The organism is Brevibacterium casei CIP 102111, assembly GCF_900169275.1.
In the GTDB taxonomy this organism is placed as follows: Bacteria; Actinomycetota; Actinomycetes; order Actinomycetales; family Brevibacteriaceae; genus Brevibacterium; species Brevibacterium casei.
Genome location: NZ_FXZC01000005.1, coordinates 1 through 55802, shown reverse-complemented (window position 1 = coordinate 55802; position 55802 = coordinate 1). Strand labels below are relative to the sequence as shown.

Below are 55802 nucleotides of genomic sequence, written 5' to 3'. Positions count from 1 at the left end.
AGCCCGAGGAGGGTGAGAGCGAGGAAGGGCATGAACAGCGCGCCGAGCACCCCGTAGGCGAGGATGAGCCCGATCGGCTTGCCGAGGAGGAAGAGGAGCATCGGCGGGAACGTCAGCCACAGGAGGTAGAACTTGAAGTACCTGCCCCCGGTGAGGGTGTCGGGGTGACCGGCCGGCTTCTTGCGCATGTGCCCCCAGAAGTCGGCGAACATGAGCGAGACGCCGTTCCACACACCGATGATCGAGGAGAACGAGGCAGCCCAGAATCCGATGAGGAATCCGACGCCGACGACGTCGCCGTAGCGGGCCTTGAGGACATCGGTGAGGTCGAGGAGCCCTTCGTCCCCGGCCGAGAGCGAGACGCCCGCCGCCCGGACCACCTCGGCACCGACGATGAGCATCGCGATGACGAAGATGCCGGTCATGACATAGGCCATCGTGTTGTCGATGCGCATCACCCGCATCCACTTCGGCGTGATCCATCCCTTCTCCCGCAGCCAGTATCCGTAGGCGGCCAGAGTGATCGTGCCGCCGACGCCGCCGGCGAGCGCGAGCGTGTAGACGACTCCCCCGTCGGGGATGAGCGGGATGAGTCCTCTGAGGAGTTCGGGGATGTTCGGGGCGGCGATGATCGCCAGTCCGACGACGGTGACGAACATGATGCCCACGAGCACCGCGGTGATCCGCTCGAAGACCGTGTACCTGCCCAGCCACACCATAGTGAAGCCGGCGAGTCCCATGACGATCGCCCACACCGTCAGCGGCACCATGGGGAAGAGCGCGGCCAAGGGCAGGGCGGCCGAGCTCATCGCGGTCGCCCCGTAGACGAAGCCCCAGATGATGATGTAGGGCCCGAAGTACCACGTCGTCCACCGACCGAGGCTCCGCCAGCCCTCGAAGATCGTCTTGCCCGTCGCCAGGGTGTAGCGGCCCGCGCCCTCGACGAGGACGATCTTGAGGATGACGCCGACGATGACGGCCCAGAGGAGCGCGTACCCGAAGCGGCTGCCGGCGACGAGCGTGGCGACCATATCCGCGGCGCCGACACCGGTGGCGGCGACGACGAGTCCGGGACCGATGATCTTCCATTTCGGTTTGCCCTCGGCCTCGCCGAGGCGATCGGCGCCGGAATCCCCACCGGTCGTGGGAGGCTGGCTCGCTCCGTCAGTCATGCGTCTCCTTCGTCGACATCGACCCACACGGGTCTGGAGACATGCTACGACAGGGTGTGTCGCCCACCACACGGCACCCCGGATTGCGGACAGCGCAGGGCGGCGGGGTCCTTGGGACCGGCACGGGACGAAGGGCACGGGCCGGGCGGGAAACGTCAGAACAGGGTGGGCTGAGGCAACCTCCTCTCCCGCTCCGGCTGCGGGGACGGTCGCCTCGGCGGGGCGGCTGCGGCCTCGAGTTCGATCCACCGGCAGATGACGGCGACGACGTCGGCCTGCTCCGCCTCGGTGAGGGCATGTCCGGCGGCGATGCCGTGGCTGTTCTGCAGGCACGTGCGACAGCACGTCCCCGTCGCATGCTGGGCGAGGAAGACCGGGTGTCCCTTCCACGGTGTCTGCTTGCCGTCCTTCGGCGGGTGGGCCGGCGCCAGACGGGTGGCGATGAAGTCCTCGGCGTGCGCTCGCACGGTCTCCGGTGCCCGGTCGAGGACATAGTCGAGCTCGGCCCCGCGGAGGTGGAAGCGCGATCGGAACGGCGCCCGGGTGATGCGCCTGATCCGCTGGTCCAGCTGGTGATCGTCCATGATGGTGCCACCGTATCCGGCGGCCCTGACACAGCCTTCGCCCCGAGCCTGCGCCGCCGATGTCCCGTCGCCGCACCACGCTCATCCCGGACGTCGACCCCGGTCGGCGAGCCTGCGCGTGTATCCTCGGAACGTGGAATCCGATGATGCACGCGGCCGACTCGCCCGTCGGATGTTTCCCGACGGGGAGGATCCCGACCCCCGCTTCACCCTGGCGAACGAACGCACGTTCCTGTCCTGGATCCGCACGGCGCTGGCCTTCATCGGCGGCGGCATCGCCGTCGAGGCCTTCACCGGGGAGATCTTCTCCCCGGGCCTGCGGGCGACGCTGTCGATCGTGCTCATGGCCATCGGCTTCGTCCTCGCCGCCGGAGCGGCGTTCCGGTGGTACCGGATCGAAGCGGCGATGCGCCGCAAGCAGTCGCTGCCGCTGCCGCTCATCATCCCCATCGTCAGCCTCGCCTCGGCACTGGGAGCGGGACTGCTCGTCCTCGTCTTCGCCGGAGTGCTGTGAGCGCGCCCAGGCTGGCCCCGCACGAGGACCCCGGCCTGCAGCCGGAGCGCACGACCCAGTCGTGGCTGCGCACGAGTCTGACGATGACGGTCGTCAGCCTCCTCTTCATCCGCTGGATCACCCTCTTCCCCGTCCTCTCCGTCGCCGTCTTCGTCGTCTGCATCGGACTCGCGGCCGCGGTGATCTCCCTCCAGGTCCATCGGTACCGGGCCGGGTCAGGATCCATCCGCGACGAGCGCGGCAGGCCGAGTCCGTGGCCGATCCTCGGCCTGACCACCTCGGTGTGCCTCATCGCCGGCCTCGGCATCGCCTCGGTGATCCGACTCACCGTCGGCTGAGTCCTTCCGGAGGCTGAGCGGCGAATCGACGTTCCTCGTCGTGAGACCGCGTGACCGCGGGGCCGACGGCGTCTCTAGACTGGAGGGCATGAAGGACGCACACGAAGTCTCCACCGCCCCGCTCGTCGCCCTCGGCCTCGTCGGCGGGTTCCTCACCGCTCGCGAAACCGGCATCCGGCCCCTCGGCGGCGTCGTGCTCGCCGCTGCCGGCGCCTACGCCGCCCGCACGTGGTACGCCAAGCGTGGGTGGCCGACCGCGACCGCACTCGGCCTGGGCTACCTCGGCGGCTTCGGGCTCTCCCACCCGCTGGCGAAGAAGATCGGCGCCTGGCCTGCGGTGCTCACGGTCACTGCCGCCTCCGCAGGAGCGGCCCACCTCGCCGTCGACGCCCGCGGCGAGACCGCCTGACCCGCCCCTGCCCGTCCGCCGAGGCCCCAGGAAGCGAGGACCACCGGTAAGCCATGCTGGCCGTATTCGAAGGATTCGCCGTCATCGCCGGGGTCATCCTCGTCGGGTTCCTGCTGGGACGCTCCGGGGTGCTCGGCCCCACCGGTCAGCAGGTCATCGCGAAGCTCGTCTTCTATGCGGGCACCCCGACACTCCTCTACGTCACGGTCTCCCAGACCGACCTCGGGCTCATCTTCAACTCGGCCCTCCTCGCCACGGGCGGGTCCTCGCTTATCGCCGGCTTCGTCCTCTTCGCCCTCACCCGCTGGATCAGGAAGCGCAGCACAGGCGAGGCGATGTTCTCCGCATGGGCGGTCAGCTACGTCAACATCGGCAATCTCGGCATCCCCATCGCCGCCTACGTCCTCCACGACGTCGGCTATGTCGCTCCGGTCCTGCTCTTCCAACTCATCATCCTCGCCCCCATCGGCATGGCCGTGCTCGACGCGGCGGGGAAGAAGAAGCACGACACACACTGGTACTCGACGATCCTCCAGGTGCTCAAGAATCCGATCCTCCTCGGTGCCGCGGCCGGGGTGGCAGCCTCGGCGACCGGCTTCGAACTCCCCCGCTTCGTCTTCGAACCCATCGACATGATCGGGGCGACCGCGGTGCCCGGTGCCCTGCTCGCCTTCGGGATCTCCCTCAAGGACGGCTGGGCGCTGCCGGTGAGGGGGACGCGCTCACAGCTGAGCTACATCACCGTCGGCAAGCTCGTTCTCCAACCGCTCGTCGCATGGGTCATCGGCGGTCCCCTGCTCGGCTACTCGGGCATCGACCTCTTCGCTATCATCGTCACCTCGAGTCTGCCGACGGCGCAGAACGTCTACATCTACTCGATGCAGTACCGGCAGTCCGAGGCGCTCATGCGCGACGCCGTCTTCATCACGACCGTCCTCGCGGTGCCCACCCTCGTCATCGTCGCCGCGCTGTTCGGATGACGCGCCCCTGACGGTGAGCAGACTGGGACCGGGCTCCCCCACCGGCGGACCTGCCGCCTCGGCGATCTCCGGCTTCAGGGCGTGTCCTCCCGGGCTCTCCGGCACCCGTCGCTGACAATGGGAACGTGGCTGGAGACGAGAAGAACGAGACCGATGACCTTCTGAGCAGGCGAATGAGCTCGGGGTCGCACAGTGCTGCCGAGACACCGTCGAAGGCACCGCTGACGGCAGCGAACGACCCGTCGACCGACACCGAGGCGTTCGATCCGATCACGGACCCGATCCGCAAGGACGAACCCCGGCCCTCGACGGGACCGGTTCGGGTCACCCCCGCCCATTCCACCGCCCCCCAGGACACCGCACGGACCCGGGAGGTCCCAGCGCACCAGGCGGACACCTCGGCGGCGCCCGCCGCGACGTCGAACACGGCCGCGACGACCGGCTCCCGGTCCTCGGTGATGAGCGATGCCGACTGGGCGGCGGTGACGAAGGCGGCGACCTCGCGCGACACCCATGAACCCGAGTTCCCGGAGCGGCGGAGGAACCCGCTCGAGATCATCGGCACGATCTGGATCGCCCTCTCGGTGCCCTTCATCCTCCTCGCCCTGGCCGTGCGGACGATCGCCTCGGGGATGTTCCTCAAGTTCGAGTACTTCCGCCCCGGCTTCCCCGCCGACCAGTTCGGGTTCGGCCAGGCCGATCGCGAGCACTACGCGACGTACGTCATCGACTACCTCCACAACCTCGACTCCCGGCGCTACCTCGCCGATGTCATCCTGCCCACCGGAGAACCGGTCTTCATCTCCGACGAGCTCAACCACATGGCCGATGTCAAAGGGCTCATCTCTCTGCTCTACCTCATCGCGATCGTCGCCTTCATCGGCACCGTGCTCTTCTCGCTCTACCTCTCGCGCAAGGGCGGCATGGGGATGCGCTTCGGCTTCCGGCTCGGCGCGATCTTCAGCATCATCGCCATGGCCGGCATCGCAGTCGTCGCACTGCTGGGCTGGGAGAGCTTCTTCCGCGGCTTCCACCGCATCTTCTTCGCCGACGGCACGTGGGAGTTCTACGCCGACGATTCACTCATCCGGCTCTTCCCGCCGCAGTTCTGGGTCGATGCGGGCATCGGCGCCGGAGCGATATTCCTGCTGCTCGCCATCATCGTCTTCCTCTTCAGCTTCGCCGGTCACAAGAAGCGCCGCGCCGCCCGCAGGGCTCAGCGCGAAGCGGCCGACGCGATCTGATTCCACACCGTGCGCTCGCACGGTCTCCCACGGCGCGTGAGCGCCCCCACGGTTCCGGCCGGGTGGTCTTTCCCCTTCCACCCGGCCGCATCGCTGTCATCACCGGCTCCACGGTCAACCTCGGCGGAGGGGAGCCGGCGGCGCAGTCACCGTCCGGTCGGCCTTGCGCCCACGCCTTGTCGAGACTACCGTTGAAAGCAAGGCACCATGCCGTATCGGAAGCACCCGACGAAGGAGCCGACAATGGCGGACCAGCTGACCTTCCAGAATCCCGTGACCCGCTACCCGGTCATCAGCCCACCCGAGCAGGACCAGCCGGAACCCGGCCTGGACCGCGACCTCGAACCCCAGACCGACCGCGGAGAGGACTCATACCGCGGCACCGGCAGGCTGACTGGGCGCAAGGCGCTCATCACCGGCGGCGACTCGGGAATCGGCGCCGCCGTGGCCATCGCCTTCGCCCGGGAGGGCGCCGATGTCGCCCTCAACTACTTCCCCGAGGAGCAGCCCGACGCCGAGGCGGTGAAGACGGTCATCGAGGCGACCGGGCAGAGCGTCCACCTCCTCCCCGGCGACCTCAGCGACGCCCAGTTCTGCCGCGAACTCGTCGAGTCCGCAGCCAGCGCCCTCGGCGGGCTCGACGCCGTGGTCAACAATGCCGGACGCCAGATCTCCGTCGAGGACATCGCCGACCTCAGCGATGAGCAGTGGGACGCGACCTATCAGACGAACATCGCGGCGATCTTCCGCATCTCCAAGGCAGCGATCCCGCTGCTGCCTGCCGGGTCGACGATCGTCAACACGACTTCGGTCCAGGCCTACAGCCCCTCGGCCCATCTCATCGACTACGCCTCGACGAAGGCGGCGATCAACAACTTCACCAAGGGCCTCGCCCAGCAGCTGGCCCCGCAGGGCATCCGCGTCAACGCGGTCGCCCCGGGCCCGTTCTGGACTCCGCTCCAGGTCTCCGACGGCCAGCCCAAGGAGGCGCTGCCGGAGTTCGGGAAGTCGACGCCGATCGGACGGGCCGGACAGCCCACCGAGGTGGCCCCCGCTTACGTCTTCCTCACCTCGCCCGAATCGAGCTACGTCATCGGTGAGACGCTCAACGTCAACGGCGGCGAGCCCTCGCCGTGACCGCAGCCGGCACCGGCGCACCCGCATCCCACAGACGCCGGGCACCCACGCCCGACGAACCACCACGACGAAGGAGGAGGCAGACATGAGCACCGACGATGAGCACACCACCGACGAGACCGTGCCGGACAAGAGCTCGAAACCGGCCGTGGCAGAGACCACCGCACCGAAGGTCACTGTCGACCGCGACGAGCACTCCGTGGGAGGCAGTGCGTCGAGCAGCGACGGGAAGACCGAGGAGCACGAGGTCGACTCGGAGAAGTTCGGCTCCGAGGACGCAGGTCCGGTCGATGTCGACGCCGTCCTCACGGACGACTCGTCATCTCAGGACGACGGACCCCCGGAGCCTCCGGCCTGAGCGCCCGAGACCCAGCCCTGCCGACCAGCCGCCGATGACGCACCCGTCGTCGGCGGCTGGTCTGTGTCGTCGGCGGCTGGTGTCGTCGATGCTCAGTCGTCGACGGCGTCGCGTCCGCGGCGCACGAGAAGGGGATCCGGGGCGTAGACGACCGAGGTGTCCTTGCCCGCGTAGTCGAACTGGTTGAGGAAGTAGCGCATCGCATTGAGCCTCGCGCGCTTCTTGTCATTGCTCTTGATCGTGATCCACGGAGCGTGGTCGGTGTCGGTGCGCCGGAAGGTCTCCTCCTTCGCGAGCGTGTAGTCGTCCCACCGTCCCAGGGACTCGAGGTCCATCGGCGAGAGCTTCCATCGGCGGACGGGGTCGATCTGTCGGATGGCGAACCGGGTGCGCTGCTCGCGCTGGGTGACGGAGAACCAGAACTTCGTGACGTGGACGTCGGAGTCGATGAGCATCTTCTCGAACACGGGAGCCTGCTCCATGAACGTCTGGTACTCGGATTCCGTGCAGAAGCCCATGACCCGTTCGACATTGGCCCGGTTGTACCACGAACGGTCGAACATGACGATCTCGCCGCTGGTCGGCAGGTGCGAGATGTAGCGCTGGAAGTACCACTGACCGGCCTCCCGGTCCGAGGGCTTGTTGAGTGCCACCACTCTCGCCGCACGCGGGTTGAGGTGCTCGGTGAAACGTTTGATCGTCCCGCCCTTGCCTGCGGCGTCGCGTCCTTCGAAGACGACGACGTGCTTGGCGTCCGTGTCCTGCCCCCAGTACTGGAACTTCAGCAGCTCGACCTGGAGGCGGTACTTCTCGATCTCGTACTCCTCCCGGTCCATGAGGTCCGGGTACGGGTAGCCTTCACGCCAGGTCTCGACGGCGCGTCCGAGCGGATCGATGAGCTGCGGGTCCGGGGTGTGACTGTCGGTGACCGTGTATCCCTCGATGCGCAGCTTGTCGATGTACTCGCGCAGGTTCTCGTTCGGCAGGATGGACACGGTCTCTCCTTCGCTTCGGCGGTGCCTGCACCGGGTGGGGATTGTGGGGAGCGGTGCCGGCAACTGGGACGGTATTGGGTCGAGGTGAACATCAGGTTATGCGATCGATGTCGCCTTTCGGAACCAGCCCTGCCCCGATGAGGGGGAACACGGCGACGATCGCGAACGACAGCGGGTATCCGAGCACGGTGATGAGCGCGCCGAGGCCGGGCCCGACGAGGGCGGAGACCGCGAACTGTCCCGTGTTCTGGGCTCCCAGCGCCTTCCCCGACCAGCGGGGGCCTGCCGCCTCGGCCACCGAGGCGAACGCGAGTCCGTTGTCGGCGACGGACACCGTCGAGGCGAGGACGAAGACGATCGCGGCGATGACGGGAAGAGAGGTGAGGGAGACGAGGGCGAGGCCGGCCGTGAGTGCGCAGGCCGCGATGGCGATGACGCGGATGAGGCCCACTCGAGTTCCGAGCGCGTCCGAGGCACCGCCGACGACGAGACGCCCGAGAGCACCGGTGAGCTGAGCGGCGGCGACGATGCCTCCGGCCATCGCCGCCGAGACGCCCTGGTCGGCGATGAGCCAGATGAGTCCGTACGTCGACAATGCGAACTGGGGGACGACGAGGAGTGCGGAGACGACGTGGATGCGCCAGAGGAAGGCATCCGACCGGTAGGGATTCCCCGCCGAGGCGGCTCCCCCGCTCTGCCTGACACGATCCGTCTCCTCGGCTCCCGCACTCCCCCGAACCCCGTCGTCCTCGGCGGTGGGCACGAGACTCGGGGCCGCCTCGGCGGGGGGAGGATTGCGGACGAGGAGGACGCACACGATCGTCATGAGCGCGGTGACGGCGGCGGCGAACCAGAGGTAGGCGGCGATGCCGCCGGCGGCGGCGATGGGTGGGACGGTGAGGGCGGCGAGCGCAGTGCCCAGGGGCTGGGACATCTGCCGGATGCCCATCGCAAGCCCCCGGCGGTGTCGGGGGAACCAGCCGATGACGACGCGACCGCTCGCCGAGTTCACCGAGGCGGCTGCGGCACCCGAGGCGGCGATGGCGACGGTGAGCAGAATCGGTGAGCCGGCGACGGCGACGGCCGCAGCCGAGGCGAGCGCGGTGAGGCCGAGACCGAGTGACATCGCGAGCCTCTCCCCGAACCGGTCGGCGAAGGCGCCCCAGGCGATGAGCGTGAGGAGAAGTCCGAAGCTCGGGGCCACCGCGACGGTGCCTGCCTGGGTGAGCGAGTAGCCGAGCTCGCGGGTGAGGTGCGGGATGAGGAAAGCGGGACCGGTGATCGCCACCGTCGCCGCCATCTGCGAGGCCACTCCGACGACGAGGATGACCCAGGCCTGTCGGCTGGGCGGGGTCGGGGTCATGGGTGAGACGTTAGCCCTCGTTCACAATCTGAAGCAATGCGTCTCAAGGGATGACCTCGAGGGCGCTGCCGTCGGTGGCAGCCGATCCGGAGGACGCGCGGCCGCGCACCCGGGAACACGGGACGGTAGAGTGAGTGCTGGCGATGCGACGGCGCTCCTCCCCCTATAGCCCAATCGGCAGAGGCAGTCGACTTAAAATCGATTCAGTCTGGGTTCGAGTCCCAGTGGGGGGACCCATGGAATCGGCTCGCCGCATTCGCGACTCTCGGGCATGATGGCCCTATGACCTCTCTCCTCCTCTCCCCCGGGCAGCCGCCGCAGCCTGTCATCGGCATCGACGACCCGCGCGCCGTCGACGCCCCGGGCCCGGCAGTCATCGTCACCCCACCCGAGGAGGACGCCGCCGCCGGACGATCCGCTGCACCGACCTCGCGACCGCTCGCCTACCGCGAGGCCGGCGGGCAGTGGCATGTCATCGGCTCCGAGGCGGCCGATCACTGGTCCGCCCTCTCCCCCGAGGTGAGCGACCGGCTCCTCGCCGATCGCGCGGCCGGCCTCGACGTCGAGGAGTTCAAGGCGATCACAAACGGGGCGAGTGCGTCGATGATCACGAACAACTGGGTGCACTCCGGCCACCCCCGCCGGTATCGGATCGCCGGGGAGCTGCGCGAGCTCGCCGAGGTGGTGGCCGCGCTCAGCGGCCGGCCGCCGACTCCTCACGCTCCCGATTGTCGGTGATCGCAGCAGCATTGAGTTCGGCCCAGCGGCGCAGAGTGGCCACGGGTTCGCGCAGTGAGCGCCCGAGGTCGGTCAGCCGGTATTCGACACGCGGAGGCACCTCGGCGTAGGCCTCCCGGGTGATGAGCCCGTCGGCGGCCAGCGATCGCAGCGTCGACGTGAGCACCTTCGGGGTGATGCCCCCGATCGCCAGGCGGATCTCGTTGAACCGCAGCGGCCCGTTCTCGAGGACATCGATGATGAGCACGGTCCACTTGTCGCCGATCCGATCGAGGATCACCCGCGTCGGACATTCGGGGTCGAAGGCGTTGCCTTCCCAGCTGATTCCCATGGAATGGCTCCAATAGTATCTTTGAGGTATCCGATATCCAAAGTATATCTTTGTGATGTCAACTCAGCAACACCGTCGAAAGGACTCACCATGAGGATCGCACTCTTCGGAGCATCGGGAATGGTCGGCTCGCGCGTGACCAAGGAAGCCGCCGATCGGGGCCACGAAGTCACAGCCATCACCCGCTCGGGCACCGAGGTTCCCGGCGCCGCACGCAGCATCACAGGCGAGATGGGCGACGCCGCCTTCGATGCGCAGATCGTCGCCGATCACGACGTCATCGTCTCGACCACCGGCCCCAGCCGCACCGGCGGCGACCACGGAGAATGGCTCGATGCCCTCCGCACCATCGCTGCCGCTAGCGGCGACACGCGGATCTTCGTCGTCGGCGGCGCCGGGTCGCTCCTCGTCGACGGAGTCATGCTCAAGGACACCCCGGGCTTCCCGGAGCCGTACAAGGCCGAAGCCGAGACCGGCACCCGTGCCCTCGAGATCCTCCGCTCAGGCGACTACGAGCCGTGGACGCTCATCTCCCCTGCCCCGGTCATCGCTCCGGGAGAGCGCACCGGGAAGTTCACCGTCGGCACCGACTCTCCGGTGGGCGATGCGATCTCCGCGGAGGATTTCGCCATCGCGATGGTCGATGAGATCGAGAAGCCTACGCACATCAACTCCCGCTTCACCGTCGCCAACTGACCCGCCTCTCGCCGAGGCGGCGGCCGGGCCCCGCTCGGCCACCGCCTCGGCGAGGTCCCGCCTCGGGGAGGTCAGTCGAGCGAGTAGTCCCGGGAGGAGATCGCGAAGCCGTGGTCGCCGTTGACGCAGACGACACCGCGGTCCTCATCCGTCGTGCAGGCGATGCCGCGGACGATGAGGAGCTCACCGTAGCCGAGCACCCGCGTCTCCGTGCCCCAGCCGCCGGAATCGGAGAACTGGGTGAACATCGGATCCCCGAAGGCCGCGAACCGGGCGGCGCCCCTGGTCCCGAGGACGATCGCCGTCGGCTGCTGCCGCTGGCCCATGTATCCGACCTCGGGGAGGTCGTCGGGGAAGTTGAGGTTGTCGCACCCGACGCCGTCGGCGGCGAAACTGCAGTGGTGCTTGCGGGATTCGGTGGTGAAGTAGATGCCCTGGGCACCCGTGGCCGTGCCCTCGTAGTCCCACGGCCGGACGTGGTAGCCGGCGGGCGCCTCGACGGAGGCGGGACGGACGACGAACCGCTGCGGGCCCTTCTCGCAGGCGAGCGTGAGGCCGTAGTCGGCGACCTCGGCGTCCATCGGGAACACGCACTGCCACCCGTCGACCTGAGTGCCGTGCCCGGATTCGTCGACCGCGTCGTCTCCGCGGCCGAACGCCCCGACCGCCCGCATCGCCTCACCGCAGTCCGTCTCCGGCGTCCCCTGGTAGACACTCTGATCCTCCAGGGGTGCAGGAGCGGTGCCGCAGTGCCCGCGGGGCAGCGGCTCCTCAGCGGCCGTCGGGGTGCCTGCGGCCGGTGGCGCCTCCGCCGCCGAGGCGGTCGTCGCCTCGGGCGCGGATGACGCCTGATCCTCCCCGCCGATTCCGCAGCCGCCGAGCAGCAGGGCGACCACCAGGGCTGCGATGCCGACGGTGCGCTTCATGGACTCAGAGTAGCCTCATCGCGAGTCCGCGGACCCGGCGGAGACCCAATCGTGACCTGGAACGACGACGGCGCCGGAAGTGCGAACACTTCCGGCGCCGTCGTCGCGTCAGTCAGAGGCGGACCTCAGGCCGAGACGGCTTCCTTCTTGGGAACCGGCTTCGACTCAGCGGCCTCGACGAAGGCCTTGCGGGGCACGTCGAGGTCGACGAGCGCCGAGTTGTCGCGGCCGAGCGCGAAGTTGAGGATCCAGTTGCCGAAGACCTTGACCTTGCGGTCGATGCTCGGGATCGCGTAGCCGTGGTAGGCACGGTGCATGAGCCAGGCGAGCAGTCCGCGGGCCTCGAAGTCGCCCATCTGGGAGACGCCCTTGTAGAGGCCGAGCCCGGCGACCGAGCCGATCGTCTTGTGGAAGTACTGCTTGAACTCGGTCTCTCCGCGGAGGGCGGCGAGGACGTTCGCCGCGAGCACCGGGGCCTGGCGCACCGCGTGCTGGGCATTGGGCACGCAGTATCCGCCGACGCCGCCACCGGAGAGGTCGGGCACGGCGGCGTTGTCACCGGCTGCCCAGGCGCCCTCGACGACGCCGTCTTCGCCCTCGACACGGAGATCGGCGCGTACGGTCACGCGGCCGCGTTCGTCGATCGGCAGGTCGGAGTCGACGAGGACCGGGTTGGCCTTGACGCCGGCCGACCACACGATCGTGTCGGCGTCGAACTCCTCGCCGTTGGAGAGCTTGATGTGCTTGTCGGTGCAGTCCTGGAGGAAGGTCTCGAGGTAGACGTCGATGCCGCGCTCGCGCAGGTGCTCGACGACCCAGCGGGCCTGTGCCTCGCCGACCTCGGGCATGACGCGGCCGAGGGCCTCGACGAGGACGAAGCGGACGTCCGCCTCGGTGAGGGTCTCGTACTGGGAGATCGCGGAGCGCACGACGTCCTCGAGTTCGGCGAGGAGCTCGATGCCCGCGAAGCCGCCGCCGACGAAGACGAAGGTGAGCGCCTTGCGGCGTTCCTCGTCGTCCTCCATGAGGGCGGCGTCGGCGAGACGGGAGAGGAGGTGGTCGCGCAGGGCCACGGCTTCCTCGATCCGCTTGAGGCCGATCGCGTTCTCCTTGAGACCGGGGATCGGCAGGGTGCGGGCGACGGAGCCGGCGGCCATGATGATGTGGTCGTAGTCGAGCTCGAAGGGCTCGTCGTTCTCGGGTTCGACGACGACGAACTTGTCGGCGTGGTTGATCGACGTCACCTTGCCGGTGATGACCTCGGCGCCGGGCAGGTTGCGGCGCAGCGGCACGACGGCGTGACGGGGTTCGATCGAACCGGCAGCCACCTCGGGGAGGAAGGGCTGGTACGTCATGTACGGGTTGGGATCGATGACGGTCACGGTGGCTTCACCGCGGCCGAGATTCTTCAGCAGATTCTGGGCCGTGACGAGACCGAGGTATCCGCCGCCGACGACGAGGATGCGTGGACGCAGTTTCGAGTTTCTGATGAGAGCCATAGCCCCATCCTAGGCCCTTGTGAAAACTTTCACTAATCATCCGACGATGCCCCAGATGAGACGCGTATCACGCCCTCGGGATCAGCGGCGACGACGCAGGTGGACGACGAGGGAGAGGACGATGAGGCTCAGGGCGACGGCCCCGCCGACGCCGAGCGTCCAGTATCCGAGGGTCGGCGTCGACTGGGAGGAGACGACGTCGGTGGGTGCGACCGCCTTCTGACCGCCCTCCTCGGTCGGGGCAGCGGTCTCGGTCTCGGTCGGATCCTTGTCGGCGCGACGGTGCATCGTCACCCAGCTCGAGAGCGCGTCGGCGGCACTCGGCACCGATTTCGGCACGTCTGCCTTCATCGCCGCCACGGGGTCGAGGCGGCCCCAGCCGACGATCGGATCCGGCTTGTCCGCAGTGCTCTGACCCTTGTAGCCCTTCACCGGCTTGGCGGTGGTGAGCAGCTTCGCCGCCACCTCGTCGGCGCTGAGGTCGGGGTTCTCCGCGCGGATGAGGGCGGCGACTCCGGAGACGACGGGTGCTGCGAACGAACACCCCTGGCCCTCGGCGTAGCCGCCTGAGTAGTACGGGATCGGGATGTCGGCCGCCGGTCCCATGAGGTCGACGGCGGTCCCCGGTGCGGTCGAGGCGTCGAGCACGCGTCCGTTCTTGCCGAGACCGCCGACGCCGATGACGCCGGGCACTGTCGAGGGCGACCACGCCTGGGTCGCACCCTGGGAGGCGTTGCCGACACAGGCGACGACGAGGACGTCCTTCTCGTACGCGTAGGCGAACGCCTTGTCCCAGCTCTCCGGCCACGCGGGATCGTCCCAGCCGAGGGACATGTTGATGACCTTCGCGTCGTTGTCGACGGCCCAGCGGACGGCCTCGGCCGCCTGCTCGCGGGTCGACCCGGACTCCTTCGGGCGGTCGGGTCCGAGCCACATCGAGGCGGAGAGGATCTTCGCGTCGGGGGCGACGCCGACGGGACCCGGCCCCTCCCCCTGGCCTGCGATGACGCCGGCGACCGCGGTTCCGTGGTGGATCGTCTCCTTGCCCCCGATCGGGGTCGTGCCGTCCTTGCCGAGTCCGCTGAAGTCCTTGGCCTTCGTCACCACGCCCTTGAGGTCCGCGTGGTCCTTGTTCACCCCGGAGTCGATGACGGCGACGTTGACGCCCTCCCCGGTCGAGGTCTTCCACAGCTCGTCGATGCCGTAGTCCTCGATGAACCACTGTCCGGGCCCGGCCTTGGGCGCGGCGAGAGCGGGCTGGGCGGTGCCGACGATGAGACCCATGACGAGTCCGATGAGCGCGAGCCGGCGCGCACCGGCGGTGAGCCGGCGTCCCGTGGTGTGTGCGGTCGGGTGGGTCATGAGGCGAGGTCGAGGGCGATGCCGTCGAGGATGTCGGTCTCGGAGACCGTGATCGCCAGCTCGCCTCCGCGGGTGCGGACGGCGTCGTCGACTCGGGAGACCGTGCGGGCGAAGATGAGGCCGCCGGCGGCGATGACGTCGACGCGACCGGGATGCATGTAGGGCAGTGCGGCGCGGGCGTCCCGATCCATGCGCACGAGGTCGTCGGCCTGCCGCTCGATCTCGGAGACGGTGAGACGGGCCCCGTGGATCCGCTCACGCAGGTAGCTGTCGAGTCCGAGGATGCCGGCGGTCAGCGTCGTCACGGTCCCGGCCACGCCGATGAAGGTGCGGGCGGCGCCGAGGTCGACCACCTCGGCGGCCTCATCGAGGTGGGTGTCGATGTCGGTCACCGCCGCCCGGATCTGCTCGCCGTCGGGCTGGTCGGAGGCCATGTGGCGTTCGGTCAGGCGCACGGAGCCGATGTCCATGCTCACCGCTGCCTCGACATCTCCGGTACCGAGGACGAGCTCGGTCGATCCCCCGCCGAGGTCCATGACGAGGAACGGGCCCTCATCGGCGCTGCGTCCGGCGGTGGCGCCGAGGAAGGACAGACGGGCCTCCTCGTCACCGGTGATGACGTCGGGGACGACGCCGAGGATCGCGAAGATGCCGGCGAAGAACTCGTCCCGGTTCCTCACGTCCCGACTCGCCGAGGTGGCGACGAAGCGGATCCGCTCCGGCGAGTACTCGGCGGCGAGCTCGGCGTACTCGCGGGTGACGGCGAAGGTGCGCTCGAGGGCCTCGGGAGCGAACTCCCCCGTGGCGTCGACGCCCTGGCCGAGCCGGACGATGCGGGTCTCACGGCGGAGTTCGGTCATCGCGCCGTGGTCATCGATGTCGGCGACGAGCAGGCGCAGCGAGTTCGTTCCGCAGTCGAATGCGGCTACGCGCATGGTCTCCTCCTAGTCGGTCGTCTCGGCGGTGGTGACGGCCGGGGTCGGGACGTCGTCCATGAACGACAGGGCGCGGTCGCCGATCGGGTTGACGCCAGGGCCCGCGGCCAGGGCATGACCGACCAGTGCATGGAGGCACTTGACCCGGGTCGGCATGCCGCCGGCGGAGAAGTCGGCGATCTCCCCGACCTCGGCGATGCCGGCGGCCTCGCCGATCTCCGCCCGCACGGCGAGGTAGGCCTCATGGGCACGTCGGTACGCCTCGGCGAGGGTCTCGTCCTCACCGAGCTCAGCGGTCCACTCGGCCATGATGCCCGAGGCCTCCAGGCGCGAGCTCTCGGCGACGAACGCCGGATGGGTGAGGTAGAACGTCGTGGGGAACGGGGTGCCGTCCTCGAGCCGCGGGGCCGTGGCGACGACGAGCGGCTCTCCCGTGGTGCTGCGGGCGGCGATGCCGACGACACCGCGGGGAATGCGTCCGAGCTGCTCCTTCAGCGTCGCGAAGTCCGCCTCGGTGCACTCTGTGATCATTGACCGGTTCCCGTCGTGTTGCTCGAATTGCCGACCTCTTCGATCGACTCCAGCAACTCAAGGTACCAGGGTTGACTGCGCTGTGGGGACACTGTGTCCGAATCGTCATCCTCGCTCGTCTCCTGATTGGTGACGATGACGGCGTTCTTGCCCTTCTCGACGTAGTACTGCTCTTCCCGGGCCTTGCGCGCGATGTGGGTCGGGTCCTTGAGATCCTCGTTCTTCTCCCGCAGCGCCTCGACCTCGGAGCGGGTCGCGTCGATCTCGTTGTTGAGCGCCGCGATCTGCTGCGCCTGTTTGAGAGCGGAGTTGATCGAGGGCAGGAAGGTGACGAGGACGATGGCGAGCACGGCGAGGAACACTCCGGCCTGCCACGACATGCGGCGCCCGCGCGCCTCACGCTGCGCGGGCACCTCGACGACCGGCTTGGGGCGACGCCGAGGGGAGGCTTTGCCGGGGGCCGTCTTCGGGGCAGATCTTCTCGGTTTGCTCGGAACCATGACTCTTCCTAGTGCGACCGGGGATTGGGAAGGCAGTCGCAGTACTGACAAGTCTGCCGTGTCGACTTCGCCTCGGCGAGGATTTCGCCGTCGTGGCGTGTTCGCGTCCTCCGCCCGGGGAAGGCCCACCCAACAGGCCGCACGTCCTACCCCGAGCGGCGAATCACACACTTCGCAGCACACACAACCCGGAGCTCAGCTTCCCGCACCAGGAGCCGCATGTCCTACGTTTGCACGGGGATGATTCAGCGGCAGCCATGACGGATGGCGCCCCTCGCCGCTCGCGACGCCCAGCTCGCGCGCGCTCGGCCGTCGCAACCGACTCGGCGTCCACACTCTTATCCACACCCCATGCACAGAGTTATCCACAGTTATCAAACTGTCTATTGTGCTTAGACTTCATTTGATGCACTTTGGTTTCATGTACAAGATCTTCACGACCCAAGAGCTCACCCGCCTCGGTTTCACCCACACCGACCTCCGCTTCGCTCGCGACTGCTGTCTGCTCCGCCTGTCCCGAGGCGTCTACCTCGTGCGTCACGTATGCAGCGTCGACAGCCACCGCGTTCTCTGGAGCAGCATCGACGAGGGCACCCACGACGAGTTCGTCGCACACGGCGACCAGCGCGACACGATCGAAGCCCTCAACGCCGCCGTCATGGCCCACTGCGAGGTGCGGTTCCAGCAGGGGCAGCGGCACATCGCAGTCCCGTCGACCGACGATGCACGCCGCAATGCCGCGTCCCCGGCGGACTCGGAGATCATCACCCACATCTCCGCGGCGCTCATGCACGGACTGCCGGTCGCCTACCCGGTCACGCACCAGGTCGAGGTCGTCCGCCCGGGAGTCAATCGCCGATTCCCCAACCTCCACGTGCGTGGGGCGACGATCCCGAAACAGCACATCCAGACGACCCCTTACGGCCTGCAGGTCACGACGCTCGAGCGCACACTCGTCGATGTCGCCCGCACGTACAGCCTCGAGATCTCCGTGGCCATGCTCGATGACGCCCTGCGTCGCAAGCTTACGACCCCGGCGAAGATCCGCACGGTCGTCGCCCAGTCGTTCGAGAAGCGGAACTCGAAGCGCGTGGAACTCGCGCTCGATCTCGCCGATGCCCGCCGCGAGTCACCCGCGGAGTCGGTCGCGGCCGTGCGGTTCTACCAGCACGGCATCGTCGGCATGACCCCGCAGGTGAGCTTCACGACCGACACGTTCGGCACCACCATCCGGGTCGACTTCTGTCATCAGGCGGCCCACCTCATCGTCGAGGTCGACGGCATCGGCAAGCTTTACCTCGGTTCGGGGGTGCCTCGCGACGAGCTCGAACGGGAGCGGCGACGCGAGCAGTGGCTGCGCGATCGCGGGTGGCGCATCGTGCGCATCAGCTGGAAGGAACTGTTCCAGGAGGCGAAGTTCGAAGAGATCAAGCGGGCGGTGATGGGGGCCACGACGGCCTCGGCGAGGTGACGACCGCCTCGGCGAGATGACGTTGCGTCCTCCCCGCCGGTGCAACGACAAAAACAACCCGCACAAGGGGAGGATTCGGCGCTCCGGGTAGGACGTGCGGAGCGAACGGGGCGTTATGGAGCCAAGGGTGCGACGTGGCGCTCAGCGTAGGTGAGGCAACCAGGGGTGAGCACAGCCGACGCGCAATCGCCGAGGCGGGGGCTGCGGGGGCCGTTGGCGGGTCCCCCGCCCCCGCCTCGGCGCAGTGGTGCGACCGACTGACCTCAGCCACCGTGCGACCGACTGACGTCAGCCAGCGTGCGACCGACTGACCTCAGCCACCGTGCGACCGACTGACGTCAGCCAGCGTGCGGCCGACTGACGTCAGCCACGGTGCGGCGCGCGGACGTCAGCCACGGTGCGACCGACTGACCTCAGCCACAGTGCGGCCGGCTGACGTCAGCCGCAGTGCAGCCGGGCCAACCCGGAGGCAGGGCCTCAGGCGTCGAAGCGCGGGAACGCGCGCTTGCCGGCGTAGCGGGCGGCGTCGCCGAGCTGCTCTTCGATGCGCAGGAGCTGGTTGTACTTCGCGACGCGCTCGGAGCGGGCGGGCGCACCGGCCTTGATCTGCCCGGCGTTGGTGGCCACCGCGAGGTCGGCGATCGTCGTGTCCTCGGTCTCGCCGGAGCGATGAGAGATCATCGTCGTGTACCCGTGGGTCTGCGCGAGCGCCACGGCGTCGAGGGTCTCGGTGAGGGTGCCGATCTGGTTGACCTTGACGAGCAGCGAGTTCGCGGTGTCGTTGTCGATGCCGCGCTCGAGGCGCTCGGGGTTGGTGACGAAGAGGTCGTCGCCGACGAGCTGGACCTTCGAACCGATCGCCTCGGTGAGCTTCGCCCAGCCCTCCCAGTCGTTCTCGTCGAGGGGGTCCTCGATCGAGACGAGCGGGTACTTGCCGAGCAGCTCCTCGTAGTAGGCCGCCATGTCCGCAGCCGACTTCTTCTCGCCTTCGAATTCGTAGGCGCCGTCCTTGAAGAACTCCGAGGAGGCGACGTCGAGGGCGAGCGCGATGTCACGTCCGGGACGGTGGCCGGCGATCTCGATGGCCTCGAGGATGAGGTCGAGGGCCGCGGCATTCGATTCGAGGTTGGGGGCGAAGCCGCCCTCGTCGCCGAGTCCGGTGGACAGGCCGCGCTCTTTGAGCACGCCCTTGAGCGCGTGGTAGACCTCGACGCTCCACTGCAGCGCCTCATGGAAGCTCGCCGCGCCGATCGGGGCGATCATGAATTCCTGGATGTCGACGTTCGAGTCGGCATGCGATCCGCCGTTGAGGATGTTCATCATCGGCACGGGCATGACGTGGGCGTTGGGGCCGCCGAGGTAGCGGTAGAGCGGGAGGTCGGCCGAGACCGCCGCCGCCCGCGCGACCGCGAGCGAGGTGCCGAGCATCGCGTTCGCGCCGAGGCGGGACTTGTTCTCCGTGCCGTCGAGTTCGATGAGCGCCTGGTCGACGAGGCGCTGGTCGTCGCTCTCGAGGCCGACGATGGCTTCGTTGATCTCGTCGATGACGGCGTCGACGGCGTTCGTCACACCCTTGCCGAGGTAGCGCTCGGGATCTCCGTCGCGCAGCTCGACGGCCTCGAACTCACCCGTCGAGGCACCGGAGGGGACTCCGGCGCGACCGACGGACTCGTCGGCCAAGAGCACTTCCACCTCGACGGTGGGATTTCCCCGGGAATCCAGGATTTCGCGGGCATTTGCGGCGACGATCTCAGCCACTGATCACTCCTTAGCAGTCGGTATCACATGGGGAACATGTGCCTGCGGTTCAGCTTAGTGCACAACGCGAGGGCGCCCGTCCTCACGCGGCTCGGTCGTCGCCTGCCTCGAGCAGCCGCTGTCGCAGTCGTGCCGGGGTCTGCGGATCCATCCCATGCTCGAGCAGGTACTTCTCCACGGCGTCATCACCGTAGGTCTCGGTGAGGGAATCGAGGATGCCCGCCAGCAGATCCCGGGGTGCGGCCGTCGCCGTCTCGACGAGGTTGCCCGAGATCCCGGCGTCCGAGTAGTTGCGGAGGACGGATTCGAGGAACGCCCCGCCGAGGTGGTCCTCGGTGACCGTGTAATCGTCGAGGATGTCGTCCCGGTCGACGCCGAGGATGTCGAGGACGAACGCCGCCACGAGGCCGGTGCGGTCCTTGCCCGCCGAGCAGTGGAAGACGATGCCGTCCCCGCACCGGTTCGCGATCGTGTCGACGGCGAGTGCGAGCCGCGGACCGAAGTGGTCGATGAGGTAGTCGTAGATCCGGCGCAGGGAACGGTCGGTGAGGTCGAGTCCCGTCGTCTCTGCGAGCTCCCTCATCTCCTCGGCGCTCAGCGGCGCTGCCGGAAAGAACCGGTCCTCGAAGATCGGGAGTTCGATGTGGTCGACGTCGAGGCCGGCGAGGGCGTCGGGGTGCTTCGCCCGCTCGCCGATGTCCCGCAGGTCGAGGACGGTCGTGATCCCCAAGCGGCGCAGCTCCTCGCGCGAGCGGTCCGTGAGCTGGGCGAGGCCGTCGGCGCGGAACACCTTCCCCGTCGCCACGGACTCTCCCCCGCCCACGGGTGCCCCGCCGAGGTCGCGGAAGTTGAAGGTCCCCTCGATGTCGATCCTGTCCAGGCTCACTGTTCCTCGCTTTCGTCCGCGGCGACGCGTTCGTCGTCCTTGATCCGACGGTACTCGGCTTCGACGTCCTCGAGCGAGGCCATCGGTCCGCCCCGCCCCTGACCGTCGAAGGCGAAGGGGTGGCGACGGACGAGTTTGGCCTCGAGTCCGTCGATGACGGCGCCGAGGCTGTGGCCGTAGTCCTCTCCCCCGCTCTCATCGAGCAGCGCGGAGTGGAAGAGCACCTGGTAGAGGACATCGCCGAGTTCGTCGATGACGGCCTGCCGCGTCGCCGGCCCCGGGTCGGCACGGAAGTCCGCCAGCGCCTCGATGAGCTCTTCCGTCTCCTCCCTGGCGTACTTCTCCAGGCTCGCATGGTCCTGTTCGGACGACCACGGGCACCGGGAGCGCAGCACCGCCATCGCCTCGACGATGCCGTCGACGCGGGGCCCCGCCTCCGTTGACGTGTCGCCGTCGCCGGTCATGCCTGAACGACCTCGGAGGGGACCACCTCGGCGGGGACGACCGGGAGGATCGCGTCGAGGAACTGGTGGGCCCAGCGGAGGATGTCGGAGTCGGTCATCTCCTTGGCCCCGAACCCGTTGCCGTCCATCGGCTTGGGCACGAGGACCGAGCGGATTGCGGGCTTGAGCAGCGACTTCGGATAGAGGCGCTTGAGCCGCACGACCTGGGAGTCCTCGAGTTCGACGGGTCCGAAGCGGACGAAGTTGCCCTGGACGACGATGTCGTTGACGCCCGAGGCGCGCGCCCGGATCCGCAGCCGGGCGACGTCGGCGAGGACGCCCACGGCCTCCGGGTAGGGACCGTAGCGGTCGACGAGTTCGTCGAGGACCTCCTGGAGTTCGTCCTCGTTCGCCGCGGCCGCGAGCTTCCGGTACGCCTCGAGGCGCAGCCGCTCGTGGTCGACGTACTCGGCGGGCAGGTGGGCGTCGACGGGCAGCTCGATGCGCATCTCCGCCTCGGGTTCCGTGTCCTCGCCGCGGAAGTTCGCGACCGCCTCGCCGACGAGGCGGACGTAGAGGTCGAAGCCGACCCCTTCGATGTGTCCCGACTGCTGGCCGCCGAGGAGGTTGCCGGCGCCGCGGATCTCGAGGTCCTTCATCGCCACCTGCATCCCGGCGCCGAGCTCGGTGTGCGCGGCCAAGGTCGTCAGCCGGTCGAGGGCGGTCTCCGTGAGCTGGGTGTCGGCGGGGTAGAGGAAGTACGCGTACGCGCGTTCGCGGCCTCGACCCACGCGGCCGCGCAGCTGGTGGAGCTGGGAGAGGCCGTAGCGGTCGGCGTGGTCGATGATGAGCGTGTTGGCATTCGCGATGTCGATGCCGGTCTCGACGATCGTCGTGCACACGAGCACGTCGTACTTCTTCTCCCAGAAGTCGACGATGACCTGCTCGAGACGGTGCTCGTTCATCTTGCCGTGGGCGATCGCGATCCGCGCTTCGGGCACGAGTTCGGCGAGGCGGGCGGCCACGGCCTCGATGTCGCGCACCCGGTTGTGGATGTAGAAGACCTGGCCCTCGCGCATGAGCTCGCGCCGGATCGCGGCCTTGACCTGCTGGTCCTCGTACTTGCCGACGTAGGTGAGGACGGGGTGGCGCTCCTCGGGCGGGGTCGCGAGCGTCGACATCTCGCGGATGCCGGTCACGGCCATCTCGAGCGTGCGCGGGATCGGGGTCGCCGACATCGCCAGCACGTCGACGTTCGTGCGCATCGCCTTGAGCGTCTCCTTGTGCTCGACGCCGAAGCGCTGCTCCTCGTCGATGATGACGAGCCCGAGGTTCTTGAACCGCACCTCCCCGCTGAGGAGGCGGTGGGTGCCGATGACGAGGTCGAGCTTGCCGTCGGCGAGGTCGGACACGACCTTCTCCGACTCCTGCTTCGTCTGGAACCGGGAGAGGGCACCGACGGTGACGGGGAATCCCGCGTACCGTTCGGCGAAGGTCTCGAAGTGCTGCTGGACCAAGAGGGTGGTCGGGACGAGGACGGCGACCTGTTTGCCGTCCTGGATCGCCTTGAACGCCGCCCGCACCGCGATCTCCGTCTTCCCGTAGCCGACGTCGCCGCAGATGAGCCGGTCCATCGGCACCGACTTCTCCATGTCGGCCTTGACCTCGTCGATCGTCGTGAGCTGATCGGTGGTCTCGACGTAGTGGAAGGCGTCCTCGAGTTCGCGCTGCCACGGGGTGTCGGGCCCGTACGCGTGGCCGACGGTCGCCTGCCTGGCCGAGTAGAGGCGGATGAGCTCCCCGGCGATCTCCTTGACCGCCTTGCGCGCCTTCGCCTTCGTCGACTGCCAGTCGGCGCCGCCCATCTTGTTCAGGCTCGGGTTCTCACCGCCGACGTAGCGGCTGACCTGGTCGAGGGCGTCGGAGGGCACGTAGAGTCGGTCACCGGGCTGGCCGCGTTTGGCCGGCGCGTATTCGATGATGAGATATTCGCGCGTGTGCTTGGCGGCGCCCTTGCCCGTCGTCCGCTGCGTCATCTCGACGAACCGTCCGACACCGTGCTGCTCGTGGACGACGAGGTCTCCGGGGGCGAGGTTGAGGGGGTCGACCTGGTTGCGCTTGCGGCGGGTCGGCAGTCGGCGCATGTCACGGGTCGAGGTCGCAGCCGCCCGCCCGAGGACGTCGGCCTCGGTGAGCACGGCGAGCTTGAGGTCGTCGAAGACGAAGCCCCCGAACGGGGCGGCCGTGGTCACGGTGACGAGGGCCTCGGGCGCATCGGTCGGGTCCTCAACGAAGGTCGCGGGCACTCCGGCCTCGGAGAACACCTCGACCATGCGCTGGCCCGGCCCTTGTCCTTCGGTGAGGACGAGGATCCGCCACTGGTCGTGGGCGAGCCCGCGCACGTCGGTGAGGATCGCCTCGACGTCACCGGCGTAGCCCTTCGGCGGCCGGGCGGGGATGGAGAAGAGGTTCGCGTGCGGGGAGACGAGTTCGGCGTCGGTCGCAAACCCCCCGATCTCCCACCAGGCGAGTCCGATGAGTCCGGCGCCCTCGCGCATCTCCTCGAGCGTGCGGAAGGTCGCGGCGGAGAGGTCGATCGGCGAGTCCCCGCCCGCGGCGGCACCCGACCACGCGGCTTCGAGGAACTCGTTCGTCGTCACCACGAGGTCGGCGGCGCGCGCGGCCACACGTTCGGGTTCGGTGACGATGATCTTCGTGCCCTCGGGCAGGAGCGCGATGAGCGGTTCCATCCCGTCGGCGAGGACCGCGGTGAGCGACTCCATGCCCTCGACGGCGATGCCTGCGGCGATCTTCTCGAGCATGTCGGCGGCGGCGGGAAGGGTGGGGGCGAGCTCGGCGGCCCGCGCCCGGACGGAATCGGTGAGGAGGAGTTCGCGGACCGGGGGCGCGGACAGGCGCAGGGGGTCGGCGTCCGCCTCGGCGGGGATGGAGCGCTGATCGGCGACGGCGAACTCACGGATCTCGTCGACCTCGTCGCCGAAGAACTCGATGCGCAGCGGATGGTCGACCGTCGGCGGGAAGACGTCGACGATGCCGCCGCGCACGGCGTACTCGCCACGGCGGGAGACCATGTCGACACGGGTGTAGGCGAGTTCGGTCAGACGCGCGGAGAACGCCTCGATCTCGGCTTCGTCGCCGACGGCGAGCTCGATCGGCGGGATCTCCCCGAGTCCCTTGGCCAGGGGCTGGAGGAACGCGCGGACGGGGGCGATGATGAACGTGAGTGCGCCCCCGGGCTTCGGGTGGGCGAGGCGGCGGAGGATCTCGAGGCGCTGACCGACGGTGTCCGAGCGCGGGGAGAGCTTCTCGTGCGGCAGGGTCTCCCAGCTGGGGAAGACGGCGATCGAGTCGGCAGGCACCCAGTCGGCCAGCGACCGCGCGAGGTCCTCGGCCTCCCGGGTCGTGGCGGTGACGATGAGCTGCGGTGAGGCGGCGGGCCCGGAGGAGACGGTCCGCCGCAGAATCGAGGGCCACAGTCCCTTGATCGCGTCGATGGTCCCGCCGGTCGTCGTCGGGTCGGCCATGGCCTCGACGAGTTCGGTCACGGTGGGATTCTGCAATGTGAGATCGAGTCCGTTGAGCACCTGGCAATTCTAGTCCACGCCCCTGACTCGGACCCGATCCGACCTGTGCGCGCCTGACCAGGACAGGGACCGGGAACGGGAGGGTCGACCGGGGCCGACACCCGCCGCCGGGCTCCCTAACAGTACGGTCACGGGCCCGCGTCTCTGGGGGTTCTCCAAAGTTCGTGGCCGATAATCGAGGCATGAGCTCCGACAACTCCCCTCGTTTCACCGCCGAGGAGTCCCGGGCCCTCTTCGGCACCGACTCTCCGCACTCACCCCAGCCAGGCACCCGCCAGTCCCCCGGTGCGCGCCTGCGGTCGATGTACTCCGGCGGGTTCTCCCGCTTCGCCCCCGTCTTCATCCTGCTCGCGATCATGTGGATCGTCGAGATCGTCGACGCGATCCTGCCGGCAGACCTCGACGCCTTCGGCCTGCAGTCGTGGAACCCGATCGCCCTCTACGGGATCGTCACCGGTCCCCTCCTCCACGCCGGGTTCGGACACCTGCTGGCCAACACGTTCCCGTTCCTCATCCTCGGCCTCTTCATCGCCGCCGAGGGCGCCCGCCGCTTCTGGCTCGTCACGGTGATCTCCGCGGTCGTCTCCGGCCTCGGCGCGTGGCTGACGACCTTCCCCGGCCACTACATCGTCGGCGCCTCGGGCATCGTCTTCGGTTACTTCGGCTACCTCGCGGTGCGCACGTGGTTCACCGAGGACGTCCTGCGCAGGATCATCTACTTCGCGATCGGGCTCTTCGTCTTCGTCACCTACGGCGCCTCCCTCGTCTTCGGGCTCTTCCCGCAGGCCAACGGCGTGTCGTGGCAGGGTCACCTCTTCGGCTTCATCGGCGGCATCATCGCCGCGTGGTACATCCACCGCCGGAGCGGTGCCCGTCCCGTGGCCTGAGTGATCGTCTGATCCGGCGGTCCTTCCGACCGGTTCGTTCCCGCCCTCGCCGAGGCGGTCCCGGAGTCCTCAGCTGCGGGCGTGGAACTTCGCCTGCACGGGCAGCAGGCCCTCGATGATGCACATCTCGACGGCGTCGGCGACGTCGGAGACGAAGATCGGCAGGGTCGTGCGCTCGTCCTTCGCAAACGGCCGCAGCACGTAGTCGGCGGTGTCCTGGCGGCCGGTGGGCCGTCCGACGCCGGCGCGGATGCGCACGTAGTCCTTCGTGCCCAGCGCCGAGGTCATCGACCGCAGGCCGTTGTGTCCGCCCTCTCCCCCGCCGACCTTCGCCTTGATCGTGTCGAAGGGCAGGTCGACGTCGTCGTGGACGGCGATGATGTGGTCCGGGTCGATGCCGTAGAAGTCGGCGACCTGCCTCAGCGGCCCACCGGAGTTGTTCATGTATCCCGTCGAGGTGGCGAGGACGACCCGAGGCCCCGGCACCCCGGGAATGGACCCGGTGGGGAGCCGGCCGGTGCCGACGTTCGCGCGCAGCTTCGTCCGCGTCAGGCTGATGCCCATGCGCGAGGCGAGTTCCGCGACGACCATCTGTCCGATGTTGTGCCGGGTCGCCGCGTACTCCGGTCCCGGATTGCCGAGTCCGAAGACCAACCAGGCTTCGCTGCTCATCGTCGCCCTCTCCTCATCTCGTCATCCCTGCCGCCCGCCGAAGGCGTGTCCGGACCCAGGATAGGCAGATCGGCGGGCCGCCGTGGTGGCGGCCCGCCGATCGTCGTGGTCACACTCGGGTGAGTGCCGGTCCAACCCCGGTCAGGGTCGGATCAGTGTTCTCACTCCTCCTCGGAGGCCTCGTCCTCGGAGGCGGCCTCGTCGGTCGACTCCTCGTCGGCGGCCTCGTCCTCGGTGGTCTCGTCGGCATCGGACTCGGTGTCCATCTCGAGCTCTTCGGAGATGTTGACGACGAGCAGCTCCGGGTCGGCGACGAGCTCGACGCCGGCCGGCAGCTCGACCTGCTCGGCGAGGATGTGCTCACCGGCGGGGCGGCCCTCGACGGAGACCTCGAAGAGCTCGGGCAGCTTGGTCGCGTCGGCGAGGACGGCGAGCGTCGACTCGACCTGCGAGACCATCGTGCCGGGGGCGGCGTCGCCGACGACGTGGACGGGGACGTCGACCTCGATCTTCTCGCCGCGCTTGACGATGATGAGGTCGACGTGCTCGATCTCACGGCGCACGGGCTCGATCTGGACGTCGCGGGCGATCGCGAGGACGTTCTTCGCGCCGTCGGTGCTCTCGATCTCGAGCAGGGCGTTGGCGTGCTTGAGGGCCATCATCGTGGCGTGTCCCTCGAGCGAGATGTGGACGGGGTCGCCGCCGTGGCCGTAGACGACCGCGGGGATGCGACCGGCGCGGCGGATGCGGCGGGCAGCGCCCTTGCCGAATTCGTCGCGGGGTTCTGCGATGAGCTTGAAGTCAGCCATGTTTCTCTCCTTCGTGGTGATCTCTCATGCACCACGGCGAAACAGTCTGAGGCCGCACCCGGGGCCGCATATCAGCGCACCCGAGGTGGGTCAGGACCGCGTCGATCACGGAGACAGGCGTCTCCCTCGCCGAGGCAACCCGACTATTCTACGGCACCCTCGGTGAGTGCTCCAAGTCGTTCCTGCACGGCTGCCGCGCACGCGGCGAGTCCCTCCTCGGTGAGGAGGATGTCGTAGTGGTTGGTGCCGAGGACCTCGACGACCTCCATGCGCGGCCATCGCCGCCGGTAGGAGGCGACGAGCTCGGGCGGGTAGAGGCCGGGCTCGGCGGCGACGAGGTCGCGTTCGGCGGCGAGGAAGGCGACGTCCGCCTGCCGTTCCTCGTCACCCATGACCGCGGCCAGCGCCGCCGGGTAGGCAGCGCCCTGATACATGTCGGCGGAGTCGGCCTCCATCGCCTCGACCGAGGTCGAGGGCTGGAACGTGTCGTCGTCCTTGGCGGCGAGGTCGTAGACGAAGCTCTCGGTCGCCACGGTGTCGAGTCCATCGACGAAGGCGGGATGGGCGGCGAAGAACGCGAGGTACTCCTCGACGGTGGTGAAGGTCATCGACAGCCTCTCGGCGGCTGGGCCGAGGACGGCGGCGATGAGGTCGTCGGTGTCGAGTGCGGCGTTGAGCTCCTCGCTCTCGGCCTCGCCCGGCGACAGCTCCTCCCCCGCCCCGGGCAGCGCGAGCGGGAGGGGAAGGCCGCCGTCGATGAGGACGGGGCCGCGGAAGCGCACGGTCGCCTCGGTGTCGGTGCTGGTGTCGTCGGCACCGAGAGCCGCGGGAAGTCCGGCGAGCGTCATCGCGACGAATCCGCCCATCGAATGCCCGACGAGGGTGACGGTTCCCGAGTCGGAGAACGTCTCGATGGCGGTGAGGACGTCCTCGGCGTGGACGCGCATGCCGAAGGGCCCGGGCAGGAGACGAGAGTCCGCGCGTCCGCGCAGGTCCGGTCCGATGATGCGCACGCCCGGCAGGAGCGGGACGAGCCCGGCGAAGAAGAGGTGGTTCGAGGTGATGCCGTGGATGACGCACACGGTGGGAACGGGTCCGGGTTCGGCGGAGACCGGCTCCCACACGCCGACGGAGAGCGCACCTCCGGCGACGTCCACCCTGTAGCGGTTGTAGTCATGGGTCGACATCGTCCGGGCTCCCTTCCCTCGCCTGCCTCCAGTGTAGAGCGAACCCCCGCTCGGGGGCGGGGGTTCGTCGGTGTCCACGGTGCGGTAGACGGCGGGTCTCAGACCTCGAAGAGGCTGGTGACCGACCCGTCCTCGAAGACCTCGTGGACCGCGCGGGCGATGAGCGGGGCGATCGAGAGCACCGTGAGCTTGTCGAAGATCTTGTCCTCGGTCAGCGGCAGGGTGTTGGTGACGATGACCTCGTCGGCCACGGAGTTCGACAGGCGCTCGACGGCGGGCCCGGAGAACACGGCGTGGGTGGAGACGACGATGACGTTCTTCGCCCCCGCCGCCATGCACGCGTCCGCGGCCTGGACGATGGTGCCTCCGGTGTCGATCATGTCGTCGACGAGGACGCACGTGCGGCCTTCGACCTCACCGACGACGCGGTTGGCCTTCGTCTCGTTCGGCCGCGTGATGTCGCGGGTCTTGTGGATGAAGGCCAGGGGCACGCCGCCGAGGGCGTTCGACCAGTTCTCGGCGACCTTGATGCGGCCGGCGTCGGGCGAGACGACGGCGAGGTCGCCGGGGTACTTGTCCTTGACGTAGCCGGCGAGGATGGGCATCGCGATGAGATGGTCGACCGGTCCGTCGAAGTAGCCCTGGATCTGGGCGGTGTGGAGGTCGACGGTGATGATGCGGTCCGCACCGGCGGTCTTGTAGAGGTCGGCGACGAGGCGGGCGGAGATGGGCTCACGGCCGCGGTGCTTCTTGTCCTGGCGCGCGTAGGGGAAGAAGGGGGCGATGACGGTGATCCGCTTCGCCGAGGCGCGCTTGAGGGCGTCGACCATGATGAGCTGCTCCATCAGCCATTCGTTGATGGGAGCGCTGTGCGACTGGAGGACGAAGACGTCGCAGCCGCGCACGGATTCGGAGAACCGGACGTAGATCTCGCCGTTGGCGAAGTTGTAGATGTCGGTCGGCAGGAGCTCGGTGCCCAGGTTCTCCGCCACCTGCTCAGCGAGTTCGGGGTTCGCCCGTCCGCTGACCAGGACGAGCTTCTTGTCGCCCGCCGTCGTTATCTCGTTCACTTATCCGTTCCCCTATCGGATGCGGCCTCGGCGGCCTGCGCTGCAGGCGTGCCGGGGCGGTTGGCTTCGACCCAGCCCTCCAGGTTGCGCTGCGGGGCCACATTGATGGCGAGCGCTCCTGCAGGGACATCCTTGCGCACCACGGTGCCCGCACCCGAGTAGGCGCCGTCGCCCACCGTGACCGGGGCGACGTACATGTTGTCCGAGCCCATCCGTGCGTGCCTGCCGATCGTCGTGCGGTGCTTGGCGACTCCGTCGTAGTTGACGAACACCGAGGCGGCGCCGATGTTCGTGCCCTCCCCGATCTCCGCGTCGCCGACGTAGCTCAGGTGCGGCACCTTCGCACCCGGTCCGATGTCGGCGTTCTTCGTCTCGACGAAGGTGCCGATCTTGCCGTCCGCGCCGAGCTTCGTGCCCGGGCGCAGGTAGGCGAAGGGCCCCACCGAGGCGCCGGGTCCGACGATCGCGAGCTCCGAGTGGGTGCGCACGACCTGGGCTCCGGCGCCGACCTCGGTGTCCTTGAGCGTCGAGTCGGGTCCGACGACGGCACCATCGTGGATATCCGTGGCTCCGAGGAGCTGGACGCCGGGGAGGATCGTGACATCCTGGCCGAGGGAGACGTCGACGTCGATCCACGTCGTGTCCGGGTCGATGATCGAGACGCCGGCCCGCATCCACTTCTCGCACGTGCGGCGGTTGAGCTCCTTGCCGAGCTGGGCGAGCTGGACGCGGTCGTTGGCGCCCTCGACCTGCCAGAGGTCGTCGGTCGCGGTGGCGGCGACGGGCAGGCCCGCGTCGTGGGAGACCCCGACGACGTCGGTGAGGTACTTCTCGCCCTGGGCGTTGTCCGTGGTCAGGGAGGCGAGACCGGTGCGCAGTGCCGTCGCGTCGAAGGCGTAGATGCCCGAGTTGATCTCACGGATGGCCCGCTCCGCCTCGGTGGCGTCCTTCTGCTCGACGATGCGCAGGAGGTTGCCGGCGGCGTCGCGGACGACACGGCCGTAGCCGGTGGGATCGTCCACCTCGGCGGAGAGGACGGTGACGGCATTGCCCTCGCCCTCGTGGACCTCGACGAGACCGTTGATCGTCTCCGTCGTCAGCAGCGGGACGTCGCCGTAGGTGACGACGACCGTGCCGGCGAGGTCGGCGGGAAGCTGGGTGAGCGCGCACTCGGTGGCCCGGCCGGTGCCGGGGACCTCGTCCTGGTCGGCGACGAGGACGGTGCGCGTCGAGGTGACCGTGAGCTGGTCGAGGTGGGCGACGAGCTGGTCGCGCTCGTGGCGGACGACGACGACGAGGTGGTCGGGCGAGGTGCCCTCGGCCGCGGCGATCGCGTGATGGAGAAGGGAGCGCCCGCCGATCGGGTGCATCACCTTCGGCAGTGCCGACTTCATGCGAGTGCCCTGGCCGGCGGCCAGGACGATGACGGCAGTGGGACGGATCTGCGGCATTGAAAAGGTATCCTTCGCAAGTCGGATGGGGCCAGCTCCGCCCATAGGATTCGAACCTATACTGCACGGCTCCAAAGGCCGGCGTGCTGCCATTACACCAGGGCGGAACAGCGTGCGCCAGTCATAGGGCCCGCGCTCACGAGTACCCATCATGCCATTACGATGAACGGTATGGAAATTCTGCGCGAGGTGCTCCTCACCCTTCATCTTATCGGCATGGCGATCATCGTGGGAGGCTATTTCACGGTCATCCGCTCGCCTCGGGTGCTGCCGGGAATGCTCCACGCGTCCTACCTCCAGCTCGTCACCGGACTCCTCCTCGTCGGCCTCGCGGAGATGGGCGGCGGCCAGGTCGATCACATGAAGATCGGCATCAAACTCGTCGTCGCGATCCTCGTCACGGTCTTCGCATTCCTCGGCAACCGGCAGGAGAAGCGCTTCGCCGCAGAGACGGCGGTCGAATCAGCGGCGGCGGGCACGACCGCCTCGGCGAACGGAGCCGTCACCGCGGTGCGGCACCCCTCGGCGACGATGGCACACCTCACCTTCGCCTTCGCGATCCTCAACGTCCTCGTCGCGGTCTTCGTCGGCTGACCTTCGTCTCCTCCCCCGGCTCAGCCACCTTCCGGGCGCTCGGGTGAGGGCGTCTGCCTGCGTCAGGGGCGGACGGTATCGTTGGTTCCGACATGACTGCTGCAGCTGACCACACTTCGATGACCGCCGACTCCCGCGCCGACGACCTGCTCTCTGACCTCAACCCTCGGCAGCGGGAGGCCGTCGTCCACACGGGCTCTCCCCTGCTCATCGTCGCCGGTGCCGGATCCGGCAAGACGACGGTGCTCACCAGGCGCATCGCCTATGCCCTGGCCACCGGCCGCGCGCATCCGGGCGAAGTGCTCGCGATCACCTTCACGAACAAGGCGGCGAAGGAGATGGCCGAACGCGTCTCCGCGATCGTCGGACCGGCCTCGCGGGCGATGTGGGTCTCGACGTTCCACTCCGCGTGCGTGCGCATCCTCCGCCGGGAGGCGAAGACGCTGGGCAGAAGCACGAACTTCACGATCTACGACGCCCAGGACGCGCAGCGCCTCGTCGCGCAGATCCTCAAGGAGCTCGGCCTCGACTCGAAGAAGTACGCGCCGCGGTCGATCCTCCACCGGATCTCCAACCTCAAGAACGAGCTGCAGACGGCCGAGGACTTCGTCCCGCGCCCGAACAATCCCGCCGACGAGGTCTTAGGCGACGTCTTCCGTCGCTACACCCAGCGTCTGCGCCTGGCCAACGCCTATGACTTCGACGACCTCATCGCTGAGACCGTCCACCTCTTCGGGGCCTTCCCCGAGGTCGCCGACTCGTACCGTCGCCGGTTCCGCCACATCCTCGTCGACGAGTATCAGGACACGAACCCCGCCCAGTACGCCCTCATCCGGGCACTCGCCGGGGACGGCGCGGGCGGGTCGACCGGTGCCGAGCTCACCGTCGTCGGCGACGCCGACCAGTCGATCTACGCCTTCCGCGGAGCGACTGTGCGCAACATCGTCGAGTTCGAGCAGGACTTCCCCGCCGCCGAGGTGGTCCTCCTCGAGCAGAACTACCGTTCGACCCAGAACATCCTCGATGCTGCGAACGCCGTCATCGCCCACAATCAGGACCGCAAGGACAAGCGCCTGTGGACCTCCGAGGGCGGGGGCAAGCCGATCGTCGGCTGGGTCGCGGAGAACGAACAGGCCGAGGCGCGCTTCGTCGTCGACCGCATCGACGAGCTCATCGACGAGGAGAAGTACACGTACGGCGACTTCGCCGTCTTCTACCGCACGAACGCCCAGTCCCGGGCGATCGAGGACGCGCTCGTCCGCTCGGGCATCCCTTACAAGGTCGTCGGCGGCACGCGGTTCTACGAGCGCAAGGAGATCAAGGACGCCCTCGCCTACCTGCGCGTCATCGCCAATCCCGACGACGACGTCAACCTCCGCCGCATCCTCAACGTGCCCAAGCGCTCGATCGGCGACCGCACCGAGGGAATCATCGCCGACTTCGCGGACCGGGAGGGCATCAGCTTCTATGCCGCACTCGGTCGCCTCGGCGAGATCCCGCACCTGTCCACCCGCGCCCGGTCCTCGGTGGAGAAGTTCTACGCTCTCCTCCGCGATCTCTCCGCCACCGCCGAGGTGGCCCCCGTCTCCCGGGTCATCGAAGCGATCCTCGAACAGAGCGGATACCTCGAATCCCTGCAGAAGAGCACGGACCCGCAGGACGAGTCCCGGGTCGACAACCTCGCCGAGCTCGTCGCCGTCGCCGAGGACTTCTCCGCGACCCGTGCTGTCGCCGCCGATCCGGAGGCCGCCGACGCCGACCCCGGAAAGTCCGAGGCCGCTGACGCGGACCCCACCCCCGCCGAGGCGGGCCGACCGTCGGATGCCGAAGCGCAGGTCGCCTCGGATGCTCGGTCCGCATCGGATGCCGAAGCGCAGTCCCCCGCCGAGGCGGCCGCAGACGCATCGATCGACGCATTCCTCGAACAGGTGGCACTCGCCTCGGACACCGATCAGATCCCCGACGCCGAGCTCGGGCAGGTCACTCTCATGACCCTCCACACGGCGAAGGGCCTCGAGTTCCCCGTCGTCTTCCTCACCGGCCTCGAGGACGGCGGCTTCCCACACGCCCGCTCGTTCGAGAATCCCAGCGAACTCTCCGAGGAGCGGCGTCTCGCCTACGTCGGCCTCACCCGGGCGAGGCAGCGACTGCTCGTCACCCGCGCGGAGACGCGCAGCATGTGGGGTCAGCCGCAGTACAACCCGCCCAGTCGCTTCCTCACCGAGATCCCCGAGAACCTCATCGAATGGGAGAGCACCGGCAGCTTCTCCTCGGCCCTCGGCAGCGGCGGCGGGAGCAGCTTCGGCGGCTACGGTGCGCGCGGATACGGCGGCGGGTCCTCCTCGCGCGGAGGCTCCGGCGCTTCCGGTTTCGGCGGGTCCTCACGCACCTCAGGGGCCTCCCGCGGCTCTCGCGCCGCGAGTGCGCCCTCGGCAGGCTTCCCGAATCGCATCCGCCCCAACCGTGAGGTCATCTCGGTGTCCGTGGGCGAGAAGGTCTCCCACGAGTCCTTCGGCCTCGGGACCGTCACCGAGGTCAACGGCACCGGCGACAAGACCGTCGCCGTCGTCGACTTCGGTTCGGCCGGCACGAAGCGCCTCCTCCTCCGCTACGCCCCGGTCGAGAAACTCAGCTGACCGCCCCCAGGACACAGAGAAGCGCCGAGGTGATCATCCACCTCGGCGCTTCGTCCATGCCGGACGCGGCAATGGACTGAGGATCACTGGTTGCCGATGGCTCCATCGGCGCCGTCGCGGCCCTGGTTGATCTGGTCTTCGAACTTCCCGCCGGAGAGATTGTTGGCGGCATCGGAGGCCTTGTCGAGACCCTGGTCGCTGATCTCTTCGCCCTTATCGCTATTCACGGCGTCCTTGGCTTTGTTGGTCAGGTCATCAAATCCCATGCTGTCTCCTTTCATCGGAAGAGGCCCGTACGGACCTCCTGACGCAGACCACGATGCCACTTTCGTCACCGAGGGCAACCGGAACCTCCGACTTTCACAGAGATCTCCCAATGTGACCATCGCCACTGCCTCGGTAACTTCTCGGCGACTCCGGGCGCCAGCAGCCCTGCCCTTCACTCTCGCTGACGTCAACGGCTCTGCGGGACGACGATCGCGAGTCCGACGAGGAGGGCTGTGAAGATCAGACAGGTGAGGATGTCGACGCCCTTCGAGCGGTTGACCCAGAACTCGCCCCACGGCGAGGGCATCGACCGCATGAGCGCGAGTCCCCCGGGGACGGCGGCGAGGACGAAGGCCCCGAGCCGGAAGTCGATGAATGCGCACGCTGCGGCCACACCGATCGCCGCGAGGCAGCCGAGCAGCACCCAGTCCTTCGAGACCGGATGCGAGTAGCGCCGCTTCCAGTAGATCCACCGCTTGGCGAGCGCCCCTCTCCCCCGCCGGGCGTGGCGGGGGGAGGTGCGGGTCCGCTCAGTGGAAGAAATGGCGGCTCCCTGTGAGGTAGAGGGAGACTCCGGCGTCCTCGGCCGCGGCGATGACCTCGTCGTCGCGGATCGACCCACCGGGCTGGACGACGGCGGTGACACCGGCGTCGAGGAGGATCTGGAGTCCGTCGGCGAACGGGAAGAACGCATCGGAGGCGGCGACGGAGCCGGAGGCGCGTTCGGCACCGGCGCGCTCGACGGCGAGCTTCGCCGAGTCGACCCGGTTGACCTGACCCATGCCGACGCCGACCGAGGCGCCGTCCTTGGCCAGGAGGATCGCATTCGACTTCACCGACCGGCACGCCTTCCATGCGAACTCGAGATCGGCGAGCACCGCGGGGTCCGCGGCCGGACCGGCGGCGAGCGTCCAGGACTTCGGCGAGTCGCCCTCGGCCTGGAAGACGTCACGGTCCTGGACGAGGAAACCGCCGGTGACCTGGGTGATCTCCGCGGCCGGGGCGTCGATGTCCCCGAGTTCGATGAGGCGCAGGTTCTTCTTCGATGCCAGGATCTCGAGCGCCTCGGGCGAGAACGACGGGGCCGCGAGGCATTCGGTGAAGATCGGCTTGATCGACTCCGCGAGTTCGGCGTCGACCTCGCGGTTGACGGCGATGACACCGCCGTAGGCCGAGAGCGGATCCGAGGCGTGGGCTGCCCGGTGGGCGGCGGCGGGGGTCTCGGCGACGGCGATGCCGCACGGATTGGCGTGCTTGATGATCGCGACTGCCGGCCGGTCGAAGTCATAGGCGGCCCGGATCGCGGCATCGGTGTCCGTGTAGTTGTTGTACGACATCGGCTTGCCGCCGAGCAGTCTCGCCCCGGCGATGCCGCGCGTGCCGTCGGAGTAGACGGCGGCCGACTGGTGGGGGTTCTCCCCGTAGCGCAGATCCGCGAGCTTGTTCCCGGTCAGTCCCGCGAAGTCGGGCTGCTCGCCCGCGGGAGCGAGCTCCCCGGCGAACCACGAGGCGACGTCGGAGTCGTAGGCCGCGGTGTGGGCGAAGGCGCGGGCGGCGAAGGCCCGGCGGGAGGCGAGGTCGAAGCCCTCCCCTGCCGCCGCCTCGGTGACGGCCGGATAGTCGGCCGGGTCGGTGATGATGGTGACGGTGGGGTGGTTCTTCGCCGCGGCACGGACCATCGAGGGTCCGCCGATGTCGATCTGCTCGATGCACTCGTCGAAGCCCGCACCGCTGGCGACCGTCTCGGCGAACGGGTAGAGGTTGACGACGACGAGATCGAAGGGCTCGATTCCGAGGTCATCGAGTTGGCTGAGGTGCTCGGGCTTGCGCGAGTCGGCGAGGATCCCGGCATGCACCTTGGGGTGGAGGGTCTTGACACGGCCTTCGAGGGTCTCGGGGAACCCGGTGAGCGCTTCGACCTCGGTGACCTCGACTCCGGCTTCGGCGATCCGCGCGGCCGTCGATCCCGTGGAGACGATCTCGACTCCGGCGGCGGCGAGCCCACGGGCGAGCTCCGTCAGTCCGGTCTTGTCGTAGACGCTGATGAGCGCTCTCCTGATCGCGCGGGTTCCTGTCACAGGTCCTCCTTGAGGGCTTGGTGGGTGATCGGCTCAGACGACGACGTCCGCCGCGGCGGGGTATCCCGAGACGTGGCGGCCGTCGATGGTGAGATCGTGGGTGGTGAGGAAGCGGAGCAGGCGGACGACTTCCTCCCGCTCCCGGGTCTTGATGCGCTCGTGGACGCTGTCCTCGGTGTCTCCGTCGAGCACCGGGACCGTGAACTGCGTGATGATCGGGCCCGTATCGACCCCGGAGTCGACGAGGTGGATCGTCCCGCCGGTGACCTTGACGCCGTGGGCGAGCGCGTCGCGGACGCCATGGGCGCCGGGGAAGGCCGGCAGCAGCGCCGGGTGGGTGTTGATGATCCGCTGGTCGAAGGCGGCGATGAAGTCGGCGCCGAGGATGCGCATGAAGCCGGCGGAGACGACCCAGTCCGGGTCGAGGTCGGCGACCGTGTCGCGCAGCCGCACATTCCATGCATCGCGGTCGGAGAAGTCCCGAGGGCGGACGACGAAGGTGGGGATGTCCGCGGACTCGGCCCGGGCGAGGACACCCGCGGTCGGAGAATCGGAGCCGATCGCGACGATCTCGACGTCGGCGGATCCGGGTCCGGTGAAGGCGTCGATGACGGCCTGGGTGAGGGTACCTGAGCCGGAGGCCAGCAGAACGATGCGCACGAAGGCCATTCTATCCTCGCCGTCACGGGCGCACCGACCCGGACCGTGCCGGTTTCCGCTGGGGCCGGACCGGGCGCCGAGGCGATTGCCAGTCGACTGTGACAAAATGACGGGGTGACGTCACCGAACAGCACCGAAGAGAAGAATGCCCCCACCCCCGAGGAGGAGAGGCAGGCCGCGCCGGCGCGGCACGGACTCATCCTCATCCTCCTCGTCCTGGCCGCGGTGCTGACGTTCACCTATCCGCTGCCCTTCAAACTCGCCGCCGCGGGCTTCGCGATCGCCGCGATCGTCTGGTCGGTCCGCTACATCATCGCCGTGGTCAGAGCGAAGCAGAAGCGCAGCATCTCCCTCGGCGTCCTCGGCGGACTGCTCAGCGTCTACCTCGTCTTCTCCACCCTCTCCTCCGTGGTGCTCTGGCCCGTCCAGTCGAGCTACGAGGAGTGCGTGCGGGATGCGATCACCCAGCAGGCGGAGCTCAAGTGCGCGAGCGACTACGAGGACGGACTGGGCTCCTGGTTCAAGCAGATCACCGGACAGGACCTCGAGCTGCCCGGCTCGAACTGAGCACAGCGCACCTCTGAGCGGCCTCCGGTGCCGCAGTTCCGACCCCACCAGTCCGACCACCACCCGGGGTGCCGACGATCAGCTGCGCTCGCTTCCCGCAAGAGCCTCGTCGTCCTCGCGGCCGAACTCCATGTGCGAGAGCATGGTCAGCCCGCAGCCGATGCTCAGACCCAGACCGACCCATCCGGTGACCGCGAGCGCGGAGACGAGGGGTGAGGGACCGAAGGCGGCGAGCCCGATGGGACCGATCGCACCGAAGGAGAAGAGCGCAGCGGTCTCACCGACGATGAGGACGAGCCCGGACGCGACGGCCACGCTCATCCATCCGGCGGCATGGACCCGGCGGGCATGCGCGCGGCCGATGACGACGCAGCCGATCCCGAGGAGGACGAGGAGGACCGGTGCGGCCTTCGCCCACACCGGGTATCCCCCGACGAGGAGTTCGAGCACGGGAACGTCGGGCACAGGTCCCGAGGCCGTGAGGAACGCCGAAGAGACGCCGTCGCCGATGCCCACCCCTGTGCCGGCGATCCACGACAGCGCGCTGAAGAGCGCTCCCGGAGCGAAGAGCACCTGAACGACGACAAGGCCGATGCCGGCCGACAGCGGGGAGCTGTAGGCCTCCATCGCCTCGGCGAGGTCGGCCCACCGCAGTCCGAGCCCGACGGCGATGACGACGACGGCGAGTCCGAGGGCGCCGAAGAGCACGCGCCTGCCCAGGGCGGTCGCGGCACTCCAGACCTCCTCGTCGAGTCCACTCAGCCACGGAAGGTCGACGACGCCGCGGACCCGGACATAGCCGAAGGCGAAGGCCGTCGCGAGCAGGGCGAGCAGCCGGAGGACGCCGAGCGGATCGAGAGTCGCCTCCCCGACGAGGACGGCGAGCACGACGAGCGGCCCCGCGTAGACGAGGGCGAAGCCCGAGAGCGCCATGGCGCACGTCGCCCACCACGGAGACTCCTCCGCCTCATCGCCGGGCTCGGGATCGGCATCGGAGAGCACAGTGATGAGTCGGGCCGCCCCCGAGGCGAGGAGGGCCCACACTCCGAGGGTGACGAGGCTCGGGGGCAGTGAGAAGTCGAAGCCCATCGTCGACATGCTCAGACCGTGGACGACGGCCCAGAGGGCGAAGGCCCACTCGGGGATGATCGAGTAGTCGAGCTGGGCGCCGAGGCCGACGAGCCAGAAGACCGTCGCGACGACGAACGCCGAGGGCACGACGATGAGGCCGAGGCGGAAGGCTTCGACCATGCCCAGGAGGACGGGATGGCGGGTGGAGCTCTGAGGTGGAGAAGTGTGCATCGGTACCATTTTCGCCGACGGCAAGCGCACATTGCGGTATTGACCACGCGATTCCCACGTCCGGGACGTACAATTGCGCCAGAACGCGCGTGTCGGAAGTTAAGGAAGCAGACTGCGATGAGCAACGGGAACGACGAACAGAATGTTCCGCCCCCACCGAACGATCCTCCCCACCGGAACACGGACGCGTCGACCGGCGAGGGCAGCACGGGCGTGACGGGTTCGGGAAGCGGTCCGAACCGAGCGTCCGCAGGTGAGGAGACGGTCGCGATGCCGAGCCCGTTCTCCTCGGACCGTGATGCGCGGGAACCCGCGGCGGATCGTGATGCGCAGAACACCGCGGCGAAGGAAGCCGACGAGACGTCGTTCGGCTCCGACGCTCCCCCGTTCGGGGCCGCTGACCAGGGCAGAGGTCCCGGATCGCAGCAGACTTCGGACGGCGTTACGACCACTCCCCAGCCGCGCGTCGAAAGCGGCGGTCCGTCGGGCCCGGGCGCCGGAGGTCCGCAGGGGCAGGGCCCCGGTGCCGACAACGGCCCACAGTGGTCGGGATCGCGCAATGAGCAGGGTCCTCAGTCGGCACCGCAGTTCGGCGGGTCCCCATCGCAGCCCGGCGCACCCCAGTACGGCGGACCCGACCAAGGTGGATCGCAGCCCGGCGCACCCCAGTACGGCGCACCCGGCCCCCAGTTCGGCGGTCCGGGGCAGAACGGTCCTCAGCAGGGCGGTCCTCAGCACGGCGGTCCTCAGCAGGGCGGCCCCGGCGGTTATTCGAACGAACAGGGCACGAGCCGCTACCCCGCCGTACCGGAGCAGAACGGCGGGTACCGGAACCCGGCGGGTCCGTACCAGAACCAGTCCGACCCCTACCAGAGCGGACCGCAGCAGACCGGTTCGGGGCAGCGGACGGGTTCGGGACCCGGGTCGTCCCAGGCCCTCCCGCAGCCGGCACCGGCCCCCGGTTTCGCCGGTTCGACCGCAGCGACGACCCGGGCAGAGTCCCGGGCACCGAAGAAGAAGGGGAAGCTGCCGCTCTTCATCGCCCTCGGTGCCGTCGTCCTCGTCCTCGTGCTCGTCCTCGTCGGTGTTCTCGTCGTCAACTCGGTGAACAAGAACAACTACGGACCGGACTCGGTTGCCGAGGACTACGTCGCGGCGCTGAACAAGGGTGACTTCGCCGCTGCGGAGAAGATCGCCCCGTCCCCGCGTCCTGAGGGCACGAACCTCGACCTGCTGTCGACGAACTTCACCGAGTCGTCGCCGGCGAAGATCGAGAACGCGAAGGTCGAATCCTCGAACGTCGACGGTGACAACGGCAAGGTCACCGTCAGCTACACGCTCGACGGAGCGAACTACAACGTCGATCTCACCGCGAAGAAGGACGGCAAGCAGAACCTCTTCTTCGACAAGTGGGCGCTGACCGGGCCCGCGCTCCACGTCATCTCCCTCGACGTCCCCGCCGCTGACGGACTGACGATCAACGGCACCGACTACAAGGCGCAGGCGGGCACGACGGCCTTCGCCGTCTACCCGGGCAAGTACGAGTTCGCGATCCCTGCGAGCAAGTGGGTCTCCGAGGCCTCGGACACCGCTGCGGCGAACTTCCCGCAGGCCTATGCCCCGGGTGATCAGCCGAGCGGCGAGCAGGTCTCACCGCTCACACTCAACCTCGATCTCGCCCCGACCCCGGACTTCGAGAAGGAGGTCCAGAAGCAGGTCGATGCCGAGCTCGAGAAGTGCTTCGACAACAAGGACATCAAGCCCAAGTGCAAGTTCATCAAGTTCGACCCCACGCAGATCCCGGTCGGCGGCACGGACAAGAAGCTCGATGAGCTCGCGAAGAAGAACACCGCGAAGTGGAACATCAAGGAGATGCCCGACGTCAAGGCCTCCTTCGGGGTCGGTGACACCAACACGGGGTCGTTCTTCACCGAGAAGAACGGCAGCTTCGACTTCAGCGTCGACGGAAAGCAGCGCGGCTCCTCGTACTTCTCGAACGGGAATCCGCTGTCGGTGTCGGGAAGTGTGACGATCGAGGGCGACAAGCTCTCCGTCGAGTTCTTCGACTTCTGACGCTCTCCCTCCGACGGTGATCGCCGGGACTCCTGTCGGAGTCCCGGCGATTCTCGTCTCGCTCAGACTCCGTCGAGGACTGCGCGCCGCGGCAGGGGGACGGCGGCGGCGGCTTCGAACCACCGGCCGGCGGCGATGACGAGGTCGTCGGCGAAGCGGCGTCCGGAGATCTGCACGCCGATCGTCCGCCCGTCGCCGGTGAATCCCGCGAGCACGGTCGCCGCCGGCTGCTCCGACATGTTGTAGGGCATCGTGAATCCGATGTGCCCCATGGGCGCGGTGGCATCGGGGTAGGGCATCGGCTGTTCGGCTGCGAACGCCGCGTCCGGGGCCACCGGGGAGAGGACGAGGTCGAGGTCGCCCGTCGCAGCGACGGTGCGCCGTCGGATCTCCTGCACGCTGTGGTAGCACTCCATGAGGCGCGAACCCGTGACGTCGGCCCCGCCCTGGGCCCACTCCCGGATATAGGGCAGGATGAGCTGCTGTTCGGCGAATGGGAGCGCCCGGAGGTCGTTCCACGACCGGACCCTCCAGAACAGGTCCATGTCGGCGAGCAGACCGTCGTCGATGAAGGGGGCGACGGGCACGATCTCGGCTCCGGCGGTGCGGAATGCCGCGGCCGCCTCGGCGATCGCGTCGGTCGTCTCCGACGTCGCAGGGACCCCGCACCCGGCGTCGAGGTGGAGGCCGATGCGCAGGCCCGCAGGATCGAACGGCGACGATGACGCATCGGCACCATCGGCGGCGCCGGCGGGAAGCCGCGTCCAGTCACGGTCGTCGGGGGCGGAGATGACGGTCATCGCCGCGGCGACGTCGGCCATCGTGCGCGCCATCGGGCCCGCGCAGCGGCCCATGTAGGGGGCGTCGAGCGGGACCCGTCCGAAACTCGGCTTGAGGCCGGCGAGGCCGAGCCAGGTGCACGGCAGGCGGATCGATCCTCCGATGTCGGAGCCGATGTGGATGGGCCCGTAGCCGGCCGCGGCCGCGGCACCGGCACCGGCGCTCGATCCGCCCGTCGTCAGGCTCGGGTCGAGCGGGGACCGGGTGATGCCGTGGAGCGAGGAGACCCCCGAGGAGAGCATGCCCCAATCGGGCATCGTCGTCGATCCGACGATGACGGCCCCGGCCTCGGTGAGCCGCTCGGTGATCGGCGCATCGTGGTCGGCGAGTGGCACGTCGAGCCACGCATGGCCCGACGGCATCGGCACTCCCCTGCGCGCGATGTTCTCCTTGATCGTCACCGGCACCCCGTCGAGGGGTCCGAGTGGAGCCCCGGCCGCGAAGCGGCGGGCGCTCGCTTCGGCGGCCTCACGGGAGCGCTCGTCGTCACGGTGGTGGAGGGCGTTGATGACGGGTTCGCATGCATCCATCCGCGACTGCACGCTCGCGAGCACCTCGAGCGGGGAGAACTCCCCCTCGGCGTATCCCGCGGCCATCTGCGCTGCGGTCAGATCGGACAGAGCCGTCATCGTCCTCTTCTCCTCGGTCGTGGGTCTCGGGTCGGCGTCTCGGCTCAGCCGGTGAGCGCGTCGGCCAGGGTCGGGGTCGCGGCGATGAGGCTCGCCGTGTACTCCTCTCGGGGTGCGGTGTAGACCTGCTCGGTCGTCCCCGCCTCGACGATGCATCCGTCCTTCATGACGATGACATCGGAGCACAGATGCCTGACCACGCCGAGGTCGTGGGAGACGAAGAGCAGGGTGAGGGCGTAGTCGTCGACGAGGTCGGTGAGGAGGTTGAGCACCTGCGCCCGGACGGAGACGTCGAGGGCGGAGACGGGCTCGTCGGCGACGAGGATCTGGGGCCGGGTGACCAGTGCCCGAGCGATCGAGATCCGCTGCCGCTGTCCGCCGGAGAACTGGTGGGGGTAGCGCCGCATCGATGCGGTGTCGAGGTCGACTGCGGCGAGCATCGCCTCGACCGCGGCGAGGCGCTCGTCGCGTCCGATGCCCTTGGCGATGAGCGGTTCGGCGACGATGTCCTCGACCCGCATCCGCGGGTCGAGGGAGGCGAAGGGATCCTGGAAGACGATCTGGAGGTCCTCGCGCAGACGGCGCAGCGCCGAGGCGGACGCCGACTCGACGGCGATGTCGCCGACGCGGACATGGCCGCTCGTCGGTCGGTCGAGACCGGAGAGGATGTTGAGCAGCGTCGACTTCCCCGACCCCGATTCGCCGACGATCCCGAGCCGCTGGCCCCGTGCCACCGTGAAGCCGACCCCGTCGAGTGCGCGCACCGGAGCCCGCCGCCGCAGCAGTCCCCCGGAACGGTAGAGCTTCGAGACGTCGGCGACCTCGATGAGCGGCGATGCATCCCGTCCGCGCGGCGAAGGGCCGTGGCCCGGCGGGTCCGCAAGGCCCTCCTCTGCCGCCGAGGCGGTCGTCGCCTTCCCGGCCGGCGTCCCCGATGGGTATTCGCCCGGTCCCGTGTAGTCGAGTGCCGTGCGCAGGGTGAAGAGGTGCCCGTCGGCGTCGGTGGCGTCGAGATCGGAGGAGGCGAGCAGGCCCCGGGTGTAGGGGTGCTGCGGGTCGGTGAAGATCTCTTCGACCGTGCCGGTCTCGACGATGCGGCCCTGGTACATGACGATGACCCGGTCGCACAGTCCCGCGACGACGGCGAGGTCGTGGGTGATGAAGAGCAGCCCCGCCCCGACGGCGTCGACCCTTTCGGCGATGAGGTCGAGCATCTGCTTCTGCACCGTGACGTCGAGGGCGGTCGTCGGTTCGTCGCAGATGAGCAGCCGCGGGGCGTTGGCGAGGGCGATCGCGAGCATGACCCTCTGCCGCTGCCCTCCGGAGAGCTGGTGCGGGTAGGCCAGGCGGGCGCTCTCGGGAGTGGGCATCCGCACGTCGCGGAGGAGTTCGAGCACCCGTCCGGGGACCTGCGCGCGGGGGACGCCGCCGTGGAGGCGCAGCGCCTCGGCGATCTGGTCGCCGACCCGCATGAGCGGGTTGAGCGCGCTCATCGGCTCCTGGAAGACCATCGACACGAGATCCGCGCGCATGCGGGCCAGCCGCTTCTCGCTCGCGGTGAGGACGTCGCCGTCGAAGCCGGCGAGGCGGATCGTCCCCGTCGCGTGGAGTTCGTCGGGAAGCAGTCCCATGATCGAGGCCGCGGTCAGGGACTTCCCCGACCCCGATTCGCCGATGAGCCCGACCCGCTCCCCCGGGACCAGCCGGAGAGAGACGGAGTCGAGGACGGGTTCCCCACTTCCGGCCGGGGTGATCGTGAGGTCGGCGACGTCGACGAGGGTCTCGGTCATCTCAGCGCATCTCCATCTTCGGGTCGAAGCGGTCGCGGAGTCCGTCGCCGAGGAGGTTGAAGCCGAGGACGGCCACCGCGATGGCCAGGCCCGGCCACAGCGCGAGTTCGGGACGGGTGGCGAGGAACTGCTGGGACTCCTGGAGCATCCGCCCCCACGAGGGCACCGGCGCCTGGGTGCCGAGGCCGAGGAAGGAGAGCCCCGCCTCGGCGAGGACGGAGATCGCGAACGTCACCGACGCCTGGACGATGACCATGCCGGCGATGTTCGGCAGGACGTGGACGACGGCGATCGCGGCGGTGCCCCGGTTCGCGGCGCGGGCTGCCCGGACGTACTCGGAGCCGAGCACCTGCATCGTCCCCGACCGGGCGACACGGGCGAACCCGGGGATGGAGGCGATGCCGACGGCGACCATCGCCGGGCCCGTCCCCGGCTGGTAGACGGCGGCGAAGATGATGGCGAGCAGAAGGGCAGGGAAGGCGAGGAGGATGTCGTTGGCGCGCATGATCAGGGCGCCCAGCCACTGACCCCAGGGGTACTGGGCGAAGACCGCGGCGAGGATCCCGATCGGGGTGCCGATGAGCAGGGCGATGCCGACGGCGACGACGCCGACCATGAGTGTGATCCGTGCGCCGTACATGATCCACGTAAGGGTGTCCCGGCCGAAGCGGTCGGTGCCGAGGGGATGGGCAGGGCTGCCCGCCTGCAGCCGGGCTGCCGGGTCGACGGCAGCGGGATCGTAGGGTGTCCAGACGAAGGAGACGAGGGCGAGGAGGACGACGAGGGCGACGAGGACAGCACCGATGATCATCGGCGCTCCGATCCGTCTGCGCGGACGCCGCTTAGGATCGCCGGCACCGACGACGTGCTCGGCGGCCGGGAGGCCGTCGGCGTGGACGCGGTCGCGTGGGTTCGTCGCGCTCATGCGGCAGCCCTCAGTCGCGGATCGACGACCGGGTAGAGGAGGTCGACGACGAAGTTGATGAGGAGCACGAGCACGATGAGGACCATGACGATGCCCTGGACGGTGACGAGGTCGCGGTTGGATACGGCTCGCACGAGCTCGGAGCCGATGCCGGGGAGGACGAAGATCTGTTCGATGACGACGGCGCCGACGAGCAGGGTCGCGAGTTGGACCCCGGCGACGGTGATGACCGGGATCGCCGCATTGCGCAGTCCGTGCCGGAACAGCGCCCGGGTCCGGGTCAGCCCCTTCGCCCGGGCGGTGCGGATGTAGTCCTCGCGCATGACGTCGAGGACGGCGGAGCGGACGTAGCGGGTGAGGATCGCCGCCTGGACGAGGGCGAGGGAGACGACGGGGAGGACGAGGCGGGCGAGGAAGCCGCCGACGCCCTCGATCGGCGCCATCCACCCCTGGGAGGGGAACCACCCGAGGGTGAGGGAGAAGACCATGACGAGGAGGATCGCGGCGAGGAAGCTGGGGATCGCGATCCCGATCTGGCTGAGCGCCGAGATCGTCGCCCCCACCCAGCTGCGCTGCTCGAGGGCGGCGAAGGTGCCCAGCGGCACGGCGATGAGCACGGCGACGATGATCGCCGCGACGACGAGGATCGCGGTGACCTGGACGCTGTCGACGATGACCGGGGTGATCGGGGCGCCGGTGACGTAGGACGTTCCGAAGTCCCCGCGGACCATCCCGCCGAGCCAGTCGAGGTAGCGCACGAGCGCCGGCTCATCGAGGCCGTAGCGGGACTCGAGCTCCGCCACCGCCTCAGCCGTGGCGTTCGTCCCCAGGGCCACCTGCGCCGCATTGCCCGGCAGGACGCTCATGAGGGCGAACACCGCCACCGAGGCGACGAGGAGGGAGAGGAGGAACTGGACGAGCCGACCGAGGACGTAGGCGATCATGGTCGGGACAGGTCAGTTCCAGCTGAGGTCGGCGATGCGGAAGGCATCCGAGACGCGGTTGACGGGGATGCCTGCGACATCGGCCTTGGCGACGACGAGGTTGGGGAAGAGGAAGAGGAAGTCGGCGGCCGCGTCCTCGGTGATCGTGCGCGCGATGTCCTTCATCCCGGAGATGTACTCCTCCTCGGTGCCCGTGTCGGCCTTCTCCGCGAGCTCCCTGATCTTCGCATCGTCGTAGCCGGTGTAGTAGTCGGAGGAGAAGACGGTGAGGATGTCGCGGGGTTCGGCGTGGTTGATCACCGACATGTCGTACTCGTGCTTCGTGAAGGTCTTGTCCAACCACACTGCGGGGAACTCCTGCGTCTCGATCTTCGCGGTGAGACCGACCTCGCTCAGCTGCGAGGACACGATCTCGGAGATCGCCTTCGCGTACGGCAGGTTGGGCACGGTGAAGGTGAACTCCTCGCCGGTGAGCCCGGCGTCGTCGATGAGCTGCTTCGCCTTCTTGGGGTCGTAGGGCCACACCCCGGTGAGATCCTCGTAGTAGGGGTCGGTCGGCGGGACCATCGATCCGATGAGCTCTCCGTATCCGGCCCATGCGGTGTCGAGCACGGCTTTGCGGTCGATCGCGTACATCACCGCTTCACGGGCGCGCTTGTCCTTGAAGATCCCGTCGGCGTTGTTCATCGTCAGCACGACCTCGCCGTTCGTCGTGCCCGAAATGATCTGGTAGTCCGCGCTCTGGAAGTCCCCGGCGAGTTCCGGGGCCTGGAGGTTGGAGACGACGTCGATCTCGCCGGACTTCAGGGCGTTCGCGGCGGAGACGGCGTCCGTGAAGTACTTGAACTCGACGTTCTTCACCGCCGGGGCCTCGCCCCAGTAGTCGTCGCGCGCGACGAAGTCGATCGACTGCCCGCGCGTGAACTTCTCGATCGCGTACGGTCCCGTGCCGATCGCCTCGTTCGCGAGGTCCTCGGTGCCCTCGGTGTCGAAGACGGCCCCGATGAGTGTCGTGAGGTTGAACAGCCACTGGTTCGACGGTGTGGCCAGCGTGATCTCGACCGTGGAGTCGTCGGGAGTGGCGATCGAGTCGACGACGTCCATCTTCGCCCCGAGCGCATTCGTCCACTCGTTCTTCGCTCGCTCGTAGGAGAACTTGACGTCCTCGCTGGTGAGGTCTGCTCCGTTGGAGAACTTCACTCCCTCGCGGAGGGTGAAGGTGTACGTCTTCCGATCTTCGGACACCGTCCAGTCCTCGGCGAGTGCCGGTTGGATCTCACCGGATTCGTCGAGGCGGACGAGGGACTCGTAGACGTTCTCCATGAGAGCCTCGGGGATCGCGACCCCCGAGGTCGAGGTGAAGTCGAGGTTGACCGGTTCGGCGGTGAAGGCGATCGCCATCGAATCGCGCTGCTCGTCCGATCCGGGATCGGAGGCGCCCGCCGAGCACGCGGAGAGGACGAGGGTAAGGGCAGCGGCGGCTGCGACCCAGAGGGCGGTGCGCGGAGACTTCATGGTTCACCTCGTAGTTCGGGACGCCGATCGGCTCGCTCAGTCTAACCGACACGGCAGGGCGCGAATGTGTCCCGTGTCACATCCCGGGCCGCTCACCGGGAACGGGGCCCGGTCCTCGGGGCGGCTGCCGGGTCAGCGGCCTGCGGTCGCCGAGGCGGGAGGCGGTCTCAGAGTCCCGTCTGCTCGGCGAGGATGCCGGCGAGGCCGTCGAAGGCGATGCGCCGATGCGAGCGCGCGTTCTTCTCCTCCGGGGTCATCTCGGCCGCGCTCTTCTCCGAGCCCTCGGGGATGAAGATGGGATCGTAGCCGAAGCCGCCGTCCCCACGCGGTGCGGTGGCGAGGTGGCCGGGCATCGCACCCTCGGCGACGAACTCGCGCCCGTCAGGGGTGACGGCCGCAGCGGCGCAGCGGAACTGCGCTCCCCGGTGTGCGGCGTCGATGTCGCGCAGCTGGGACAGCAGCAGCTCGAGGTTCGCCTGGTCGTCGCCGTGGCGTCCTGCCCATCGGGCGGAGAAGATCCCCGGTGCCCCGCCGAGGACGTCGACGGCGATCCCGGAGTCGTCGGCGATCGCGGTCAGCCCGGTGGCCGCCGCGGCGGCATGGGCCTTGATGAGCGCGTTCTCGGCGAACGTCACCCCGGTCTCCGGGATGTCCCCGAGCCCCGCCTCGGCGGCGGTGCGGACCTCCGTGCCCTCACCGAGGACAGGGAGGAGGATCGCGAGGAGCTCGCGCTTCTTCTTCTCGTTGTGGGTGGCGAGGACGAAGGTCGTCATCGTCCCAGCGCCTCGCGCTGAAGCTCGGTGAGGTCGGCGCAGCCCTTCGCGGCGAGGTCGAGCAGCGAGGAGAGCTCGTCGCGGTCGAACGGCGCACCTTCGGCAGTGCCCTGGACCTCGACGAACTTCCCGGAGCCGGTCATGACGACGTTCATGTCGGTCTCGGCGGTCGAGTCCTCGACGTAGGGCAGGTCGAGGAGGGGCTGACCGTCGACGATGCCGACGCTGATCGCAGCGACCGAATCGGTCAGCGGCTGGTGGGCGGCGGGAATGAGTCCGGACGAGCGGCCCTTGTCGATCGCGTCGGCCATGGCGACGTAGGCACCGGTGATCGAGGCGGTGCGGGTCCCGCCGTCGGCCTGGAGGACGTCGCAGTCGAGGACGAGGGTGTTCTCCCCGAGCTTCGTCATGTCGATGACCGCTCGCAGGCTGCGCCCGATGAGGCGGGAGATCTCATGGGTGCGCCCGCCGAGCTTGCCCTTGACGGACTCACGGGTGCTCCGGGAGTCGGTGGCGCGCGGGAGCATCGCGTACTCGGCGGTCACCCATCCGCGGCCCTGCCCCTTGAGCCACCGGGGGACGCCTTCGGTCAGGGACGCCGCGCAGAGCACGCGCGTGTTGCCGAACTCGATGAGGGCCGAGCCCTCGGCGGTGGTGATCCAGTTCCGGGTGATCTTCACCTCGCGGAGCTCATCAGCTCCTCGTCCGTCTGCGCGCGCCATGGTCCTCTTTCCTGTCTCGGTCTCGGTTGCGGTGGGGCTCACACGCTCCACCAGGCTTCGGGTTTCGCGAGTTCGATGGGGCCGCGGTACTCCCCCGCGGCCTCTCCGCGCACGATCGTGCAGTCCGTCCAGACGGGGATGTGCGTGAGCACGAGGGAGCGGACGTCGGCATCGGTGGCCACACGGCCCGCGCGCTTGCCGGTGAGGTGGACTCCGCGGGCGGAGTCCCTGCCCTCCTGGAACGCGGCCTCGCAGAGGAAGAGGTCGGCCCCGCGGGCGGCTTCGACGAGGTTGGCGCACTCGTCCGTGTCAGCCGAGTAGGCGATGACGGATCCGGTCGCGTCCGTGATCCGCACCGCGTAGGTCTCGACGGGATGGTCGACGAGGAAGGTCTCGATGGTCAGCGACCCGATCTGCCAGACCGATCGGTCGTCGAGGTCGATGAACTCGAACGCGCGGGAGAAGTCCGTGTCTTCGCAGCCGTCGGCGGACGGGGCCTTTCCGGGATCCGTGTGATAGGCGCGGGTGAGTCGCTCCTCTGCTCCGGCCGGGGCGTAGACGGCGGTGCGGGTGCGGATCGTGCCGGTGTCCGTGACGTCTCCGGAGAAGAAGCGCGGGTCGTAGCTGTGGCGGACGTAGAACCCGAGCATGTCCATGCAGTGGTCGGGGTGGAGGTGGCTGAGCACGACAGCGGTGATCGAGTCGAGGTCGACTGCTCGCTGCAGAGGGCTGAGCGCTCCGGAGCCCAAGTCGAGGACGATGCGGGTCGGCTTCTCCTCCTCGGTCTCGACGAGGTAGCAGCTGGCGGAGGAACCGGGGCCGGGGAAGGAGCCGGCGGTGCCGAGGGCGGTGAGTTTCATTCGTCGTCATCCCCTTGCATCTGCGCGAGCAAGGTCATCGTCAGTCGGTCCTGAATCCAGGTCAGGAAGTCGTACAGGGTCAGGGTGAGCTCTTCGGACTCGTCGAGCTGGTCGCGGTGGGCGTACTTCTCCTCCTGCGCCTCCTCGGTGTCGATGCCGAGGCGGACGGCGAGGACGAGCCGAAGGTCGTTGAGGCCCTTCATCCACGCGAGCACCTCGTCATGGCTGAGCGTGATCGCCGCTCCTCGCCTCAGTCCGGCGACGATGATGCGGATGTTGTGCGCCTTCGCCTGGGCGAGGTCGAACTCGGTGAGCCGCCGGAACTCCTGCGAGCGTTCGTCGTCGAGGGGGTCGACATCGGGGAAGAGCCGCAGCAGCGCCGGATCGTCGGGGCGAGGGCGCTCGACGAGGCCGAGCCTGGCTTCCCAGTTCTCCGAATCGGGACGACCGTCCTCCCCCTCATCCTCGGCGAGGAGGGCGGCGAGGTCGGTGAAGACCGTGAGCATGAGTGAGCGTTCGTTGTCCTCGAGTCTGAGGACGACGTCGTCCCCACGAGCGTCGATGGCTGCCATGCCTCAGTCTGATCCTGATTCTGGTTGGCACGCGGCCCACAGTCCGTATTCGTGCATCGCCTGGGTGTCGCGCTCCATCTCCTCGCGTCCCCCGGTGGCGACGACGGAGCGGCCCTTCTCGTGGACTTCGAGCATGAGCCGGTGAGCCTTCTCCGCGGAGTACCCGAAGTAGGACTGGAAGACGTAGCTGACATAGCTCATGAGATTGACCGGGTCGTTGAAGACGACGGTCCTCCACGGCCTGGCCGGATCCACGGCGGTGCGGACGCCGACGTCCGGCTCCAGAACAGGGGTCGTTGGATTGCTCACGTTTCCACAATACGGCAGATCCGTGATGCTGTCGTGACGTAAGATCACGCCTATGAGTGATCTCACACGCACCGATTCCACTGCGTTCTTCACCGATCAGTACGAGCTGACGATGGTGCAGGCCGCCTTGAGATCGGGCGCTGCTCACCGGCCCAGCCTCTTCGAGGTCTTCGGTCGCAGCCTTCCCGCCGGACGCCGTTACGGCGTCGTCGCAGGCACGGGACGCATCCTCGAGATGCTCGAGGACTTCCGCTTCGACGAGGAGGAGCTTGCGTTCCTCAGCCGTGAGCGCATCGTCGATGCCGCGACGATCGACTGGCTGGCGAACTACCGCTTCTCGGGAACGATCCGGGGCTACGCCGAGGGCGAGATCTACTTCCCGGGCTCGCCGCTGCTCACCATCGAGTCGAGCTTCGCCGAGGGTGTCATCCTCGAGACGCTCATCCTCTCCGCCCTCAACTACGACTGCGCGGTCGCCTCGGCGGCGTCCCGGATGGCGCAGGCCGCCGGCGACCGACCGGTGGCGGAGATGGGCGGGCGTCGCACGAACGAGCATGCGGCAGTAGCGGCGGCCAGGGCCGCGGTCATCGGCGGCTTCTCCTCGACGTCGAACCTCGCTGCGGGACTGCGGTACGGACTGCCGACGATCGGGACCTCGGCGCATTCGTTCACCCTCCTCCACGACTCGGAGCGCGAAGCCTTCGCCGCGCAGCTCGAGTCGCTCGGCACCGATACGACCCTCCTGCTCGACACCTACGACGTCGAGGAGGCGCTCAAGACGGCCATCGAACTCGCCGGCCCCCGCCTCGGCGGGGTGCGCATCGACTCGGGCGACCTCATCGAACAGGCGAGCGAGGTCAGGGCGGGCCTCGACCGCCTCGGCGCGAAGGACACGACGATCACGGTCACCAGCGACCTCGACGAGTACGCGATCGCAGCGCTCGCCGCCTCCCCCGTCGACGCCTACGGCGTCGGCACTCGCGTCGTCACCGGCTCGGGCGCACCGGCGGCGGGGCTCGTCTACAAGCTCGTCGCGCGCGCCGACGAATTGGGGGCGTGGACGGCGGTGGCGAAGAACTCGACGGGCAAGCCCTCCCGGGGCGGACACAAGGAGGCCAGGCGCCTCATCGACGGTGCGATCGCCGTCGAAGAGGCCGTCGGCATCCCCGACCTGCCCGATGACCTCGACGACGGACGGCACCTGTCGGTCGACCTCGTCGTGGGCGGGGAGATCGACCGGTCGTTCACGGGGGCCGGCGGAGTGAAGAAGGCGTGTGCCCGCCATGACGAGTCCCTGGCGGAGCTGCCGCGGTCGGCCAGGCGCCTCCAGGACGGGGAGCCGGCGATCCCGACGGTGTTCTACTCCGGCTGAGGCCCGCCCCCGGCTGAGGCCCACCCCGGCTGAGGCCCACCCCGGCCGGCTCACTTCTGGCCGACGAACCAGCCCTGGAGCTTCTTGATCCGCGCCTGGATCTGCTCACGGGTGGCCTGGGCCACCGCAGGTCCTCCGCACGCCTTGCGGAGTTCGACGTGGACGGTCTTGTGCGGGGTGCCGGTGCGCCGTGACCAGGCGCCGACGAGGCTCTGGAGCTGGTTGCGCTCCTCCTTCATCGCCCGGTGCTCGAGTTCGCTCGTGTGGACCTCGGCGGCAGGAGGCGGTGCGGCGGCGGTCTTGCGCTGGGCCTGCTTGGCCTGCTGGGTGCGCAGGAGTTCGTGGACCTGTTCGGGTTCGAGGAGGCCGGGGATGCCGATGAAGTCGAGTTCGTCCTCGGAGCCGATCGCTCCACCAGTGCCGAACTCGCCGCCGTCGTAGAGCACCCGGTCGAACAGCGCCTCGGCACCGAGGGCTTCGAAGGAGCCGAGCTGGTCGGAGGCGCCCTCGCTGCGGTTGGCCTGCTCGAGGGCCTGATCGTCGAAGACGACGACATCGTTCTCATCCTCGTTGCGCGGCCGGTCGAGGGCGTGGTCGCGTTCGACCTCCATCGAGTTCGCGAGCGCCAGGAGGATCGGCACCGAGGGGAGGAACACGGAAGCGGTCTCTCCGCGTTTGCGGGCGCGGACGAAGCGTCCGATGGCCTGGGCGAAGAAGAGGGGCGTCGAGGAGGAGGTCGCGTAGACGCCGACGCACAGACGGGGGACGTCGACGCCCTCGGAGACCATGCGCACGGCCACCATCCAGCGGTCGGTCGAGTTCTGGAACTCCTCGATGCGCGCCGAGGCCCCGGCTTCGTCGGAGAGGACGACGGTGGGCTTCTCCCCGGTGAGCTCGCGCAGCACCTTCGCGTAGGCGCGAGCGGCATCCTGGTCAGTGGCGATGACGAGACCACCGGCGTCGGGGACCGTGCGCCGGACCTCGGTCAGACGCATGTCCGCGGCTTTGAGCACGGCGGGGATCCAGTCGCCGGCCGGGTCGAGGGCGGTGCGCCAGGCCTGGGAGTTGATGTCCTTCGTCGTCTCCTCGCCGAGGACGTGGGACATCTCGTCGCCGGCCTTCGTCCGCCACGACATGGCACCGGCGTAGGCGAGGAAGAGGACGGGTCGGACGACGGAGTCCTTGAGTGCCCGGCCGTAGCCGTAGGAGTAGTCCGCGACCGAAGTCCGGATGCCCTCGGCGTCGGGGGCGTAGGTGACGAACGGGATCGGCGAGGTGTCGGAGCGGAACGGGGTGCCCGTCAGCGACAGGCGGCGCACGGCCGGACCGAAGGCCTCGCGGACCGCGTCACCCCAGGACAGGGCGTCACCGGCGTGGTGGACCTCGTCGAGGATGACGAGCGTGCGCCCGGCTGCGGTGCGGTTGTGGTGGAGGACCGGCTTCGCGGCGACCTGGGCGTAAGTGAGGGCGACACCGTGGAATCCGGGGGCGTGCTTGCCCTGGGAGTTCTTGAAGTGCGGGTCGAGTTTGATGCCCACGCGCGCAGCGGAGTCCGCCCACTGGACTTTGAGGTGCTCGGTGGGGGCAACGACCGTGACGCGGTTGACGACGCGCTGGGCGAGGAGCTCAGCGGCCAGGCGCAGGGCGAAGGTCGTCTTGCCCGCACCGGGGGTCGCGACGGCGAGGAAGTCCTTCGGCTGGTCCCGGAAGTAGAGTTCGAGGGCCTCGGCCTGCCACGCGCGCAGTTTGCCGGCCGTTCCCCAAGCGGCGCGCTCGGGGAAGGCCGGTGAGAGCTGTTCGGCGGCGGAGGTCCCTGGGAGACGTTCCGCGGCCATCTACTCCTTGGGTCCTTCAGGCATCGATTCGAAGATCTCCTTGCACTTCGGGCAGACAGGGAAGCGCTCGGGATCCCTCGTGGGGACCCACACCTTTCCGCACAGGGCGATGAGCGGCGTCCCGGTGACCATGGATTCCATGATCTTGTCCTTGGGAGCGTAGTGGCTGAACCGCTCGTGGTCGCCCGGTTCGACGAGCTGCTCTGTCTGCTCACGCTCGATCGTGGCTGAACCGCCTGAAGATGGATAGGTCATGGCTCCATTGTAGTTCCCTAGAATGAGAACCATGGATCGGTCCCACGAGTATTCGCTCACAGAGCGCTATCGCGAGCTCAGCGACGACATCGCCGCGGCCGTCGCCGTGGTCTCGGCCAAGCGAGGCGGTGCCGCGCACGCGATCACCGTCGACTCGTTCCTCGACGTCTCCTACGATCCGCCGACGATGGCGGTGAGCGTCTACTCAGGCTCGAGGATGATGGAGACCTTGGAGATGACCGATCACTTCGCGATCTCCGTCCTCAGCGCTGAGCAGCGGGACATCTCCGAACGCCTCGGGGCGTCGGGGCAGCCGCTCTATGGTGCCCTGTCCGGCATCGACACCTTCCCCGGGCCGCGATCCGGGCAGCCGATCCTGAGCGGTGCCGTCGCGTGGTTCGAGCTGCGGATGACGGAGATCGTCCAGGTCGCCACGCACAGTCTCGTCGTCGGCGAGGTGGTGGCATTGGGGGCCGGGCCAGGAAGCGGTCAGCTGCAGCCGCTCCTGCGGTGGCGGAAGGCCTACGGCACGATCGGCCGTCGCTGAGGACCATCACCGGGAAGGCCGCAGACCACCGGCCTGTGGGTGGGTCACCGCGGCGGGCCACCGTCCTGAGCGTGAGTAACCGCGCCTGGCTTCCGAGCCCCTAGACTTCCGGTATGGACCTCGCTGAGATCTGGCCGCCTTTCGGCCTCCGCATCACGACCGGAGACATGGACCTCACCCCGACCCGGGAGGCGGATCTTCCGGAGCTCGCCGAGATCGCCCGCGGCGGCGTCCGCCGAGACGGTGTGCGGGCGTTCCTCGTCGATTGGGACTCCGGCACCGACGAGGAGATCGGCCGGTCGATCGCTCAGTATCAGTGGGGGACGCGCGCGAACTACTCCCCCGGTGACTGGACCATCGAGTTCACCGTCCGCGTCGACGGACGCGTCGTCGGCCTGCAGGGGGCGAGCAGCACGGACTTTCCGAAGACGCGGTCGGTCAAGACCGGGTCATGGCTCGCACGGTCCGAGCAGGGACGCGGGTACGGCACCCGGATGCGCCGTGCGCTCGTGACCGCCTTCGCTGATCATCTCGGTGCCCGCACGTTCCACACCGGGTATGTCGAGGGCAACGATCCGAGCCGGCGGGTGTCCGAGAAGCTCGGGTACTCCCCCAACGGGGACTTCACGATCGTCGTCCAGGGAGGTGAGGCGTGCACGGAGCATCAGATGGTGCTGCGTGCCGATGACATCGTCCGCGACGATACGGTCGAGATCGCCGGCGCCGAGGCGGTCCGCCGGTTCCTCGGTCTCGATGCACACCCGTGAATGTAAAAAGTGGGGGCACCCCTTCGAAAAGGAGTGCCCCCACCAACAATTATTGCGGCAGTCACTTACTCTCCCACAACCACCAAGTTGCAGTACCATCAGCATGACATGGGCTTAGC

General features: G+C 68.7%; 55 protein-coding genes and 2 tRNA genes (1 of these 57 running past the window's edge). 19 read left to right on the top strand and 38 right to left on the bottom strand.

Annotated features, from left to right (window positions below; translation table 11 throughout):
• Positions 1–1172: the 5' portion of an Nramp family divalent metal transporter gene (locus BC102111_RS12545; RefSeq protein WP_101624507.1), read on the bottom strand. 136 nt of this gene lie to the left of the window's left edge; 1172 of the gene's 1308 nt are visible here — the first part of the coding sequence; its start codon is at positions 1170–1172; the stop codon falls past the left edge of the window.
• 155 nt (positions 1173–1327) lie between these two features.
• Positions 1328–1756 (bottom strand): DUF4186 domain-containing protein, encoded by a 429-nt coding sequence (locus BC102111_RS12540; protein WP_101624506.1) that lies wholly within the window; start codon positions 1754–1756, stop codon positions 1328–1330.
• A 133-nt stretch (positions 1757–1889) separates the two neighbouring features.
• Here BC102111_RS12540 and BC102111_RS12535 point away from each other — a divergent pair, with 133 nt between their 5' ends.
• From BC102111_RS12535 to BC102111_RS12505, 7 genes are all read left to right on the top strand, one after another.
• Positions 1890–2270: a YidH family protein gene (locus BC102111_RS12535; RefSeq protein ID WP_009374545.1), complete on the top strand. Its 381-nt coding sequence runs from the start codon at positions 1890–1892 to the stop codon at positions 2268–2270.
• Complete coding sequence (locus tag BC102111_RS12530; protein ID WP_009374544.1) at positions 2267–2608, top strand: DUF202 domain-containing protein; 342 nt, start codon at positions 2267–2269, stop codon at positions 2606–2608. The genes BC102111_RS12535 and BC102111_RS12530 overlap by 4 nt, the downstream gene beginning before the upstream one ends.
• 88 nt (positions 2609–2696) lie before the next feature.
• Positions 2697–3017, top strand: a complete 321-nt coding sequence (locus tag BC102111_RS12525; RefSeq protein WP_040340898.1) for a hypothetical protein — start codon at positions 2697–2699, stop codon at positions 3015–3017.
• Between the two features lie 53 nt (positions 3018–3070).
• A complete protein-coding gene (locus BC102111_RS12520) occupies positions 3071–3997 on the top strand; it encodes an AEC family transporter (protein ID WP_009374541.1) in 927 nt (308 codons plus the stop codon).
• A gap of 125 nt (positions 3998–4122) precedes the next feature.
• The gene (locus BC102111_RS12515) at positions 4123–5241 is read left to right on the top strand and encodes a TIGR01906 family membrane protein (RefSeq protein ID WP_223289788.1); all 1119 of its coding nucleotides are present in this window, start codon (positions 4123–4125) and stop codon (positions 5239–5241) included.
• A gap of 243 nt (positions 5242–5484) precedes the next feature.
• Entirely contained in the window at positions 5485–6378 is an 894-nt protein-coding gene (locus BC102111_RS12510; protein WP_101624504.1) for an SDR family oxidoreductase, read from the top strand.
• Positions 6379–6463: 85 nt separating this feature from the next.
• The gene (locus BC102111_RS12505) at positions 6464–6736 is read left to right on the top strand and encodes a hypothetical protein (RefSeq protein WP_101624503.1); all 273 of its coding nucleotides are present in this window, start codon (positions 6464–6466) and stop codon (positions 6734–6736) included.
• A 92-nt stretch (positions 6737–6828) separates the two neighbouring features.
• Here the strand turns inward: BC102111_RS12505 and ppk2 are convergent, their stop codons facing one another.
• Together ppk2 and BC102111_RS12495 are read right to left on the bottom strand one after the other, a co-directional pair.
• Positions 6829–7731 (bottom strand): polyphosphate kinase 2, encoded by a 903-nt coding sequence (gene ppk2, locus BC102111_RS12500; protein WP_009374533.1) that lies wholly within the window; start codon positions 7729–7731, stop codon positions 6829–6831.
• A gap of 91 nt (positions 7732–7822) precedes the next feature.
• Positions 7823–9094, bottom strand: coding sequence for an MFS transporter (locus BC102111_RS12495; protein WP_101624502.1), 1272 nt, complete (start codon positions 9092–9094; stop codon positions 7823–7825).
• Between the two features lie 159 nt (positions 9095–9253).
• On the opposite strand from BC102111_RS12495, the gene BC102111_RS12490 reads away from it, so the two are divergent.
• Positions 9254–9327: transfer RNA gene (locus BC102111_RS12490), tRNA-Leu, on the top strand.
• A gap of 49 nt (positions 9328–9376) precedes the next feature.
• The gene (locus BC102111_RS12485) at positions 9377–9832 is read left to right on the top strand and encodes a hypothetical protein (protein WP_101624501.1); all 456 of its coding nucleotides are present in this window, start codon (positions 9377–9379) and stop codon (positions 9830–9832) included.
• Here the strand turns inward: BC102111_RS12485 and BC102111_RS12480 are convergent.
• Entirely contained in the window at positions 9789–10163 is a 375-nt protein-coding gene (locus BC102111_RS12480; RefSeq protein WP_009374522.1) for a winged helix-turn-helix transcriptional regulator, read from the bottom strand. The two genes, BC102111_RS12485 and BC102111_RS12480, sit on opposite strands and share 44 nt — an antisense overlap.
• A gap of 90 nt (positions 10164–10253) precedes the next feature.
• On the opposite strand from BC102111_RS12480, the gene BC102111_RS12475 reads away from it, so the two are divergent.
• Positions 10254–10859, top strand: a complete 606-nt coding sequence (locus tag BC102111_RS12475; RefSeq protein WP_101624500.1) for an NAD(P)-dependent oxidoreductase — start codon at positions 10254–10256, stop codon at positions 10857–10859.
• Positions 10860–10930: 71 nt separating this feature from the next.
• Here BC102111_RS12475 and BC102111_RS12470 read toward each other — a convergent pair whose 3' ends face one another.
• The 6 genes from BC102111_RS12470 to BC102111_RS12445 form a co-directional block, all read right to left on the bottom strand.
• Complete coding sequence (locus tag BC102111_RS12470; RefSeq protein ID WP_095376766.1) at positions 10931–11785, bottom strand: hypothetical protein; 855 nt, start codon at positions 11783–11785, stop codon at positions 10931–10933.
• A gap of 125 nt (positions 11786–11910) precedes the next feature.
• A complete protein-coding gene (locus BC102111_RS12465; RefSeq protein ID WP_009374431.1) occupies positions 11911–13284 on the bottom strand; it encodes an NAD(P)/FAD-dependent oxidoreductase in 1374 nt (457 codons plus the stop codon).
• 81 nt (positions 13285–13365) lie between these two features.
• Positions 13366–14646, bottom strand: coding sequence for a S8 family peptidase (locus tag BC102111_RS12460; protein ID WP_095376767.1), 1281 nt, complete (start codon positions 14644–14646; stop codon positions 13366–13368).
• Complete coding sequence (locus tag BC102111_RS12455; protein WP_095376768.1) at positions 14643–15581, bottom strand: Ppx/GppA phosphatase family protein; 939 nt, start codon at positions 15579–15581, stop codon at positions 14643–14645. Before BC102111_RS12455 ends, BC102111_RS12460 begins: the two co-directional genes overlap by 4 nt.
• 9 nt (positions 15582–15590) lie before the next feature.
• Positions 15591–16112, bottom strand: coding sequence for a DUF501 domain-containing protein (locus BC102111_RS12450; RefSeq protein ID WP_095376769.1), 522 nt, complete (start codon positions 16110–16112; stop codon positions 15591–15593).
• Complete coding sequence (locus BC102111_RS12445) at positions 16109–16612, bottom strand: FtsB family cell division protein (protein ID WP_040340891.1); 504 nt, start codon at positions 16610–16612, stop codon at positions 16109–16111. Before BC102111_RS12445 ends, BC102111_RS12450 begins: the two co-directional genes overlap by 4 nt.
• Positions 16613–17018: 406 nt before the next feature.
• Between BC102111_RS12445 and BC102111_RS12440 the strand changes: the two genes are divergently transcribed.
• Positions 17019–18083, top strand: a complete 1065-nt coding sequence (locus BC102111_RS12440; RefSeq protein WP_223289783.1) for a type IV toxin-antitoxin system AbiEi family antitoxin — start codon at positions 17019–17021, stop codon at positions 18081–18083.
• Positions 18084–18560: 477 nt separating this feature from the next.
• Here BC102111_RS12440 and eno read toward each other — a convergent pair whose 3' ends face one another.
• The 4 genes from eno to mfd form a co-directional block, all read right to left on the bottom strand.
• A complete protein-coding gene (eno, locus tag BC102111_RS12435) occupies positions 18561–19841 on the bottom strand; it encodes a phosphopyruvate hydratase (RefSeq protein ID WP_101624499.1) in 1281 nt (426 codons plus the stop codon).
• An 82-nt stretch (positions 19842–19923) separates the two neighbouring features.
• The gene (locus tag BC102111_RS12430) at positions 19924–20727 is read right to left on the bottom strand and encodes a tyrosine-protein phosphatase (RefSeq protein ID WP_095376771.1); all 804 of its coding nucleotides are present in this window, start codon (positions 20725–20727) and stop codon (positions 19924–19926) included.
• Positions 20724–21191, bottom strand: a complete 468-nt coding sequence (locus BC102111_RS12425) for a MazG nucleotide pyrophosphohydrolase domain-containing protein (RefSeq protein ID WP_095376772.1) — start codon at positions 21189–21191, stop codon at positions 20724–20726. The genes BC102111_RS12430 and BC102111_RS12425 overlap by 4 nt, the downstream gene beginning before the upstream one ends.
• Positions 21188–24715, bottom strand: a complete 3528-nt coding sequence (gene mfd / locus BC102111_RS12420) for a transcription-repair coupling factor (protein WP_223289792.1) — start codon at positions 24713–24715, stop codon at positions 21188–21190. The genes BC102111_RS12425 and mfd overlap by 4 nt, the downstream gene beginning before the upstream one ends.
• 242 nt (positions 24716–24957) lie before the next feature.
• Here mfd and BC102111_RS12415 point away from each other — a divergent pair, with 242 nt between their 5' ends.
• A complete protein-coding gene (locus tag BC102111_RS12415) occupies positions 24958–25662 on the top strand; it encodes a rhomboid family intramembrane serine protease (protein ID WP_009374421.1) in 705 nt (234 codons plus the stop codon).
• 69 nt (positions 25663–25731) lie between these two features.
• Here BC102111_RS12415 and pth read toward each other — a convergent pair whose 3' ends face one another.
• The 6 genes from pth to BC102111_RS12385 form a co-directional block, all read right to left on the bottom strand.
• Positions 25732–26334 carry an aminoacyl-tRNA hydrolase gene (pth, locus tag BC102111_RS12410; protein WP_095376774.1) on the bottom strand — a complete coding sequence of 201 codons (603 nt, stop codon included), beginning with the start codon at positions 26332–26334 and terminating at the stop codon, positions 25732–25734.
• A 161-nt stretch (positions 26335–26495) separates the two neighbouring features.
• The gene (locus BC102111_RS12405) at positions 26496–27143 is read right to left on the bottom strand and encodes a 50S ribosomal protein L25/general stress protein Ctc (RefSeq protein ID WP_009374419.1); all 648 of its coding nucleotides are present in this window, start codon (positions 27141–27143) and stop codon (positions 26496–26498) included.
• 143 nt (positions 27144–27286) lie between these two features.
• Positions 27287–28330, bottom strand: coding sequence for an alpha/beta fold hydrolase (locus BC102111_RS12400; protein ID WP_101624498.1), 1044 nt, complete (start codon positions 28328–28330; stop codon positions 27287–27289).
• A 98-nt stretch (positions 28331–28428) separates the two neighbouring features.
• The gene (locus tag BC102111_RS12395) at positions 28429–29400 is read right to left on the bottom strand and encodes a ribose-phosphate diphosphokinase (protein WP_009374417.1); all 972 of its coding nucleotides are present in this window, start codon (positions 29398–29400) and stop codon (positions 28429–28431) included.
• Entirely contained in the window at positions 29397–30851 is a 1455-nt protein-coding gene (gene glmU / locus BC102111_RS12390) for a bifunctional UDP-N-acetylglucosamine diphosphorylase/glucosamine-1-phosphate N-acetyltransferase GlmU (RefSeq protein WP_063250203.1), read from the bottom strand. Before glmU ends, BC102111_RS12395 begins: the two co-directional genes overlap by 4 nt.
• A 35-nt stretch (positions 30852–30886) precedes the next feature.
• A tRNA-Gln gene (locus tag BC102111_RS12385) sits at positions 30887–30958 on the bottom strand.
• 64 nt (positions 30959–31022) lie between these two features.
• Here BC102111_RS12385 and BC102111_RS12380 point away from each other — a divergent pair.
• A complete protein-coding gene (locus BC102111_RS12380) occupies positions 31023–31445 on the top strand; it encodes a hypothetical protein (RefSeq protein ID WP_009374415.1) in 423 nt (140 codons plus the stop codon).
• Positions 31446–31537: 92 nt separating this feature from the next.
• On the top strand, positions 31538–34081 hold the full coding sequence (locus BC102111_RS12375; protein WP_223289782.1) for a UvrD-helicase domain-containing protein: 2544 nt from the start codon (positions 31538–31540) through the stop codon (positions 34079–34081).
• 83 nt (positions 34082–34164) lie between these two features.
• Here the strand turns inward: BC102111_RS12375 and BC102111_RS12370 are convergent, their stop codons facing one another.
• The 4 genes from BC102111_RS12370 to purN form a co-directional block, all read right to left on the bottom strand.
• Positions 34165–34347 (bottom strand): antitoxin, encoded by a 183-nt coding sequence (locus BC102111_RS12370; protein WP_009374413.1) that lies wholly within the window; start codon positions 34345–34347, stop codon positions 34165–34167.
• A gap of 188 nt (positions 34348–34535) precedes the next feature.
• Positions 34536–34772 carry a hypothetical protein gene (locus BC102111_RS12365; RefSeq protein WP_223289781.1) on the bottom strand — a complete coding sequence of 79 codons (237 nt, stop codon included), beginning with the start codon at positions 34770–34772 and terminating at the stop codon, positions 34536–34538.
• 106 nt (positions 34773–34878) lie between these two features.
• On the bottom strand, positions 34879–36426 hold the full coding sequence (gene purH, locus BC102111_RS12360) for a bifunctional phosphoribosylaminoimidazolecarboxamide formyltransferase/IMP cyclohydrolase (RefSeq protein WP_095376777.1): 1548 nt from the start codon (positions 36424–36426) through the stop codon (positions 34879–34881).
• Positions 36427–36459: 33 nt separating this feature from the next.
• On the bottom strand, positions 36460–37086 hold the full coding sequence (gene purN, locus BC102111_RS12355) for a phosphoribosylglycinamide formyltransferase (RefSeq protein ID WP_040341032.1): 627 nt from the start codon (positions 37084–37086) through the stop codon (positions 36460–36462).
• A gap of 114 nt (positions 37087–37200) precedes the next feature.
• Here purN and BC102111_RS12350 point away from each other — a divergent pair, with 114 nt between their 5' ends.
• On the top strand, positions 37201–37653 hold the full coding sequence (locus BC102111_RS12350; protein WP_009374409.1) for a hypothetical protein: 453 nt from the start codon (positions 37201–37203) through the stop codon (positions 37651–37653).
• A gap of 78 nt (positions 37654–37731) precedes the next feature.
• On the opposite strand, the gene BC102111_RS12345 is transcribed toward BC102111_RS12350, so the two are convergent.
• A complete protein-coding gene (locus BC102111_RS12345) occupies positions 37732–38955 on the bottom strand; it encodes a cell division protein PerM (RefSeq protein ID WP_101624497.1) in 1224 nt (407 codons plus the stop codon).
• Positions 38956–39225: 270 nt separating this feature from the next.
• On the opposite strand from BC102111_RS12345, the gene BC102111_RS12340 reads away from it, so the two are divergent.
• Entirely contained in the window at positions 39226–41028 is a 1803-nt protein-coding gene (locus tag BC102111_RS12340) for a hypothetical protein (RefSeq protein WP_257957727.1), read from the top strand.
• Positions 41029–41090: 62 nt separating this feature from the next.
• Here the strand turns inward: BC102111_RS12340 and BC102111_RS12335 are convergent, their stop codons facing one another.
• The 10 genes from BC102111_RS12335 to clpS all read right to left on the bottom strand — a co-directional run bounded on the left by BC102111_RS12335 (position 41091) and on the right by clpS (position 50907).
• Positions 41091–42497 (bottom strand): amidase, encoded by a 1407-nt coding sequence (locus BC102111_RS12335; RefSeq protein WP_095376780.1) that lies wholly within the window; start codon positions 42495–42497, stop codon positions 41091–41093.
• Between the two features lie 44 nt (positions 42498–42541).
• Positions 42542–44287, bottom strand: coding sequence for a dipeptide ABC transporter ATP-binding protein (locus BC102111_RS12330; protein WP_095376781.1), 1746 nt, complete (start codon positions 44285–44287; stop codon positions 42542–42544).
• Between the two features lies 1 nt (position 44288).
• A complete protein-coding gene (locus tag BC102111_RS12325) occupies positions 44289–45212 on the bottom strand; it encodes an ABC transporter permease (RefSeq protein WP_197907839.1) in 924 nt (307 codons plus the stop codon).
• On the bottom strand, positions 45209–46156 hold the full coding sequence (locus BC102111_RS12320; RefSeq protein WP_009374403.1) for an ABC transporter permease: 948 nt from the start codon (positions 46154–46156) through the stop codon (positions 45209–45211). Before BC102111_RS12320 ends, BC102111_RS12325 begins: the two co-directional genes overlap by 4 nt.
• Before the next feature lie 12 nt (positions 46157–46168).
• The gene (locus BC102111_RS12315) at positions 46169–47671 is read right to left on the bottom strand and encodes an ABC transporter substrate-binding protein (protein WP_009374402.1); all 1503 of its coding nucleotides are present in this window, start codon (positions 47669–47671) and stop codon (positions 46169–46171) included.
• A 167-nt stretch (positions 47672–47838) separates the two neighbouring features.
• Positions 47839–48444 carry an RdgB/HAM1 family non-canonical purine NTP pyrophosphatase gene (gene rdgB / locus BC102111_RS12310; RefSeq protein WP_095376782.1) on the bottom strand — a complete coding sequence of 202 codons (606 nt, stop codon included), beginning with the start codon at positions 48442–48444 and terminating at the stop codon, positions 47839–47841.
• Entirely contained in the window at positions 48441–49166 is a 726-nt protein-coding gene (rph, locus tag BC102111_RS12305; protein WP_009374400.1) for a ribonuclease PH, read from the bottom strand. The genes rdgB and rph overlap by 4 nt, the downstream gene beginning before the upstream one ends.
• A gap of 38 nt (positions 49167–49204) precedes the next feature.
• Positions 49205–50026, bottom strand: coding sequence for an MBL fold metallo-hydrolase (locus tag BC102111_RS12300; protein WP_009374399.1), 822 nt, complete (start codon positions 50024–50026; stop codon positions 49205–49207).
• Positions 50023–50598, bottom strand: a complete 576-nt coding sequence (locus BC102111_RS12295) for a DUF2017 family protein (protein WP_063250195.1) — start codon at positions 50596–50598, stop codon at positions 50023–50025. Before BC102111_RS12295 ends, BC102111_RS12300 begins: the two co-directional genes overlap by 4 nt.
• 3 nt (positions 50599–50601) lie before the next feature.
• Positions 50602–50907, bottom strand: a complete 306-nt coding sequence (gene clpS / locus BC102111_RS12290) for an ATP-dependent Clp protease adapter ClpS (RefSeq protein ID WP_009374397.1) — start codon at positions 50905–50907, stop codon at positions 50602–50604.
• 52 nt (positions 50908–50959) lie between these two features.
• On the opposite strand from clpS, the gene BC102111_RS12285 reads away from it, so the two are divergent.
• Positions 50960–52279: a nicotinate phosphoribosyltransferase gene (locus BC102111_RS12285; RefSeq protein WP_101624496.1), complete on the top strand. Its 1320-nt coding sequence runs from the start codon at positions 50960–50962 to the stop codon at positions 52277–52279.
• 50 nt (positions 52280–52329) lie between these two features.
• On the opposite strand, the gene BC102111_RS12280 is transcribed toward BC102111_RS12285, so the two are convergent.
• Together BC102111_RS12280 and BC102111_RS12275 are read right to left on the bottom strand one after the other, a co-directional pair.
• Positions 52330–54114, bottom strand: coding sequence for a DEAD/DEAH box helicase (locus BC102111_RS12280; RefSeq protein WP_009374395.1), 1785 nt, complete (start codon positions 54112–54114; stop codon positions 52330–52332).
• Positions 54115–54369 carry a DUF3039 domain-containing protein gene (locus BC102111_RS12275; RefSeq protein WP_009374394.1) on the bottom strand — a complete coding sequence of 85 codons (255 nt, stop codon included), beginning with the start codon at positions 54367–54369 and terminating at the stop codon, positions 54115–54117.
• Between the two features lie 31 nt (positions 54370–54400).
• Here BC102111_RS12275 and BC102111_RS12270 point away from each other — a divergent pair, with 31 nt between their 5' ends.
• Together BC102111_RS12270 and BC102111_RS12265 are read left to right on the top strand one after the other, a co-directional pair.
• Positions 54401–54916 carry a flavin reductase family protein gene (locus BC102111_RS12270; RefSeq protein ID WP_101624495.1) on the top strand — a complete coding sequence of 172 codons (516 nt, stop codon included), beginning with the start codon at positions 54401–54403 and terminating at the stop codon, positions 54914–54916.
• Positions 54917–55029: 113 nt separating this feature from the next.
• Positions 55030–55683 carry a GNAT family N-acetyltransferase gene (locus BC102111_RS12265; RefSeq protein ID WP_101624494.1) on the top strand — a complete coding sequence of 218 codons (654 nt, stop codon included), beginning with the start codon at positions 55030–55032 and terminating at the stop codon, positions 55681–55683.
• The last annotated feature ends 119 nt before the right edge of the window (positions 55684–55802 follow it).

Bases quoted from the DNA above. Each gene is read 5' to 3' on its own strand.
- BC102111_RS12540 (WP_101624506.1), bottom strand. From the start codon at position 1,756: ATGGACGATCACCAGCTGGACCAGCGGATCAGGCGCATCACCCGGGCG.
- BC102111_RS12525 (WP_040340898.1), top strand. From the start codon at position 2,697: ATGAAGGACGCACACGAAGTCTCCACCGCCCCGCTCGTCGCCCTCGGC.
- BC102111_RS12520 (WP_009374541.1), top strand. From the start codon at position 3,071: ATGCTGGCCGTATTCGAAGGATTCGCCGTCATCGCCGGGGTCATCCTC.
- BC102111_RS12510 (WP_101624504.1), top strand. From the start codon at position 5,485: ATGGCGGACCAGCTGACCTTCCAGAATCCCGTGACCCGCTACCCGGTC.
- BC102111_RS12505 (WP_101624503.1), top strand. From the start codon at position 6,464: ATGAGCACCGACGATGAGCACACCACCGACGAGACCGTGCCGGACAAG.
- BC102111_RS12495 (WP_101624502.1), bottom strand. From the start codon at position 9,094: ATGACCCCGACCCCGCCCAGCCGACAGGCCTGGGTCATCCTCGTCGTC.
- BC102111_RS12485 (WP_101624501.1), top strand. From the start codon at position 9,377: ATGACCTCTCTCCTCCTCTCCCCCGGGCAGCCGCCGCAGCCTGTCATC.
- BC102111_RS12480 (WP_009374522.1), bottom strand. From the start codon at position 10,163: ATGGGAATCAGCTGGGAAGGCAACGCCTTCGACCCCGAATGTCCGACG.
- BC102111_RS12475 (WP_101624500.1), top strand. From the start codon at position 10,254: ATGAGGATCGCACTCTTCGGAGCATCGGGAATGGTCGGCTCGCGCGTG.
- BC102111_RS12470 (WP_095376766.1), bottom strand. From the start codon at position 11,785: ATGAAGCGCACCGTCGGCATCGCAGCCCTGGTGGTCGCCCTGCTGCTC.
- BC102111_RS12465 (WP_009374431.1), bottom strand. From the start codon at position 13,284: ATGGCTCTCATCAGAAACTCGAAACTGCGTCCACGCATCCTCGTCGTC.
- BC102111_RS12460 (WP_095376767.1), bottom strand. From the start codon at position 14,646: ATGACCCACCCGACCGCACACACCACGGGACGCCGGCTCACCGCCGGT.
- BC102111_RS12455 (WP_095376768.1), bottom strand. From the start codon at position 15,581: ATGCGCGTAGCCGCATTCGACTGCGGAACGAACTCGCTGCGCCTGCTC.
- BC102111_RS12450 (WP_095376769.1), bottom strand. From the start codon at position 16,112: ATGATCACAGAGTGCACCGAGGCGGACTTCGCGACGCTGAAGGAGCAG.
- BC102111_RS12445 (WP_040340891.1), bottom strand. From the start codon at position 16,612: ATGGTTCCGAGCAAACCGAGAAGATCTGCCCCGAAGACGGCCCCCGGC.
- BC102111_RS12440 (WP_223289783.1), top strand. From the start codon at position 17,019: ATGCACTTTGGTTTCATGTACAAGATCTTCACGACCCAAGAGCTCACC.
- BC102111_RS12425 (WP_095376772.1), bottom strand. From the start codon at position 21,191: ATGACCGGCGACGGCGACACGTCAACGGAGGCGGGGCCCCGCGTCGAC.
- mfd (WP_223289792.1), bottom strand. From the start codon at position 24,715: ATGGCCGACCCGACGACGACCGGCGGGACCATCGACGCGATCAAGGGA.
- BC102111_RS12415 (WP_009374421.1), top strand. From the start codon at position 24,958: ATGAGCTCCGACAACTCCCCTCGTTTCACCGCCGAGGAGTCCCGGGCC.
- pth (WP_095376774.1), bottom strand. From the start codon at position 26,334: ATGAGCAGCGAAGCCTGGTTGGTCTTCGGACTCGGCAATCCGGGACCG.
- BC102111_RS12405 (WP_009374419.1), bottom strand. From the start codon at position 27,143: ATGGCTGACTTCAAGCTCATCGCAGAACCCCGCGACGAATTCGGCAAG.
- BC102111_RS12400 (WP_101624498.1), bottom strand. From the start codon at position 28,330: ATGTCGACCCATGACTACAACCGCTACAGGGTGGACGTCGCCGGAGGT.
- glmU (WP_063250203.1), bottom strand. From the start codon at position 30,851: ATGCCGCAGATCCGTCCCACTGCCGTCATCGTCCTGGCCGCCGGCCAG.
- BC102111_RS12380 (WP_009374415.1), top strand. From the start codon at position 31,023: ATGGAAATTCTGCGCGAGGTGCTCCTCACCCTTCATCTTATCGGCATG.
- BC102111_RS12375 (WP_223289782.1), top strand. From the start codon at position 31,538: ATGACTGCTGCAGCTGACCACACTTCGATGACCGCCGACTCCCGCGCC.
- BC102111_RS12370 (WP_009374413.1), bottom strand. From the start codon at position 34,347: ATGGGATTTGATGACCTGACCAACAAAGCCAAGGACGCCGTGAATAGC.
- BC102111_RS12345 (WP_101624497.1), bottom strand. From the start codon at position 38,955: ATGCACACTTCTCCACCTCAGAGCTCCACCCGCCATCCCGTCCTCCTG.
- BC102111_RS12340 (WP_257957727.1), top strand. From the start codon at position 39,226: ATGCCGAGCCCGTTCTCCTCGGACCGTGATGCGCGGGAACCCGCGGCG.
- BC102111_RS12335 (WP_095376780.1), bottom strand. From the start codon at position 42,497: ATGACGGCTCTGTCCGATCTGACCGCAGCGCAGATGGCCGCGGGATAC.
- BC102111_RS12330 (WP_095376781.1), bottom strand. From the start codon at position 44,287: ATGACCGAGACCCTCGTCGACGTCGCCGACCTCACGATCACCCCGGCC.
- BC102111_RS12325 (WP_197907839.1), bottom strand. From the start codon at position 45,212: ATGAGCGCGACGAACCCACGCGACCGCGTCCACGCCGACGGCCTCCCG.
- BC102111_RS12320 (WP_009374403.1), bottom strand. From the start codon at position 46,156: ATGATCGCCTACGTCCTCGGTCGGCTCGTCCAGTTCCTCCTCTCCCTC.
- BC102111_RS12315 (WP_009374402.1), bottom strand. From the start codon at position 47,671: ATGAAGTCTCCGCGCACCGCCCTCTGGGTCGCAGCCGCCGCTGCCCTT.
- rdgB (WP_095376782.1), bottom strand. From the start codon at position 48,444: ATGACGACCTTCGTCCTCGCCACCCACAACGAGAAGAAGAAGCGCGAG.
- rph (WP_009374400.1), bottom strand. From the start codon at position 49,166: ATGGCGCGCGCAGACGGACGAGGAGCTGATGAGCTCCGCGAGGTGAAG.
- BC102111_RS12300 (WP_009374399.1), bottom strand. From the start codon at position 50,026: ATGAAACTCACCGCCCTCGGCACCGCCGGCTCCTTCCCCGGCCCCGGT.
- BC102111_RS12295 (WP_063250195.1), bottom strand. From the start codon at position 50,598: ATGGCAGCCATCGACGCTCGTGGGGACGACGTCGTCCTCAGACTCGAG.
- BC102111_RS12285 (WP_101624496.1), top strand. From the start codon at position 50,960: ATGAGTGATCTCACACGCACCGATTCCACTGCGTTCTTCACCGATCAG.
- BC102111_RS12280 (WP_009374395.1), bottom strand. From the start codon at position 54,114: ATGGCCGCGGAACGTCTCCCAGGGACCTCCGCCGCCGAACAGCTCTCA.
- BC102111_RS12275 (WP_009374394.1), bottom strand. From the start codon at position 54,369: ATGACCTATCCATCTTCAGGCGGTTCAGCCACGATCGAGCGTGAGCAG.
- BC102111_RS12270 (WP_101624495.1), top strand. From the start codon at position 54,401: ATGGATCGGTCCCACGAGTATTCGCTCACAGAGCGCTATCGCGAGCTC.
- BC102111_RS12265 (WP_101624494.1), top strand. From the start codon at position 55,030: ATGGACCTCGCTGAGATCTGGCCGCCTTTCGGCCTCCGCATCACGACC.